40 protein-coding genes (1 of these 40 running past the window's edge) are annotated in these 57,671 nt (G+C 50.3%); 14 read left to right on the top strand and 26 right to left on the bottom strand.

Features of this window, described 5'->3' with window-relative positions; all coding sequences use genetic code 11:
* The 13 genes from thrC to IDAT_RS10120 all read right to left on the bottom strand — a co-directional run.
* Nucleotides 1–199, bottom strand: partial view of a threonine synthase gene (thrC, locus tag IDAT_RS10180; protein ID WP_034733351.1) — the start only. It extends 1,121 nt beyond the left edge of the window; 199 of the gene's 1,320 nt are visible here — the first part of the coding sequence; its start codon is at nt 197–199; the stop codon falls past the left edge of the window.
* The gene (gene thrB, locus IDAT_RS10175) at nt 186–1,211 is read right to left on the bottom strand and encodes a homoserine kinase (protein WP_051986715.1); all 1,026 of its coding nucleotides are present in this window, start codon (nt 1,209–1,211) and stop codon (nt 186–188) included. The genes thrC and thrB overlap by 14 nt, the downstream gene beginning before the upstream one ends.
* Nucleotides 1,211–3,835: a bifunctional aspartate kinase/homoserine dehydrogenase I gene (gene thrA, locus IDAT_RS10170; RefSeq protein WP_034733350.1), complete on the bottom strand. Its 2,625-nt coding sequence runs from the start codon at nt 3,833–3,835 to the stop codon at nt 1,211–1,213. The genes thrB and thrA overlap by 1 nt, the downstream gene beginning before the upstream one ends.
* A 331-nt stretch (nt 3,836–4,166) precedes the next feature.
* Nucleotides 4,167–4,877, bottom strand: a complete 711-nt coding sequence (locus IDAT_RS10165; protein ID WP_034733349.1) for a PepSY domain-containing protein — start codon at nt 4,875–4,877, stop codon at nt 4,167–4,169.
* Nucleotides 4,874–5,659, bottom strand: a complete 786-nt coding sequence (locus IDAT_RS10160) for a PepSY domain-containing protein (RefSeq protein WP_244441640.1) — start codon at nt 5,657–5,659, stop codon at nt 4,874–4,876. Before IDAT_RS10160 ends, IDAT_RS10165 begins: the two co-directional genes overlap by 4 nt.
* Nucleotides 5,660–5,907: 248 nt before the next feature.
* A complete protein-coding gene (locus IDAT_RS10155; RefSeq protein WP_034733348.1) occupies nt 5,908–6,870 on the bottom strand; it encodes a hypothetical protein in 963 nt (320 codons plus the stop codon).
* A 140-nt stretch (nt 6,871–7,010) separates the two neighbouring features.
* Nucleotides 7,011–7,550, bottom strand: a complete 540-nt coding sequence (locus IDAT_RS10150; protein ID WP_034733347.1) for a condensin complex protein MksE — start codon at nt 7,548–7,550, stop codon at nt 7,011–7,013.
* Nucleotides 7,543–8,904, bottom strand: coding sequence for a hypothetical protein (locus IDAT_RS10145; protein WP_034733346.1), 1,362 nt, complete (start codon nt 8,902–8,904; stop codon nt 7,543–7,545). The genes IDAT_RS10150 and IDAT_RS10145 overlap by 8 nt, the downstream gene beginning before the upstream one ends.
* Nucleotides 8,894–11,794, bottom strand: a complete 2,901-nt coding sequence (locus IDAT_RS10140) for a hypothetical protein (protein ID WP_034733345.1) — start codon at nt 11,792–11,794, stop codon at nt 8,894–8,896. Before IDAT_RS10140 ends, IDAT_RS10145 begins: the two co-directional genes overlap by 11 nt.
* Nucleotides 11,787–12,578: a Wadjet anti-phage system protein JetD domain-containing protein gene (locus IDAT_RS10135; RefSeq protein ID WP_034733344.1), complete on the bottom strand. Its 792-nt coding sequence runs from the start codon at nt 12,576–12,578 to the stop codon at nt 11,787–11,789. Before IDAT_RS10135 ends, IDAT_RS10140 begins: the two co-directional genes overlap by 8 nt.
* Nucleotides 12,579–12,605: 27 nt before the next feature.
* Nucleotides 12,606–16,070, bottom strand: coding sequence for an AAA family ATPase (locus IDAT_RS10130; RefSeq protein WP_034733343.1), 3,465 nt, complete (start codon nt 16,068–16,070; stop codon nt 12,606–12,608).
* A gap of 218 nt (nt 16,071–16,288) precedes the next feature.
* Entirely contained in the window at nt 16,289–17,998 is a 1,710-nt protein-coding gene (locus tag IDAT_RS10125) for a hypothetical protein (RefSeq protein ID WP_034733342.1), read from the bottom strand.
* Nucleotides 17,991–18,884, bottom strand: coding sequence for a type III secretion system chaperone family protein (locus IDAT_RS10120; protein WP_034733341.1), 894 nt, complete (start codon nt 18,882–18,884; stop codon nt 17,991–17,993). Before IDAT_RS10120 ends, IDAT_RS10125 begins: the two co-directional genes overlap by 8 nt.
* 388 nt (nt 18,885–19,272) lie before the next feature.
* Here IDAT_RS10120 and IDAT_RS10115 point away from each other — a divergent pair, with 388 nt between their 5' ends.
* The 3 genes from IDAT_RS10115 (at nt 19,273) to IDAT_RS10105 (ending at nt 24,270) form a co-directional block, all read left to right on the top strand.
* Nucleotides 19,273–20,898: a hypothetical protein gene (locus IDAT_RS10115; RefSeq protein ID WP_156099515.1), complete on the top strand. Its 1,626-nt coding sequence runs from the start codon at nt 19,273–19,275 to the stop codon at nt 20,896–20,898.
* Between the two features lie 42 nt (nt 20,899–20,940).
* Nucleotides 20,941–22,080, top strand: coding sequence for an InlB B-repeat-containing protein (locus IDAT_RS10110; RefSeq protein WP_034733339.1), 1,140 nt, complete (start codon nt 20,941–20,943; stop codon nt 22,078–22,080).
* A 165-nt stretch (nt 22,081–22,245) separates the two neighbouring features.
* Nucleotides 22,246–24,270 carry a M66 family metalloprotease gene (locus IDAT_RS10105; protein ID WP_156099514.1) on the top strand — a complete coding sequence of 675 codons (2,025 nt, stop codon included), beginning with the start codon at nt 22,246–22,248 and terminating at the stop codon, nt 24,268–24,270.
* Nucleotides 24,271–24,358: 88 nt separating this feature from the next.
* On the opposite strand, the gene asnA is transcribed toward IDAT_RS10105, so the two are convergent.
* Nucleotides 24,359–25,321, bottom strand: a complete 963-nt coding sequence (asnA, locus tag IDAT_RS10100) for an aspartate--ammonia ligase (protein ID WP_034733337.1) — start codon at nt 25,319–25,321, stop codon at nt 24,359–24,361.
* Nucleotides 25,322–25,493: 172 nt separating this feature from the next.
* Here asnA and asnC point away from each other — a divergent pair, with 172 nt between their 5' ends.
* Nucleotides 25,494–25,958: a transcriptional regulator AsnC gene (asnC, locus tag IDAT_RS10095; protein WP_034733336.1), complete on the top strand. Its 465-nt coding sequence runs from the start codon at nt 25,494–25,496 to the stop codon at nt 25,956–25,958.
* A gap of 30 nt (nt 25,959–25,988) precedes the next feature.
* Here asnC and IDAT_RS10090 read toward each other — a convergent pair whose 3' ends face one another.
* Both IDAT_RS10090 and IDAT_RS10085 read right to left on the bottom strand, forming a co-directional pair.
* Nucleotides 25,989–27,701 (bottom strand): ATP-binding protein, encoded by a 1,713-nt coding sequence (locus IDAT_RS10090; protein ID WP_051986712.1) that lies wholly within the window; start codon nt 27,699–27,701, stop codon nt 25,989–25,991.
* Nucleotides 27,702–27,716: 15 nt separating this feature from the next.
* A complete protein-coding gene (locus IDAT_RS10085; RefSeq protein ID WP_081909820.1) occupies nt 27,717–28,448 on the bottom strand; it encodes a class I SAM-dependent methyltransferase in 732 nt (243 codons plus the stop codon).
* A 357-nt stretch (nt 28,449–28,805) separates the two neighbouring features.
* On the opposite strand from IDAT_RS10085, the gene IDAT_RS10080 reads away from it, so the two are divergent.
* Complete coding sequence (locus IDAT_RS10080) at nt 28,806–29,336, top strand: hypothetical protein (RefSeq protein ID WP_051986707.1); 531 nt, start codon at nt 28,806–28,808, stop codon at nt 29,334–29,336.
* A gap of 102 nt (nt 29,337–29,438) precedes the next feature.
* Here IDAT_RS10080 and IDAT_RS10075 read toward each other — a convergent pair whose 3' ends face one another.
* Genes IDAT_RS10075 through IDAT_RS10065 form a run of 3 tightly spaced genes read right to left on the bottom strand, consistent with a single transcriptional unit; the run spans nt 29,439 to nt 35,965 of the window.
* Nucleotides 29,439–30,539 carry a cytochrome-c peroxidase gene (locus IDAT_RS10075; protein ID WP_051986705.1) on the bottom strand — a complete coding sequence of 367 codons (1,101 nt, stop codon included), beginning with the start codon at nt 30,537–30,539 and terminating at the stop codon, nt 29,439–29,441.
* A complete protein-coding gene (locus IDAT_RS10070; RefSeq protein WP_034733334.1) occupies nt 30,526–33,270 on the bottom strand; it encodes a TonB-dependent receptor in 2,745 nt (914 codons plus the stop codon). Before IDAT_RS10070 ends, IDAT_RS10075 begins: the two co-directional genes overlap by 14 nt.
* The gene (locus IDAT_RS10065) at nt 33,242–35,965 is read right to left on the bottom strand and encodes an Ig-like domain-containing protein (protein WP_034733333.1); all 2,724 of its coding nucleotides are present in this window, start codon (nt 35,963–35,965) and stop codon (nt 33,242–33,244) included. Before IDAT_RS10065 ends, IDAT_RS10070 begins: the two co-directional genes overlap by 29 nt.
* Before the next feature lie 391 nt (nt 35,966–36,356).
* Between IDAT_RS10065 and rnk the strand changes: the two genes are divergently transcribed.
* Nucleotides 36,357–36,743 carry a nucleoside diphosphate kinase regulator gene (gene rnk / locus IDAT_RS10060; RefSeq protein ID WP_034733332.1) on the top strand — a complete coding sequence of 129 codons (387 nt, stop codon included), beginning with the start codon at nt 36,357–36,359 and terminating at the stop codon, nt 36,741–36,743.
* On the opposite strand, the gene IDAT_RS10055 is transcribed toward rnk, so the two are convergent.
* Nucleotides 36,715–37,602, bottom strand: a complete 888-nt coding sequence (locus IDAT_RS10055; protein WP_051986703.1) for a peptidylprolyl isomerase — start codon at nt 37,600–37,602, stop codon at nt 36,715–36,717. The genes rnk and IDAT_RS10055 overlap by 29 nt on opposite strands.
* 203 nt (nt 37,603–37,805) lie before the next feature.
* Between IDAT_RS10055 and IDAT_RS10050 the strand changes: the two genes are divergently transcribed.
* The gene (locus IDAT_RS10050; RefSeq protein ID WP_034733331.1) at nt 37,806–38,495 is read left to right on the top strand and encodes a transposase; all 690 of its coding nucleotides are present in this window, start codon (nt 37,806–37,808) and stop codon (nt 38,493–38,495) included.
* A gap of 32 nt (nt 38,496–38,527) precedes the next feature.
* On the opposite strand, the gene IDAT_RS10045 is transcribed toward IDAT_RS10050, so the two are convergent.
* Complete coding sequence (locus tag IDAT_RS10045; protein ID WP_034733330.1) at nt 38,528–39,451, bottom strand: LysR substrate-binding domain-containing protein; 924 nt, start codon at nt 39,449–39,451, stop codon at nt 38,528–38,530.
* 101 nt (nt 39,452–39,552) lie between these two features.
* Here IDAT_RS10045 and IDAT_RS10040 point away from each other — a divergent pair, with 101 nt between their 5' ends.
* Nucleotides 39,553–40,410, top strand: coding sequence for a DMT family transporter (locus tag IDAT_RS10040; protein WP_034733329.1), 858 nt, complete (start codon nt 39,553–39,555; stop codon nt 40,408–40,410).
* A gap of 77 nt (nt 40,411–40,487) precedes the next feature.
* On the opposite strand, the gene IDAT_RS10035 is transcribed toward IDAT_RS10040, so the two are convergent.
* The 3 genes from IDAT_RS10035 to IDAT_RS10025 form a co-directional block, all read right to left on the bottom strand.
* Nucleotides 40,488–41,849: a diguanylate cyclase gene (locus tag IDAT_RS10035; RefSeq protein WP_034733328.1), complete on the bottom strand. Its 1,362-nt coding sequence runs from the start codon at nt 41,847–41,849 to the stop codon at nt 40,488–40,490.
* Between the two features lie 172 nt (nt 41,850–42,021).
* Nucleotides 42,022–43,437 (bottom strand): MBL fold metallo-hydrolase RNA specificity domain-containing protein, encoded by a 1,416-nt coding sequence (locus tag IDAT_RS10030; RefSeq protein WP_051986702.1) that lies wholly within the window; start codon nt 43,435–43,437, stop codon nt 42,022–42,024.
* On the bottom strand, nt 43,437–43,964 hold the full coding sequence (locus tag IDAT_RS10025) for a hypothetical protein (protein ID WP_034733327.1): 528 nt from the start codon (nt 43,962–43,964) through the stop codon (nt 43,437–43,439). Before IDAT_RS10025 ends, IDAT_RS10030 begins: the two co-directional genes overlap by 1 nt.
* A 200-nt stretch (nt 43,965–44,164) precedes the next feature.
* On the opposite strand from IDAT_RS10025, the gene IDAT_RS10020 reads away from it, so the two are divergent.
* Entirely contained in the window at nt 44,165–46,069 is a 1,905-nt protein-coding gene (locus IDAT_RS10020; protein WP_244441639.1) for a nucleoside-diphosphate sugar epimerase/dehydratase, read from the top strand.
* A 25-nt stretch (nt 46,070–46,094) separates the two neighbouring features.
* On the opposite strand, the gene csrA is transcribed toward IDAT_RS10020, so the two are convergent.
* The gene (csrA, locus tag IDAT_RS10015; protein WP_034733326.1) at nt 46,095–46,277 is read right to left on the bottom strand and encodes a carbon storage regulator CsrA; all 183 of its coding nucleotides are present in this window, start codon (nt 46,275–46,277) and stop codon (nt 46,095–46,097) included.
* 367 nt (nt 46,278–46,644) lie between these two features.
* On the opposite strand from csrA, the gene IDAT_RS10010 reads away from it, so the two are divergent.
* A complete protein-coding gene (locus tag IDAT_RS10010) occupies nt 46,645–46,884 on the top strand; it encodes a hypothetical protein (RefSeq protein ID WP_034733325.1) in 240 nt (79 codons plus the stop codon).
* 86 nt (nt 46,885–46,970) lie between these two features.
* On the top strand, nt 46,971–49,709 hold the full coding sequence (locus tag IDAT_RS13020) for a putative bifunctional diguanylate cyclase/phosphodiesterase (RefSeq protein ID WP_051986701.1): 2,739 nt from the start codon (nt 46,971–46,973) through the stop codon (nt 49,707–49,709).
* 86 nt (nt 49,710–49,795) lie between these two features.
* Here the strand turns inward: IDAT_RS13020 and IDAT_RS10000 are convergent, their stop codons facing one another.
* Entirely contained in the window at nt 49,796–50,953 is a 1,158-nt protein-coding gene (locus IDAT_RS10000; RefSeq protein ID WP_425277397.1) for a DcaP family trimeric outer membrane transporter, read from the bottom strand.
* Between the two features lie 326 nt (nt 50,954–51,279).
* On the opposite strand from IDAT_RS10000, the gene acs reads away from it, so the two are divergent.
* The 3 genes from acs to IDAT_RS09985 form a co-directional block, all read left to right on the top strand.
* Nucleotides 51,280–53,226: an acetate--CoA ligase gene (gene acs, locus IDAT_RS09995; protein WP_034733323.1), complete on the top strand. Its 1,947-nt coding sequence runs from the start codon at nt 51,280–51,282 to the stop codon at nt 53,224–53,226.
* A 36-nt stretch (nt 53,227–53,262) separates the two neighbouring features.
* Nucleotides 53,263–53,910 (top strand): LuxR C-terminal-related transcriptional regulator, encoded by a 648-nt coding sequence (locus IDAT_RS09990; RefSeq protein ID WP_034733322.1) that lies wholly within the window; start codon nt 53,263–53,265, stop codon nt 53,908–53,910.
* 202 nt (nt 53,911–54,112) lie between these two features.
* On the top strand, nt 54,113–57,671 hold a 3,559-nt coding region (locus IDAT_RS09985), incomplete at its 3' end, for a S8 family serine peptidase (protein WP_034733321.1).

Here is a 57,671-nt window from a genome sequence, read left to right as displayed (position 1 = left end):
TTTCGTTGTCGGTGAGTGCCGCCAAAATGTGTCCGCTTCGTTGGGCAAAGGGCATGGCCAGCAACTGATCGAGGTCGAGTTGCGGCCATGGCGCTGCTAGGTCGAAAAAGAACAGGCCTTGGTTGCGGCCCAGACCGAGTTGCACTGCCTCAAGAAAACTGACGCGTTGACTAGGGTCGAGAAGATTAACGAGCGACATGGGCGGACTCCTTTGCTGGTTCGGGTTGCGCTTGGGTGGCGAGTTGTCGGGCGCCGTTCGGATCAGGGCGGCAGTGCACGGTCATCGCATCTGTGTTCTGCTGATATTGAGTTTCGAGTAATTGTTTCATCTGTGCGGCTTGTGCGTCGTTGCGACACAAGGCGAACAGGGTCGGTCCGGCACCGGAAATACCCAGGTGGGCGATGCCGAGCTGTTGCGCTTGTTGCCGTAGGCTCGTGAGCTGCGGTAGCAGCTGTAGCCGATGGGGCTCAGCGAGACAATCCTCGAGTGCACTAAGTGCCAGCGCTTCGTCTTGACTGTGTAGGCCATGGACGAAGCTCGCGAGGTTTTGCGCGGCTTGGATGGCGGTTGTGAGCGGTAGCTGGGCTGGGATCACTTGCCGGGCTGTGGCGGTGTTGAGCACCGTGCCCGGATAGCTGACCACCACCGACCAATGCGCAAACCATGGCAATTGGCGACAGGGGTGTTGCGAGTCGGTCGCCATTAATTGCAGTCCACCAAAATAGGCTGGTGCAATATTGTCGAGGTGCATGGCGTTGCTGGTTTGGCCCTCGAGTCGCGCCATCAGTTGTAGTAGCTGCTGCTGCCTTAACGGGTGGTCGAAATAGTCGTTCAGGGCATACAGGGTGGCGACGATTGAGCAGGCGCTGGAGCCCAAGCCACTGCCGACTGGGAGTTCTTTGTGCAGGGTTAGCTTGAGCTCGGGGAGTGGCTCCTGTGGTTGTTTGGGTCCGGTGATTGCAGCGCGAAAATGTTGCCAGCATTTGTTGACTAGGTTTTGCTGCGGATCTGCTGGTAATTGGTGCGCGTAGCGACCGGTTATTTGGAGCTCGGTGACTGCTGTTGTGGTTTTGGTTGTTTTTGTTGCTGGCTCGATGCTGAGGCGGTCGCCAAATAGGCTGCCGTCGCACGGTTGCAGCGCTAGTCCAAGGGTATCGAAACCTACTGAAAAATTACCAATAGAAGCCGGAGCGTAATAGGTTTTTTGCATTAGGCGGCTCCTTGTTGTTGCCATGCGAGGGTGCGCATGATGTCACTGAAAATACCCGCAGCGGTCACTGTAGCACCCGCACCATAACCGCGCAGCACAAACGGGATGGGCTGATAATAGTCGCTTTGAATGACCAAAGCATTTTCGCCATTTTTGATGCTCGCGAGCGGATGGTCCGGTGCAAGTTCAGCAATTTTGACTTGGCACTGGTTGTGTTTGATTTGGGCGACATAGCGCAATACTTTGCCGTTTTTGGCCGCTTGTTGTTGGCGTTGTTGGTAGTGCTGGTCGAGTTCGGGCAAGCGCGCCATGAAGTCGTCAATGCTCTCGGCTCTGCTGGCGTCGTCGGCTTGGAAGCTGGCTGGCAGTAGCGGTTCGATGTCGATGTCATCGAGTTCCAGTTGCAGGCCAATTTCGCGTGCCATAATGAGTAGTTTGCGTGCGACATCGAGACCCGAAAGATCGTCGCGCGGATCGGGTTCAGTGTAGCCTTTTTCGCGTGCTTGCTGGATGGCTTTGGAAAAGGGCTGATTTTCTTCGAGTAAGCCGAATAAATAGCTCAGTGAACCCGACAAAATACCACCAAACTCGGTGAGTTTATCGCCGGCATTTTGTAAGCCTTGCACGGCATCAATAATCGGCAAGCCAGCGCCTACGGTGGTTTCATAGAGATAGCGCCGATGTTGGTTGCGGGCGGTATCTTTGAGCTTTTGGTAGTAGCTTTGCGCCATGGTGTTGGCCTTTTTGTTCGGCGTCACCACGTGAAAACCGCTGGTCAAATAGTCGAGATAGCTGCCGGCGATAGCGTTGGAGCTGGTGCAATCGACCAGCACCGGATTCACTAAGTGATGGCGCTTGACGAAGGCTTTCAGGGCGTCGCTGCTAAAGCTTTGTTTGGCTTTGCTGAGGTCTTGCTGCCATTGACTTAGATCAATGCCGTGGGCGTTGGTGAGGAGTTTTTGGCTGTTAGCGATGCCATAGACTTTGAGTTTGACGTTGCGTTTATGCAGAAAGCTTTGTTGGCGGTGGATTTGTTCGAGCAATTGCTTGCCAACCGTGCCGCAACCGACAACGAACACATCGATACTCGGCATATGAGTAAAGAAATTTTCGTGGCAAACCTTGAGCGCATCTTGCGCTTGTTGCTCGCTGATGACTGCCGAGACCGTGCGCTCGCTGCTATCTTGTGCCATTGCGCAAACGTTGACATGCGCTTGTGCCAGCGAGGCGAAAAAGCGCGCCGCCAAGCCAACTTGATGGCGCATTCCGTCACCGATCAGCGAGATGATGGCCATGTTTTTTTGAATATCGATGGGCTTGATTAGGTTGGCCTTGAGCTCCAAGTCGAACTCATTGCTAATCGCCTTTTTGGTGGGTGTTAGGGCATGTTGCTCGACGCAGAAGCTGATGCTGAACTCAGAGGATGACTGGGTGATGAGGTTGATCGAGATATTGCGTTGCGCAAGGCACGAAAACACCCGCGCAGAGATACCCGCTACCCCTTTGAGGCCGGGCCCGGAAACGGTGACCAGCGCCATTTGTGAGAGATTCGATAGGCCTTTTATCGGCAGACTTGGGTCGCCTTGGGCATCGATGAGAGTGCCTTGCTGTTGCGGCCTTTGGCTATTTTTAATTAGGCAGGGTACGTTGTGTTGCGCGAGCGGGGCGATGGTTTTCGGATGTAAAATGCGTGCGCCAAAGTGCGATAATTCCATCGCTTCTTCGTAGCTCAGGTGCTTGATTAATTGTGCGCTTTTGATGGTACGTGGGTCAGCAGTGTAGACGCCATCGACGTCGGTCCAGATCTCGCAGCATTCCGCTTTAAGCGCGGCAGCGAGCACCGCCGCCGAGTAATCGGAGCCGTTGCGACCGAGCACGCAGAGACCGTCGTCTTCGTGCGCGGCTTGGTAGCCGGGCACGAGGGTGATGGTGGTTTTGGCCGCTTGGGGGGCGGTTGCTGCTTCGGATTCAGCTTCGGTGAGCCAGCGCTGCAGGCTTTTGGCCGAAGCTGGGATATCTACTTGTGCGTTCAGGTAATCACCGCTCGCCTTTAAGCATTGGTGCGCGGGGAGGATTTCGGCGCTTGTGGCGTTGCCGGCGCTTGTGGTGTGCGTGGCGTTCGCTGCGCTGGTGGCGTCGTTGGCGTGCTCGGCATTAAGGAGTGCCTGCATGATTTGCACACTGATGAGTTCACCCATCGACATCAGCTTCGCTTTGATTTTGTTGGAGCATTCACCGAGCAGAGCAATTCCTTGCAGTTGCTGCTCGAGCAGTTGCGTTTGCTGCGCGATGAAACTTTCGAGTTGCGTTTGGGTGCTTTTGCTGAGCTTGATGCTGTTGATTTTGGTGTTGTTGTCGTTTTCGCTGTCGCGCGGCATTGCTGCCGAGGATTCATTGGCAATCAAGGCTAAGCAGCGGCTTCGCCACTCTTGCAGTTGCGACCTTTCTAGCGTGCCAAGCTGCGCCTGTTGCAGCATCGTTTCCAGCAGATTTGTCATTCCCTGAGGCGCGGATAGCACCACCATGAGCTGCTTGCCCTTGGCGCGGCGTAGCAACTGCGCCGCCACCGCGTCCATCTTTCGCCGCGATCCAAGCGACGATCCCCCAAATTTCAAAACCTGCATGTCGATACTCCGTTGTTATTGCTGCCGTTGTTAAAAGCGCAAAAAAAAACCCACAGCCTTTTGGGGCTGTGGGTTTTTTGCTTGCTTATCTTAAATTTAAGTCAACAAAGCCCGCCACACGCCCGAAAGGCTTGTGGTTGTAATAATGGTGAGGCTCAGTTGCTGTGTCATCATGCCCCTAGCATCGCCCGTCCGCCCGCGGATGTCAACGCCCCAACCCAAAGAAAGGGCAGCCCTCCCTCCGGTCGGGCCCACCTCGCAGGAAGGGCAGCCCTTTTTGGGGGTTAAATCCTTATGTGGTGGAGGCTAAGCGTTGTTGGAAAACGGTTTTTTAGCGCAGTTTAAGGTCGCCGCGCTTGATGTTACGAATGAGTAAAATCAGCCCGCTGAGCGCGAGCCAGAGGGTGATAAGACCGGCTGCGCGGATCAGCAAATTATTAAAATCTCGCCCGCCACTGTAATCCATAAAGTGCAGCTTAAAGGCCCAGTCGGCAATGACCCAAGGATCGTTTCGGTGATCAATGACCGTTGCTGACGCCGCGTCAACATAGATACGGGTATTGAGGTCATCGTTGATGGTGACGCGATAGCCACCTTGTTGCTGCGGCTGCCAATCGGCCAATTCGTCACTGTTCGTTATGTGAGTGATGGTTTCGATGCTTCCTGGACCGGTGTAACTCGCCATCGCCAACTGCCCAGCAAGGGCAGCCCCTGTTTGCCAAATTTCGCCGCTTTTCGCATCCAAAAAGGTCTGCCCTTTATCGTGTGTTACGACGTACTGCAAACGTTGTTGAACTTGCCGAACTTGCAACGAAGTGACGCCGCTGTAGCGCGCGTAAATACTGGAGATGTCGGCGTCACCAACCGCTAAAAAGGGCAGCCCTTCTTGGCTGGTTTTTGCGGTGTCGGAATAGTGTTGGTGCGCAGCGATTTCGGTATGGCCAACGATTGCAAAATACAGGCCGGTGATCAGCCAAATGAGCACCTGCAACAGGATGATAAGGCTGGTCCAGCGGTGTAGCCATTTAAGCCAGTAGGTCATGCTGGGCCTCCGCTAGTATCATGCAAAGTTGCGCGCCGGTTGCGGTTATTTCTGCGTCTGAGCTTGGGCTTGATGAGCGAAAAGTAAATGAGCACCAAACCGGTGATGAGAAAGAGCAGGTTCCCTACACTCGCAATTTTTATAAGGCGATTTTCGATATCGACGCGATTTTCATAGTCCATGATGTGCAGCATCCACATGATGTCGAAGCCGCGCCAAAAACTGTGGCGTTTCGTGACCAGTGCTCCAGTCGTGGCGTCGAAATACAGGGTGGTGTTGCCAAAATCCTCGAAATCAACGCGCCACACGGGCAACAAGGCTGGATTGAGCTCGCTCGGTGCGTTGTCTGTCACCAGTTGTACTCGAATTGGTGTAACGGTATCACCGAGCGCATAGGTTTTTTGGGCGATAGCGGCGATATCGGATTTGTTGAGTTGAATGGGTTCCAGCGTTTCTGCATTAAGCAACTCTTTGGTAGCGCTGCGCTGAATTTCTAGCACCGTTTGTGCGCGATTATTGAGCCATAGGCTTTTGAATTCAATGGAGTTTATTTTAGGATGCAATTCTTGAAGCGCAGGTAAATCAAACGACTTCATGGTTGCAGCATTGAGTGGGGGCGAGGTCGGTTTTACCAGATGGTTACCGTGAATAAAGCCAAGCTCAAATAGCACCATATACACGCCACTGGTGCTCCAGATAACCAGTTGCAGTCCTACCAAAAGAGCGAGCCAGCGGTGCCATTTACGCCATTTGGCCGGGGTTATTTTTGTTGTTATCGGCAACTGCGATGCTCTCCGTGTTTCGATGGCTATATCTGTTTAGATATAATCTAGTTATCAACAAATGTTAACACGCAAAGTAGTGTCCGCACAGCCTATTTTGCACAACGCGCAAGCCACGGCTGCCGCGGCATCAACTGCAAAAAAGGGCTGCCCTTTTTAGGGGGGGGGGGCGAAGGAAGACGTAAGAAGGGCAGCCCCTCCTCGTGGAGAGGGGCGTGCGGAGGGAGGGCTGCCCTTTTTAGGTGGGGTTAGCGGCTGCTGCTGCGATACGACATGTAGAGGGTGTCGCGGAGCATGCGGGCTTCGGTGTAGTCGATAATGCCTTCATCGACAAGCTGATACGAAACTTGGGTTTCGCAATACGAAGGGCCGCTCAAACGTGGCTGGAACGCGCCGAAACGAGATGATGTTTCTTCCACGGAGGCATTAGCAGTACAGGCTGCATAAGTATCCATGATGGTGCAACCGTTGTCGCGCACGTAATTGGTCACGCTCGAATCAAACCCGGAGAAACTCACCGTCTCATCGGTCAACGACATTGGGCAGCTATCGACATCGTCGGCTACGCCATCGCCATCAGCGTCAGCGATCTCTGGCGCGAGATAGCTAATGCGCTGGATGCGGAAGCTGAGGCTTTCAAAGGTTTGGTTGTGATCAATGACAACGTTTAAATAGTTCGATTCGGTCTCATAGGTATTCCAAACTGGGAACGCACTGTAGTCTGCAAATAACGGCAGTGGGAACAAATCGAGTGCTGGATACTCAGAGGCAATGACGCTCATGTAACCGACACTGGTCTCGCTTGAATAGAGAACCCGCGAAACAACGTTCATAAACTCTTCATCTTGGCCGTTGAATTCCTGGATAAAGCGGTAGGTGTAAAATTGATTTCCGGTCGTTGAATTATCTGCAACAACTTCCGTAGGGACACCAATATCCATTACTTCACCGGTGCCAAATTCATACAATTCGAAGCGCATGCTTTTAATTGCACCTTCGTAACGGAAGTTGTTTCCTTCTTTGAGTAACGGTGTGACGGAAGTATCGTAGGTTATCCAGACTGAACCGGACGTAGCATCGGACCAGTAATCAAGAAAATTAGTGCCACGGCCACCCGAAAAATCAGCATCAATGCGAACGGTGACCTCTTGAGCAACTAGCGCAGGAGATAAAACGAGAGTGGAGAAAAGCACGAGATTACGTAGTTTCATAACATTTCCTTGTCAATTGTGTTTGTGGTGCGGCCAAACCTAAAAACTAAAGGTTAAGAAATAACCGCACAACAAATAGGTAACAATAAAGGGTTTACAATGTCAAGAAAATGTTCAAATAATCATCAGCCCAAAGCTGATCATTTCGCGCGTAACTCTTCAAAAAACGCGCGACCACCGGCTGACAGTAAATACCGACCATCGCTCGGTTTGCGCAACACAATATTGCGATTCACCAGGTAATTCGTAAACGCGGTAGCAAAATTACTTTTGAAATTACCTTTTTCGAGCAACTCAACAGTGGTTTCAAGCTCATCAATAGCGACAATATCGTCATCGCTTAACCCACCGTTGGCATCCACCAATTTGCCCAAGACATAACCACGGTCGTTAATAAATTTGCCAATAATTAATAGCAGAATACTAATACGCATGGCGTTGTCGGCAGGCAATTCGTCATAACTCACATCGCCGTCACGTAAAAACACAAAGTCTTCGCGTTCCACCAATTCATAGCCACACATTTGATATTGCTGACGGTAGGTTTCGATATTGCTGAGCAACTCGGAATACAAAGGGTTTTCGGTTTCGCTACCGTTATTCTGCAATACATAGCGATTAATCAATTTGCCATTGGTAAGTGTTTTAAATATCTCGACGCTGAATTCACGATCAAACATGGGCTAATTCCTTTACCGCAGGGATTAAATAATCAAAATAGTAACGATTGTCGGTCAACCGATAGCGTGCACCCGTGTATACAATCTCACGGTCCTCGGTCAAAGCGAGAAAGGCATCGTAGCCATAGAGCGTATCGACCAGTGAATAGTCGTCAAACACCTCACGTAAAACGCTGTCCAAATAGCGAAATACATCATCCATCTGACTTGGCCATTGATGTGAAATCAACGCAGAGAAAATCTGCTTCTGCCGCAGCAAGTCAAGGTCTGGCGCAGCACTGACGGGCTGTAGCAAAGGTTCTTCAGCTTTCTCGCCCCCACTCGAACGTGAACGCAAAAACTCATGTACGCGCCCACTTTGTTGCTGATCCGGCCAATTGATGCGGGCAGCGCCACCGCGACGTAAATGGGCAATCCCGGTAAAGCTACGAAAACCCGCAAAAAACTCACTCGCAGCATCAAAGAAACGATAACGCCGTTTACCGTGACGTAGCGGCAACAATTCCTCTTGCAAGAGTTGAAATGCCGCTTCAATGGCCAAGTAATTATCGCGGTCACTGGAGAGGATTTGAAAGTAATGCTGCACTCGCTGTTTTACGCGTTGGATGTCTTTGTAATAACTCGAAATCGCGATGCGGCGATAGCGTAAATTTTGCGCGATGACGGTGGCGTCGTGCTGCGCGTGATAATCCATCAAAGCATCTAAGCATTGGGAATAGGTCAGCGTTTGCTGCATTTGCATGCTCGGGTTAATAAACTCCAAACAGGGCAAAACATAACGGTCGTAGAGTTTCGAAACTTGCGTATAAAGCACTGTCATCGATTCCGCCGAACCCGGCTCTTGCATGCGTTGATAGCGTACTGCGACATCGTCTGCCTGCGCCTCGAGTGCCGCCACATTCTGCCGAATCTTCGAATGGATTTCACTGAGCACCTGTAGCATGGACTGCATGGCTTCGTGATAATCCTCGCTCAAAAATCGGCTCGCTTGCACTTGCAAGGTCGCAGCGTAAAACTGCGAACGCATGGACTCAAAATCGGCGCGCGTCAGCTCACGCTGGCGCTTCACGTCAATAAAGCGAAACAGGTCTACGACCACGCGTTCAAAGCTCAGCATGCCGGTGGTGCGGTCGTTATGCACCACCACACCGTTAGCAACGAGCGTATCGAGCGCTAGATGGCTGGCTACATTCTCATCTGCGTCGCCACTAATGTGTTTTGCGTAGAGTTGTAAATAAAGCGTCTCGGGAACCTCGTAGCCGGTCTCATGCTGCTGCATGTAGTCGAGCAGTTGCAGAAACACCCGCTGGTGTTTCAGCATCGATTGCAGTAACACATCGCGGTTAAGCTTCATCGGCGACCGGTCCAAACACGTTAATGTGCTCAGGCAACACATGCATTTCGCACTGATGCACCTGCACTTGTCGCACTTTAACAATACCCAGCTCGAGCGAGCGACCCACCGTCAAATTAAGCACCGGCGAGTAATTCGGTGTCGCACAAAACAGCGTAAAGCCATGCTCAATAATTTGGCTCACCACAGCTTCGGTATTACGTCTATCAAGGGTGCCAATTTCGTCAACCACAATGGGCAGACGCATGGTGCAGCCGCGTTTGACGATTTGCTTCAACAATACCGACAACACAAATGCTGTTACGGTGCTGGTGGTGCCACCTGATTGGCCTTCCTTCACGCGCGCCGAGGCATTCGCATGCAAATAGCTGTAACTCACCTTCTCAATAATGTCTTTCAGCTTCAGTTGCCGCGAGCGCTTGTGAAAGTGTTTCGCGGTAAAATTGCGGATCTCTTGATAAAACGAACCATCAAGCAATGTTTCATCTTCAATCGAGTGTTGGTCGAGAGTGTTGAGCAGTTTCAAAAAAGTAGGGTGCAGCGTCAGCTCTAGCCTGATTTCCGATAAGTTTGAAATAGTCTTGCGATTGAGTTCCTGATTGAGCGTCGCGACCATGCTGTGAATTTGATCTTTGGCGTCATGCAACTCACGCAATTGGTTGTTCACATACTGGTTGTGCGCGCGAATATTTTTCAAATGTTGTTCGTAATCGTATTCGTAGGTCTCAAATTGATGCTGCAAGAGTCCGATAGGGCCTTGAAAGTCCTCGATGCGTGTACGTAAAACATGATTTTCAATTTCAGGCGGCTGTAAATCACGCAACAGCTGATCAAAGTGATGTTTAAACTCGGTCATGTTGGCGTGATAGCGCTGCTGTAAACGCTCTACTGCTACCAGCGCGGCCTCATTAAGCTCAAGGTCGGGAATATTCTCTTCGAGTAAGGCGAGTGGACACACCGCATCAAACATGCGCTTGAGGCGGTCACGGAATTGCGACAGTTGCTGGTCAAGCTTGTCCAGCTCTATTTTATGTTGGTGACAGCGGTTATACAGCTGTTCAAGCGGCTCCATTTCTGCGGTGATGTGCGCGATTTGCTCCTGCAACTGCTGCGTAACTTGCGCATCACTGGCGAGTTCATCCTGCGCCTCACGCAGCTGTTCGGTATAAGTCGCTAACCCGCGTACCAAGGCCAGTTCACGCTGGGTTTCATCGCGCTCTTTTTTAACTTTGGCTAACGATTCGCTGATGTTTTTTTGCTTCATCGCAGCGGCGATTTCACGCATCTCGGCTTCTTTATCTTGAATCCGCTCATCAAGCTGCTGCCTGCGCTGTTGCTGTTGCGCGCGGGTCTGTGCCGGGTCAAACGGCTGCACTATCAGTGTGCGTAGTTCGTATTGCTGCAACGAAAGCGCGTTGCCAGTCATTGTAAATAACGCGAGAAACTCGGCAAACGTGCGTTGCGTCGACGCGCTGAGGGCAATGCTCGCGCCCGCCAAGTCTCTGTTGATTGCCGCCAACTTGCTGGCTTCATCCGCTGTCACTTGCTCGGCAATCGATGGTGTCCGCTGCTCGATAGCCAGCGTTAAACTCTCGCGTTCGCTCTTAAAGTCTTTGATTTGACGTTGTAAATCAGCGAAACGCTGTTGCATCGACTCAACGCTCTGGTATTCCTGAACCTTTTTGTCGGCATCGGCGAGTAGCTCGGTGTATAACGCCACGACCTCGCTCTCGGTCATGCTCGCATAGCCACTCATCAACTGCTTGGCTTTGCTAATGTCGGCTTGCCATTTGTCGCATTGGGATTGCAGGCGTTTACGACCTCCCTCGCGACGCAATAGCTCCTGTTGCAGCTCTCTGCCTTGCTGTTTCAGGCTATTGAGTTGTTGCCGCACCTGCTCAAACTGCTCTTGTGCTTGTTGTTTATCTGAAACCATTGACGCCCGTTGTTTGCTCGCCAGCCGATCTAACGCATTGTGCTGTTTCGAGTAATTGACGTAATCGCTTTGCGCTTGCACAAAGGCTCGCATGCAGGTTTCCCACGCCGGCGTGCAATTTTTCAGCCGCTGCAGCCAATTGCCTTTTTCAACGAGCTGTTCATGCTCTTCGGCCATTTGCAGCAGATTGGCGTCGAGACGCTCTTCCGGACGGCTGCGTTGCATCTCGATAAGTGTCGCAATGGCCATCGGTAGCGTTTTGTCATGGCTCGCACTGGTGTCAAATGCCAATTGATAGATGCGGCGAAAGGCTTCAATCGATTCAGCAGTAGCCTCGCCGAGTAACGGGAACACGCTAAACTTGCGGATTTTCGGGTCGGCGCTGCTGTGGCCGGCGTACATCATCTGCGCGAGGTCGGCAGCATCGCTGACTTGCACATGGGGCAATTCTTTTACCCCTTTTTTGATCGCGCCATAGGACAAGTCTGCAGCGAAATCTTGCGCATCAACTTGCCAAAACAGATGACGAATACTGGCGAAATCGCAGGCGACGAAGAGGCGACCAAAGCCCCAATCTTGTCCGCGACTGCGATACAAAATCATGCAGTACACGCCCTCAGGATTCTCACCCTCGAGAATGATGTAGGAGTGGTCGGACGGGAAGAAGAAGCCGTACGACTTCACGGCAGAAAACTCAGAGCCATTGCTACTGCGAAACGCAAACTTGTTTGAACAGTCTTTGAAGTTGGTATCCGGAAACAGCAGCAACTTCATCATATTTAACGTGACGGTTTTGCCCTGGTTATTGCCGCCATACAGCACCATATGTTGGTCGAGTGGGATTTCGGAATAGCCATGTTTGGCGCTATTCACACAAATCAGCTTGTTGACGCTGTAATTGAGTTCCAGCAATTCGTTGGTGGCTGGCGCGTGTTCGGAATGTTGATTAAGCAAGGTAACTCTCCTGCTCTAGCGGGCGATTGAAGCGCGCCATGAGACGACCTGCAGCTTGTAAAAAAGGATGTTGATTGGCGATTTCAAGAATTTGATACAGCTGGTTGACTGGTTGCAGCTTGGAAATGCGTTCCAAACGTTGCTCGATATCGTCAGGCAACACAAAGTGCAGTTCAGTGTCGGGCACCAACTTGGCTAGATTCGCTGCTATCTTAAAACCACCGAAGTCAAAATCGACCCAAATGGCAATCCGCTCGTAGCGCGCCAAAAATGCCTGATGCAATTGATTACTGATTTGATTGCCGTTGGCGAAAATGTAGTCAGCAGCAGCTAGCTTAATGTCGCAACGCTGCTGCAAGAATTCTGCTGCCGCAGCGAATGCGAGAAAGTTTTCCAGATTCTCAACAATGACCGCTTGGCGCGACGGGGCAAAAGGGCACTGCGCAACTCTGTCATTAGCGAAAACCACCACCTGTGGATGCCCCGCAGCGGCAGGGCGCACGATCAGCATGGAGCCCGACACTGCCACATCGTGGCTACGATTGATAGTTGCTTTGCCGGTACGACTGGTCGCGTCCGTTTGCGCCAACTGTTGCAGCGTGCGCTCGAGTTCGGGCGGCATAAAGGTCACGCGATATAAGCGGCCCTGTTTGACCGCTTGTATCTCGCTCGCTAAATAGCCAACGTCAAGCGCCAAGGACGCGATAAATTCACGAAACTTGGCTAAATCAATCGGCTTGTTGGCCGCGATTTTCGCAAGGTAATTGTTGAGACGAGCGTCCATGTTCGTTGTCCCTTTGTTGAGCTGTCATTAATCAAACCAACCTTCAATTTCGGGCTGGTACACTGATTCCTTGTCACACAGTTCTTGGCTGATAAATTCAAGGCGCTCGCGTTGTTCGGTGAGCAAGTCACGGGCGCGGTTGCGGGCTTCGTCAAGCCAAAAACGCACGCGCTCCGAGGCAAGCTTGCGCTCTTCTGGCGAGGCCATATTGACGAAATGCTCGCCGTAACTGATAAAGCCGAATTCGCTATCGAGTCCGAGTGCGCAAATCGCGTAGGTTGCCAAGCGGGTGGCTTGTTGTAAGTCAGACGAAGCACCGCCGTTCATGCCTGCGCTGCCGTAAAGCATTTGCTCGGCTTCACGGCCGGCCATCAGTACCGCCAAGCGAGCTTTGATTTCATCAGCGGTTTGCGGCTGGCGACTTTCATCGGGCGAGGTACTGATAAAGCCCAGCGCACGGTTACGGGGCTCAATGGTCGCAATGGTTACATGCTCATGCGGTAGCAGCAGTTTTTGCACCAACAAATGGCCAGCCTCGTGAGTGGCGGTTTGTAATTTGGCTTCTTTGCTCAAGGTGATATTGGTTGGCGCGCCATAGCGAATGTAGGTAATCGCCTCGCGTACCGCGTCCGCATCGACCGGATGTTTATCATCAGCTGTATCTGGCAAGTTACTGACGGCGTTATACAAAGTCGTAATAAAGACCTGCTCCATGTCGGCGCCACTCATGCCGCTGGTCAGGGTTGCGAGCTCTTTGATTTCTTTGTCGGTAAAGCTCAAGTTGTACTTGTTCATGTAAAAACGAATGAACTGGCGACGATCTTCGCTATTCGGAATGTCACATAAAATCGGGTGGTCGAGTCGACCCGAGCGGGTAATGGCTGGGTCAAGCGAATCCGCACGGTTGGTTGCAGCAATCACGAAAATAGGTTCAGCACCTTTATGCAGACCGCCGAGTAGCGTGAGTAGGGTGTTTACGGCGGCATTGTGGCTGCGATCGCTGGCGTGGCCGTTTTCGCTACGTTTGCCAGCAAGAGCATCAATTTCATCAATGAACAGAACGCAGGGTGCAATGTCGCGGGCGGCTTCGAAGGCGTTTTGTAAGTTGGTGGCAGTACCGTTCACTAAACTGCTGAGCATTTCGCCAATATTCAACGAAATAAACGGCAAATCGACCTCACCGGCAACGGCGCGCGCTAATAACGTCTTGCCCGTTCCTGGCGGCCCCAATAACAGGACTCCCGTCGGCATTGGCAAGTTGTAGCGCTTAAGCTGACTTGGATCTTCGAGCCAGCTAATAACTCGCTGCAACTCTTGCTTGGCACGGTGCAGCCCAATCACGTCGTTCAAGCGCGTCGATGGGCGACGCGTCATCAGACCCGGAACGCCATCGCTGGCGCGTTGCGCGGAAATCTGTGGTGTGAGTTTAGCGTCGTTGGCAATGAATTTGGCCGTAGTCTTGGTCAGCTCGCTGAGCTCGATATCGTACTGAAAAGCCAGGTGCTTCTGCGCAGCCAACTGCAAGCTCTCGGCGATTCGAGCTAAGTTGGCAAGTTCTGCCGCCTTATGGGCGAGCTCACTGCTGGCAAAGTGCATCCAGCAGTGATCAACAATGTACTCATCACGCAATTGCTCGTTGCTCGGATTCAGAACGACCACACCAATTTGCATCGAGATATCGCGCAGGCGACGAATGAGTAATGCCAAATCATCTTGGTCGTACTCCGCACCATCAACACAAATCACTGCGTAAGAGGACAGAGTAATAGGATCTTTTAGTACAGCTGCAGGCGTAAAACTTGCAAATTGTTTAGGTTGCAGCTCGCTGCTTAAGGTTTCAGCATGCTCGCTGTTGTTGCCCACGTAGGCAAGCAATTGTCGGTCTTTGACCGCAGCAAACAGAGCTGGGTCCGCATCAATGGTAATGGTTTTAATGTCATCTAACTGTTGCGGCAGGTTGGTAAAGCGATCATAGAGTTGTTTCTGCGCGCGGGTGATGATGGCATCAAAGGTGTTCGCAATCGCGCGAGGCACAGGATTAGGCATGCCGGAAAATAGCGCGAGGGCGGCCATATTGGGACCAAATTGAAATTCAATCGAGCCACTCGCCGTCGCCGTGTAATGCTCTTGATGCAGCTGTGCGATTGACGTGAGCGCTTCGGCATGTAGCGGGAAAAATCGCACGGCAGTACCTGCGCGTAGGCGATTCACCAGTTCTGGCGTGAGCGCCACATTAGGGCTGTTATGCAATTTTGCATGTTCAAGCACATCGAAAATATTCAGCTCACCCATGCCTTGGCTACGTTGAAATTCGCGCTGCCCTAAATTGGTGGTAAAGATTACGATGGATTGCGAAAAGTCAGCGCGCTCTTGCGTGGTGCTATCGATGGCTTCGCCCGTATCGAGCAGTGTTAGCAGCGATTGAATAACGGTGTGATGCGCTTTCTCGATTTCATCGAACAGGTAGACGGTGCGTGGATAGGCTACAGCATGGCGGGTTATTTCACCCACCCCAGCGTCGGTGTATTGCGAGCCAGCGCCGAATAACGCTAATGCCGCTCGTTCTTCACTGTAACGCTCCATATTAAAAATACGAAACTCAAAACCTAAGTTCGAGCTTTCGCACAGCGTTTCTGCATAGGCCTTGGCCAGCTCTGTTTTGCCTACGCCACTAGGGCCAGCGAAAGTAAAAATATCACGTAACTTCTTGCTGGAGCGGCGGAATGACTTCATTTCGCTAGCGCTTAATGCGCGAATCGCCGCTGGCTGTCCTTTCACGCGCTGACGCAGAGCAGTCTCAAGCCCCTGGCAGTGCGCATGAATATCGCTATTGCCAAGGCGCATATTGAGTTGGAAAAACTCATCAAGTAGTCGCGCTAATTTGGCTTTGGATGCATGTTGGAATAGTTGATACAACGCATCCACAAATTCATCATCAGAGGGATTTGCACCAGGATAAAAACGACCGAAATCGGCAGCATGATTCTTGGCATAGAGATGCCAACCCGCCAGAACGTCACCTTGTCGCTTCATCGCCTCGCCGTACCAGTGCTTGGTACCCTCTTCTTCGAATGTGCGAAGGGGAATGACTTTATCGTAAGACTTGCGACTGCGGTAGATGGCTTGCGGAAAAACCATAGTCTCCGCGGTACGGTTGAATTTCCGAGCCAATGCACTGAGGAGCGCATACGAGCTTAGAAGTGCTGACAATAAGCACTTATCGTCGACGGAACTAGTGACAACCAAGCCGTTTTTCAGGGCATTGATACCCCGTTCAGCGCTATTCAACACAATATTTGCGTAAACCAAATTCTTGCTGAATTCGTGACCGAGTGCCGTACTGGGAATGCCGAATTCGCGCGGTTCAGAAGACGCATCATTTTCGTCGAAGAGATCCTGTTTGGCTCTATCTTCTTCCTCTTTTGCTTTACGGTCGGCTTCGTATTGAGCCTTCAGTATTTTGTCACCTTCTTCTGTTCTGCGAATCGGCATAACTACTTCCTACCTTGGAGTTTTCTTTTCGATGTTAGAGATGAAGGGGGATGATGGCAACATAAAAATCACAAAACGGTTGCATTATTGTGTAGATTGTCGTCAGGAAATAGAAACACACCGAGCTTGACGGACCTGCTGTGCTTCGACTTCTTCGAAGACAGGCTTAGCGCCGTCGAGCTGGTGGAATATTCTTTTATCTTTACTCATTTGTGGGCTTATTCGCGAGTGTTCATCAGCGATTCATTCCCTCCACCTTGTGGCTTTTTAATACCAGTAGGTTCAACTTCAGAATATCGACTACTGTAGCGTGAATCATCGAAATCTAGAATACAAAACAGCTTTTGCTCCTCGACATCTAAATTTTCATACTTAGTCTCAGAAAACAGGTTGGTTTGGAAGTCATGTGTTTTAGAAATGATTGAAATAAAATGCTCTGAAACCCTTGATACTTCAGCTGCTAGGTCTTTGATGGCGCTCCCCAGTACAGCCAACTGTCCGGCGTTATTCGCGCTAAGTTCATCGATTCTGGCTTTTTCCAATCCTTTACCAACTTTTTGGAACTCATTTTCTAAAGCTTCTTTAAAGTCGCTAACGAGCGGAAAATTCTTCAAAAGGTGCTCAAGAAGAAATAATCCAACATTGAGATGTTGGTCGTTTGAATTAGGGCTGTGTTTTTGTCTAGCCTGTTTCAAAACATTGGTGATGCCTATATTTTCAATGGCCTCGCGACTCTCTTGAGCTGGAGATAGGTAATAGCCCAAGATCAACGCGCGAGGGAATTCAGCGTAATCTTCCGGTTTATCTAGACTATTAATAATTCGGAAAATTTCTCTGGTGTAAGACTCTATTGCAGTCTTCTTACGGTTTGCTTTGGTTAGTGAGCCGTCATCATTTACATTAGAAAGTGTAGTGAAAAGGTTTACCCGAGCTCGGAAAGTTGCTGCAAGTCTAACCAAAGCTGTTGTGAACCGAGCTTTGGAATCGTACTCTTTATAGTCATTATTAGACTCTTGTAAATTGAACGCTGTGAAGAAACTTTTTTCTAATATAAACGCTGTATCGATTTTCTTTTCGTCATCAAATTCGAGCGCTAGGTTTCTATAAAACGTTTTTCCCCATGCGCTAGATAATACTGGGTCATTACTAATTCTGTGTAAGCGGGTCGATAAGTTGTTCAGCGTGGAAATTAAACTTTGATGAAAGAATTTAAATGTAAACTCTTGTTCGGCAGCCACACGATATCCGATAGACACAAATTCATCATAATTTTTAACTGAGCCAAATTTTTGTTTTTGTTCAGCCTCAGCAAGTTTGTCTACCTCATCCCAGAAGTTTGCGGTGTCGGCTTTTAAGTCCATTAAAACTTGTTCTAAGCCTATGATATTCTCTTTAGCAGTATCAACCAGCTTTTCAATGAATGTCTGGAGGCGCGCCGAATGTTGCTCTTTACTCGCTCTTAAGCCTTGTGTAGCAAGTGTGATTGCAACGAGTGCACCACCAAATGTTATAGCAGCACCAATTGTCGCGGCGATAACTTCTGAGCTAGACGCAAGAACTTTTGAAATCCTGGTCTTTACACTAGGATTTGACGAGATATTTAGTAAATCACCACTCTTGACGTCAGACAGCCAGAAAACAAGAAGCGCCAATACTACCGTAACGATTATAAGAACAACTAGCGTTTGACGCACAAAGTCGATGGTGACAAAAAGGCGCTTATCAAGATCATCTTCATGTTCGACTAAGAGACCGCCCGCGCCAATCAGCACAAGCGCACCTGAAAGTAGCCATAGTAACGAACTTTCGAAAGGACGAAGTTCACCCCAGTAAAAAATCAAAAACAGCGATAATAGTAAGCCCGCAGGTAGCATTACGAACTTTTGTAGCCTTATCCACAAGGTGGTAGTAATGTAAGTATTATTCATCAGCGTCTTCCTTGTCACTTAATTCGGTGCTAGCAGAATCCTTTATAATTCTTTTGAGAGTCGCTATGTAATTCGGTTTTGACAGACCGTCACGGATTACATCGATAGATACAAAATGCGTCATTTTCTCCAGGTCATCAGTATCTTCCGGGGCTTTGAAACCGCTTTTTCCTTGAAGGAATTTTGCAAGTTGCTCTCTTTGCTGCGAAGTGATGCTCGCAAGTAGAGTTTTAGTTAAAGCACTACGCTCCTCATCGCTAAATGATGAATTGTCGCTTTCTTCATTTTCAGATGATTGGGCGTGAGTAATTAGAGCGGAACCTTCTTTGTATAATTCGTCCATAGCCGCGCTAATAGCACCGAACAATCTCATTAAAGTTTCGGCAGATAAAGCCTGTATGTCTTCGCTACCACTATCATTACGGACTGGATATTGATACAGAAACATAATATCTTCATCTCTATCCAAGTGGAAACTAGCAAACTTAATCCGACTGTTGATTTGGTTAATAAGCTCTATTTTTTGATTTCTCGTTTTGGCGTTGTAAGAATTTACTGGTCCAGCAATGAATTCTAGAAGCTGGTACCTTGTCTCGACGTCTTGAAACAGTTTTTCTCGTAGATCTGATAAACTAACAACATCATTGTTTAGAGCATTTAATTCTGCAGAGATCCTCGACTTCGCAATCCTTTCTTCGTCAAGTTTTACCACGGGCTCTTCTAAATCTAGACGAAGAATAAAACCATTTTGTTTGAGTCCCTCATGTTGTTTATAATATTGAGTGGGTAATCCTAATGAAATTCTATTATTTGGTTTTGGATCAATTGTATATTCAAGATTTTTCGAGTCTAAAAGTTGTGTGAGATGTTTTTTGGTTATCGCCATGAAAGTCTTCCTTGTTCGTATTTGCGACTTTGAGTAATAGGTGTCTGACGTACTGTTCCGATTGAGATTTTTTGGGGCTTGAATAAAACCTAACTTCGTTGTGCACGAATTAGCTCCTTGATCAATAACATAATGATCTTTTTAGACAATCACAACATAAAAATCACAAAAATGTTGCTTATAGATATGATTTGAGTATTCTTGCAACATAAGTTGATGAGCAGCCAACCCAAAAGGCTCAATTTTGTTCAAGGACTGGAGTCCACCGACAACGGATGTTGTTATGCTCACAAACCGACATAAATTCTTTCTTTTTTTCGCGCTCGTTTTTTTTGCGTGGGCGACCCTAGTATTAGCTGCTGCAGGTGATCAGTTTAACGATAAGACAATGCACCTCGACGATTTGTGGGAGGTGAGGTCGCTGTCGGTGAGCGTTTTGGCGCTTGCCGGAACGTTGCTGATCATGTCGTTTACCCGGTTTAACGAGTGGCTGCTGGAGCTGATGCCGTTCGATGTTTCTGGTTGGTTCAAGTCGGGCGTGGTGTTGACTGTTGCGGCCGCAATGTGGTTCGTGGTGTTGCAGTTTTCATTGGTGTTTGTGGCGAGCAATGTTCATCGACTATTTTCTGATGCGACGGTGGTGCGCATGTATGACGCTCGTCTAGCCCGCGATGCAGGCCGCTACATTACAAAAATTGAACCCTTTCTGCCGGCCGAATACAAAGCCAAAGGGCGCGGTAATCAAGACGTTGACGACTATGCGGCGTTTCAAATGGTGTCGATTCCGCTATTTTTCGAGAGCGATAATTTGGTGAACTATACGGCGACGAATCGCGATGCCATTTTTGCGCATTTGAATGAAGTTGATCACACTTTGGCACGCAACTCAGGACACCTGTCGAGTCCGCAACGCGATGCGATTAAGCTTATTTTTGATCTATACAACGCAGCGCTTGCGCTCGAAGCTCAATACACCGAGACGATTCACTTAACCAAGATTATTCCGGCCATTATTCGCCACTTTATCGAGACAGAATATGCGCTCATTAATAAGTTAATGACGTCGCGTTCCAATCGCGATTCTGCTTACCGTACGGTTTTGCCTATTTACCGCCGATTGGAAAATGGCCAACGCATCAGTCGCGCAGAAGCGACCCGCGCGATGCGAGCGATTACCAGTGAAATCGGCGAGCGCACCACTTATGGATTATTTAAAAGGCGCCTGATTTACTATTGGCAATCTATCTACAAACGCACCGATTTGAGAGCGAATCACGGGCCCGCTGATGTTCCGAGTCGTTCGGGCAGTTACGAAACTATTAATGGACGCTATTTGACTCGCGTTTTGTTTATGGCGAGTAGTTGGAAAATGTATGAACGGCGTCTACAAGAGTCTTTCTCAGCTTTGCATCCAGGCTATCAAAAGCACATTCTGAGGACTGCCATTCATCGTGGCTCGGCGGGTTTCCTCGAGTTCATCGACTCCCCCGAGTTTGCGCAATACATGCAAGAAGCCAATGTTATTCGCGTGGCGCCAAGCGTCATTAGTGACGCGTTGCGGTACCGCACCCGAACCGATGCGCCGGACAAGCTCTACGGCTCACTAGTGAATGTGTTGGTCGATACCTATCCGCCGTTTCGCCAAGCGCTTGCCGCGACTGAGTTTGACTCGACAAACAGTGCGATTGTTGGTGAAGAACGGCAAATTTTACTGGAGTTACTGATTGTGCCGTGGCTGGTGTTCATGGTGGCACTCACCATGATTACTGTGCTGACCATCGTGCTCACGCTGATTGCGGTGCATACCAGTGAACGCTTTGAGCGCTGGGGGGCCGGCAAAGTCGGATCGGTGCTGTTTGTGCTGCTGTTTGTGTTGGCGGGCACTAATATCAACGCGCCTCTAGTTGATAACTTTCAAAACAGCGCATTTTCATTTTACGCAGACCCCGATGCGATTCCCGCAGCATTACTGAATTGGCTGTTGAGTTTTTTAGCAAAGTTTCCCTTGATGTAGGCGAAGGAGTAACTGCCTACACCTTTGAATAAGGATGTTTTTATGACGAAAAGCATGCATAAACCCATTTTCTCGATACTTGCCACGTTCACGCTCATAGCCTGTGGCGGTGGTGGTGACGCTTCGTCTCCTGCGGGGGGCGGTGGTGGTAGCCAGCCAACGTCGTATACGGTCAGCACTTCGGCTGGCACGGGCGGCTCGATTAGTCCGTCTAGCGCGCGCGTCACTAGCGGCAATACCACGAGCTTCACCGTAACGCCCGCCAGCAATTACGGTATTGACGCCGTAACTGGTTGTGGCGGCAGTTTGAATGGTTCGACCTACAGGACGGGCTCAATTACCGCAAACTGCACGGTAACCGCCAGTTTTGTTGAGTTGCCATCGTATCAAGTGACGGCAGCGGTGGATCGCTGGGGCTCGGTGAATCCGACGGCAACGACGGTCTACGAAGGCAATACCACCAGTTTCACCATTGCTCCAGATCCGAATATGCGCATCAAAAGCGTCGAAGGCTGTGGTGGCACGTTGAGTGATTTGGTTTATACAACCGGTCCGATTAACGCTGACTGTCATGTCAGTGTCAGCATCGAAGAAGACCTAGTGAGTGTAAATGTTGAAATCGTCGACGGACGCGAGGGTGGGGCGTTCCTTCCTGGCGAGGATGTAACGATTAAAAAATATCGCGGCGAAACCTTTCGGTTGGATTTTGGCCTCGTTGACGAGTTTTGGCAGGTGAGCACGGTTGAAGGCTGTCCTTTAGATGCAATCGTGCCGCGTGAAGGGGAACCGCCGCGGGTGGATGTCTTTGTCGGGCCGATCAACGAGGACTGTGTTGCTAAAGTCACTTTGACGCCGCCGGAAGACACCAACTTTAATGTTGCGGTACCTGTTGCTGCGCTCAATGGCACCCACAATGCTCCGGCTGAGGGCGTGAAATATGGCGCATCGGTGACCATCGATCTTGCCGCGATTGGGCCGCGTGATTTAACTGAATGGGCGGTGCGTCCGCTGAATTTGGTTGCCGCTTCGCGCTGCGAGAGTGCCGAATGGAATGGGAGCTCGGTGACCCTGCATGATGTCAACGGGCAGTGCGAGGTGTGGGCGAAGTTCACCGCTGCGGGGGAGTATTATTTTGCAGATCCTGTGTTGCAGCAGGAATTTCGCGATACCTGGGACTTATAACCCGAAGAATTACTGACGTTGGATTTGGTTGAGAGGGTCCAGGATCTTTATGTTTCGTCACAAGCTCGACCTGTGGTGACGGATTTAGAGGGAATTCAGGCTGCTACGGGACTTAAATCACTTTTTATCAATGCTCGTTTGACTACGCTTGAACCGCTTCGTGGCATGAATATTAATCCGCTCTGGATTGGCAGTCATATGAATTTTATGACGGTAGGCGCACCTGCGCGCAATCGGGTCGAGAGTTTTGCGCCGCTGGCGACGATGCCGCTAACGCAGTTGGAACTCGATGACATGGAGCCAAAGGACGGCAGCTATGCGTTTTTACAGCAACTGCCAAGGTTACGTACCCTAGCGCTCGGCAATACACGGGGAGTGAGCGATTTAAGCTTTTTACCGAGTATGCCTAACCTCAGCATTATGCGGCTCACTGGAACCCGCGTGATTGATTTGCGTCCGCTAGCGAACAGTAGTCTTGCGCGGGCCAGTAATTTTGTGCAGATTTTCGGTTGCGCATCCGAGGAACAACGCGTGACACAAGATTTGGTGCAACAGGCCGAACAACAAAGCTGGCTGTTGGTGGTGAGTAAGGGTAATACCAGTACCTATTGCCCAACGGCTGACGCGCTTTATGATGTAGAAGCGGTCGCAAGCTTGTCTGATGATGCCGTCCAACTTGAGTGGGATTTCACCAAAGGCAGCGTCGATGCTTATATGAATTGTGAAATTCATTACAACCGCAGCAACGAGCAGTTGAATAATCCAGATGTATTGGTGGAGTCATGCGGTGCGGCTGGCAGTCTTGAGTTACCCAAGTATTTCGATCGCTATGATGTGCAATTTGTGATTGATGACGGTGTGTATGACAGGTTTGTGGTGGACCAGTTTGAGCTTCGTGACGAAACGCTCGACACCAGCCAGTTGCGCTTGACTGATGTGGAATGGGGGCAATCAGTGATCACCAGTCGTCCCAGCTTGGTGCCAAACCGTTCCGTGTTGTTCCGCGCGCACATGATTGCCGATCAAGACGTGGCCGTACCTGACGCTACCTTGCTGCTTGAGCTGAATGGGGAAACCCATGAATTAGCGATGAACGGAATTGCTGGAGGAGTTCCAAGCGAACCTGAATACCATCTGCTCGAAGCGAGCTATCGTGTGGAGATTCCTGCCGAATGGGTGCAAGCAGGATTGCAAGTGAGTATGGTGCTCAATGATGAGGTCATCTACAGCGAGACGCCGGTGGTTGGCGCCGCACATAAGCTGTCCATTTCGTTGTTTCCGATGGTGGTGAATGGGGTGAGCGCTGAAGTTGAGCTTACCGCCGAGAAAGCGCGCGAAATGCTGTTGCATTATTTTCCACTGCAAGATGTGGAGTTGCGCATCGAGGAGCCCTTCGTCTATGACACGGATGGAGATTTCTCTCCTTCGACCTTGATAAATGCTTTGCGTGATAAGTATCGACTCGATGGTGCGCAGCATCACTATCACGGTATTTTCCCTGCTGGTGTGGTAACGAGTGGGCTGGGCATTGCAGGTATTGCGTCTCAAGGCGGAAATGTTGGACTGACTATTGATAGCGCTCAACAGGGGTCCACGTTTGCGCACGAAATTGGGCACAATTTAGGTCTCGGTCATGTCGATTGCGGTAATCCGGACTTCGTGATGCGCGATTATCCCTATCCGGCCGATACGATTGGTAGTAATGGCTACGATGCAGTGAAAACGCAGATCATCAACAAAGACATGGTGAAAGATGTAATGAGCTACTGTCGGCCAGTGTTCATTTCTGATTATTCGTTCAATTCGGTGCAACATTATTTAGATCGTAAGCCGCCGAAGGGTTTTGACGCTGTTGATGGTGCTGCTATGGCGCACGCGCGCGCCACTGGCGAGCCATTCTATAGCACCTTGATCACAGGTGAGATTGATCAGCGTGGTGGGCAAACGCGTTTGCGCTTGGTGAAAGATGTGAATCGCCCTGCGGGAATTGCAGAAATGGGGCCGTTCACCTTGGTCGCTGAGGATGTGAATGGCGAGTTGTTGACCCGTACCTTTGCGGTGGAGCCAACTGGCAATGATGCCTCGGAGCGCAATGGTTACTTCGCGTTGCAACTGCCGGTGCAGTCTTCGTCACTGGTCGCGGTGCGGATTTACTTTGAGGGAAGTGAGATATTTTCTCGTAAGCTTTGAGTTGATCTAGCAGAAAGGGCAGCCCTCCCTCGCGTTGCTGCGTGCGTGCAGGGAGGGCTGCCCTTTTTAGGGGCTAAAGCCGCGCGGGCTATGCGCTAAGCGTTGTTGGAAACTGGACTTCGCGAATGTGGGAAGACTGTTGTAGCCACATCGCCACGCGAGACTGGCCAATGCCTCCGCCTATGGTGGAGGGCAGCCCTCCTTGCAGGAGGGATTGGTGCCAAGGCTGTTGCAGGGTGCGTTGCGCTGCGCCGGTACTGCTGGCGCGCTGTGCGACCTGGCGTTTCAAAGCGGTGGCGTCGACGCGAATCCCCATAGAAGACAGCTCCAAAGCATCTTGTAAGCCATCGTGCCAAACCAGTAAATCACCGTTCAAGCCGCTATAGCCATCGTCGTTGAAGCTGCTCCAATCGTCATAGTCGGCGGCGCGGTCATCGTGGGCAACGCCATCTTTTAGCTCTTGGCCGATGCCGATAATGAACACTGCTTTATGCATTTTTGTGATCTCATGTTCACGTTCTTTGGGCGTCAAAGCAGGGTACATTTGGCGCAATTCTTCGCTGTGAACAAAAAATACCGATTCCGCTACCTGCGTGGGCTGCAGGCAAATAAGGGCTGCCCTTCTTAGCACTTGGTAGATGCTGGTGACGGTGGCGCGTAAAGTCGCTAAGTTGCGTTGTGATGGGCTGATGACTTGCTCCCAATCCCACTGATCTACTTGCACCGCATGGCGCTCACTGATGCGTTCTTCGTCGGGGCGTAAGGCGGTCATTTGCGCGAGGATACCGGCGCCAACCGGAACCTGGTGTGCAGCCAAGACGCTGCGCTTCCATTTTGCTAATGAGTGTACGACTTCGTAATGTTTCTGTTCCGCGCTGACGTGTACTTTCACCGCTCTCTCACGACCGCTTAAGGTGTCCTGTAAGCCGCTATTTGCCGGTACGAGCAAGGGCGCATGCACCTCGTAGAGGTTTAATGCTTCGCATAAATCATGCGTGATTTGCGCTTTTAAGCGGGCGACTTGGCGTTGGCGAGTGAGAATCGGTGACATGTTGAATTTCCTTCAAGTTATTTGCGTTGTTGTTGAAGGTAGATTCATCAATTTGGCTTTTATATTCAATACTATTTAATGAATATAGAGTTGCGCTATTAACAATCTATAATAAATGGGCTATAAATTGGAAATAATCTATTTTAATGGATAAAACAGGAAAGCAAATTAAATGTCAGCTAATTTCACTTTAGACGCGCTCGATAAATTTATCCTCAATGCGTTGCAAACGAACGCGCGAACTTCCTATGCCGAGCTGGCGCGGGCGCAGAATGTCAGTGCTGCGACTATTCACGTGCGCATTGAGAAGTTGCGGCAAGCGGGGGTGATCACTGGCACTCATGTACACGTTGATGCGCGCAAACTCGGCTATCAAGTATGCTGTTTTATTGGCATTAATCTGGCGCGCGCAGGGGACTACCCGCGCACGTTGGCACGGCTAGAGGCCTTGCCTGAAGTCGTTGAGGCGCATTATACGACAGGGCAGTACAGTATATTTATCAAGGTGTTAGTGCAGTCGATTGAGCAGTTGCAAGATTTATTGATCAACAAAATCCAGTCGATTGATGAAATACAAGCGACGGAGACGTTGATTAGTTTGCAGCAGCCAATTTTGCGCAACGCGCCGGTGGTGTAGTCAGCGCTCAAGCTCTGTCAGCGAGCTGCGTTAAGTACTGACAATGTGAGGCTCCAGCGCCTTCCTAACCGCAGGGGCAATAGCTCCGTAAAACTTAAGCGTGTCAACGCGTTGCACCGGAAGTCCTTGTTGTAAGACGTCGTCTGCTGAAGCGCACATCACTAGGGCGTCCAATGTCTGGTCGGTTAAGAACATGACAGCGACATGGTAGAAGTCGTTGCTAGCGTGAAAGATTTCGGTGTCATTGATAAAATTTTGACGCGTTGAGAGTATGTCTGCTGCTTTGAGAGCTGGTAAAGTTGGCAAACTGCAACCCACGTTTTCATATTGCTTACGCAGTTCAGCGGCGGTCTGTTGTGCGGCTTCGACCGCTTGAGCTGCCGCGCCGTCGGCATCGGCGGCATCGGCGGCATAAACCAGAATCACCACAGGAATCCGGCCCTGCTGCGGAACACGCGAGGCGAGTAATTCTGTGTATAAGTGGCGCGCAGTGGTCGAGCCGAGATCTGGCTGGCCATTGACTTCACAAATTGCTGCCCCCGTCTCGCGCCAAGAACGGCTGATATCCGGAATGATCAAGTCGACTCCAGCAAGGTCAAGGCGCAATGCAGCGGCAGCGCGCTCGGCTAACACGGCATTATCGGGATGCACCATGTCCGTCACCACATGCGGCGTGCCGCCAGTGGCGACGTTCGCAATGCTATGCAAGCGGACAAACTGGCCTTTCTTGGGAACATCCGAAGCTTTTAACTGCTGCTTCGCGAGCATTAACTCGGCATCTTTATTGAGCTGTAAGGGCTTTAGAGTTTGTTTGGCGCTACCGGGCATGCGAGCAGGGTTTTGATTCTCTTTTTCAATCAGTTGCTTGATGGAGCTACTGCCATCACCGGTGACTCCTGCCGGCCGTCGTTCAACCGCCCAAACAAGCTTGCCGTCGAACACCGTCAGACGATAATCGCGGCCTTCGACATGTTTCTCAATCAACACACTCTTATTGAACTTGGTGGCCTTTTCATACGCAAATGTCAGCTCCTTGGCATCGGTAATTGCCGCCGTGACACCACCACCGCCATCTTGATTATAAGGCTTCGCAACCACGGGGTAGCCAAGGTGTTTCGCCGCATCAAGTGCGTGATTTAAGGAGCTGACCAAATAGTGCTTGGTGGTGGGGAGGCCCGCGGTTCTGAGCCGCTGGATGCTTAATTTTTTATCACGCGCGAGACGCGCTGAAAGATTCGATGTTTGTTCGCTAAAAGTATGGTTAAACCATCGCGAATTACGACCGAGGCCATACTGTGCAGTAGCGTTGGCAATAATGAAAAGGGGCAAACCGAGCACGTTTGCGGCATTCGTCATGAGGGGGCTGGGGCTATTGCGTTTCATCGGCTCAAGCTTTTTGAGCGCGGCAGTGTCGAGTGATTTTTCACTGGTAAACAGCGCGAGGCGCCAACATTGATAGATGATATCGGTATTGCAGTGCAGAACTGGGATACTCAATACGCTCCAGTCCGAGCTGCTGTCGAGCGGTGTTGTATCTATGCTTATGCCATCGCTGTCGACTGAAAACCCCATAAACTCAATGTGTTGCTGAGTTCTTTTGACGAGGTTATTCAATAGCTGAGGCCAGTCATCGTAGGCATTTTCTGACTTTACCCGGACCTTCAACGTCGGAAAATTTCGGCCATGTAAGTAGCCTTGTTTATACTCGAACGGACCATTTTTTAAGATGAGTTTGGCTGTCATTTGGGCTTAGGACTCTCAGTTAGGTATTGCGCGGATGGTGGTGAGTGACCAACGCATGCCGACTTGGTTGTGGGCGATCGTCGCTACGCCAAGGTGGCGTTCGATGGCTTCTTGGGTATCCTTAGTAGTGGATAGCTCTAGGTCGAATAATTGATGACAGAACTCAGCCATCTCTTGTTTATTATTGAATTTCCAGAAGAAATGGTTGTGCTTGTGGGCTGTGATGGTGAAGTTGGCTTGGCGTAATTCCTGCTTGGTGCGCTCGTCGAGGTAGATCCCTTCATGCCCGGTACTATTGTTTGCACCCACGTAAGTGTCGAGAAATGTTGCGACATTTGAACCTGTGGCCACATCGGAAATGATAAGTTCGCCGTTGCTTTTTAGGACTCGGTGCAGCTCTTTGAATAGGGGCGTTTTGTCCTCTAAATGATGTAAGCCGGCGACACTGATGGCGACGTCGATGGCTTGGTCCTGCCAAGGTAGCGGAAGGAGTGGCCGATCGGTGATTTGGGTGTTTGTGGTTGATGGGCTGGGGCTTACGTGGCTGGTGCTCGCATGGTGCATGAAGCTTGCGCATGGTTCGTGGCCGAGCCAAATACAGTTAGGCGGCAGATAACGTTGCAGATAACCGCCACCAGCTGGGACATCAGCAACTCTGAGCTGCTGCTGTGGGTTGGTTAGGATGTTTGCTGAGGCGTTTAGTGCCTGTAGAAACTCTTCGTCACGGGCATGCGGATACGCCTGCATCGCTCGTTCGTAGGCGGTGCCCCTTTGTTCGAAATGCTCTTGGTAACTTTTTGTTGTTGTTTTAATCGGTTGAGTCTTCACGCTGCTTTCCCTAATTGCTTCAGCTCATAGTTATAGCAAACATTTCGTTATTGGCTATCGTACCGCCGCAACTTTTTTGCTACATTGCGTCAAACGTCGACTGGGTGCAGCCGCCAGCCTTTGCGTGGTGCGGCTCCCTCCGCTAAAAAGGGCAGCCCACTTGCGCGGGCCTCGTGCTTTTAGAAAGGGCAGCCCTTTTTAGGTGGAAGTCGACCGTCAATACTGGCGTTCAGGCATTTTCGCTAACGCTTTTTTACATTATCAGAGTGAGTATCCGTGAACGTGTTAACACCTATCAGTCTATTGCTCCTTGCCTCAGTTCAAGCTGCGGCTGTCGAAGATGAAGCCCAAGCAGAAGAAGAGTTTGTAACATCCTCGTATGAACGTGCTGTCGAGGTTGGTATGCAGCAGTGCTTGCAGACCACAAAAGAGTTATCCGAGTTTGTACTCGACGGTCATGCGCATGGCTCCCATGATATGTGGGGGACCGAAGCACCAAATGATCGTCCATTTGACTCGCTGATCGTGAAAGAGTACTCAGACGGCGATAGTCATATCTCAATGACGATCATGCCGCGCGAGGGAGCCTGTGACTGGAGCTATACGGAAACATACGTTGTTGAACAGTCGTGCTCCGTGATTCGTGAAGAATGGTTTGGCGACATGAAATATACTGGCGCTCTGCGCGATATATCGGTGGCTTTGCATAATGACGAGGGGCTTAATGTGTATTTAACGCCAGTCGTTGCGGGGGAAATGTGCCTAGTAACGAAACGCGAAGTTTACATCCAGTCTGAACAACCGTAACACCCCACCACGCTTGGCATTAATTGCGAAAAAGGGCAGCCCTTCCTGCGGTAACGGCCAACTTGGAGGTAGGGCTGCCCTTTCTATGTAGAGCGTAACAATTTAGAGCATCTGCAAAAACGCGAGCAGGGCGTCCTCTTCTTCGCGCGTTAGCGAGAAGGGCATAAGTTCGGCGGTAGTTTCTGGGTATGGCATCACCAGCGGTAAAGAGGCTGGGCGTCGTGGTCGCGGCCCGCCATGGCTGTACTGGCGAACGATGCCGCGTAGATCGTTGAATAAGCCATTGTGCATCCATGGTTGATGCTGCATCAGTCCTCGTAGCATAGGGGTGCGGAAAGCGGCCAAGTTTTCAATCCGTTGCTCATGCTCCCAGCGGCCTAAGTCCTCAAATCGGCGACCGTAATAATGAAAGCCCGTTACGTGGAACTCTTGGTCTGAGAGCAAGGCTCCGCTATGGCATCGAATGCAGCCCGCTTTGGTGCGGAACAAATGTAGCCCATGCAGCTCTTGGTCAGTCAGCAGCGAGGACGCCAAGGCGACATCACCATCGTCAACAGCCCACAAAAATTGGTCCAAGCGGTTATCAGGGTGTTCATGCAGGGTCAAGGTTCGCTGAAATGCACTCAATGCTCGAGCAATTTCCGACCAAGCAGATTCGCCATATTTATCCGACACATAATCAACGGCGTGCTGTCGCGTGGAGGCCATCTCTACGGGATCTTCCAACGGCATGTGTGCTTGCTCCTCCAAGTTTGCTGCTCGCCCGTCCCAAAACAATGTGTCCCACAAGTGCACGTCCAACAAGCTTTGTGCGTTGCGTTTACCCAGTAATCCATCGACACCTGGCGTCACCCGTTCAGTGTCTGCAAAGCCATGTGAACTTTTGTGACAACTTGCACAGCTGACTTTGCCGTCGCGCGAGAGCCCCGGATCGTGAAATAGCTGTGCGCCAAATCTGACTAATTCCGGGTCCTGAGTAGAAGGGGCAGGAAGGGGCTGCAAATCATCGGCTGCTCCTACCGCAAGCGGAGGCCATTGCTCTTGCGGGAGTACATAGCGTTGCCACAATGTCGCAGAAAAACTAGAACTCGTGTCAGCAGTGCCGTTGCTGGAAAAAAGGGCAGCCCCCACGAGCAATAAATGGAACAGCAGAGGCAGCGATATGATGGTCATCAACAGCAGTTTGAATCTAGCGCCACGCATAATTGACTCCGAACCAGAACGACCGACCGGTCTCAATTCCTGCTAGGCCTGGGCCGACACTGTAGGTGCGAGAATTGAGCAAATTTGACACTTCAAATGACAGACTCAGCTCATGCTCCTCATGCAGGGCAAACTCATATTGGAAAACTGCATTCAGTAACGTGCGAGCAGGGCGCTCGACCACCCGAAATACGGGGTAATTGAGGGCGTCTACTTCGCAATCTGAGCAGATTTGGTCGCCTCGTGATATTTCTCGCAACAAACCTGTATTTTCCGCACTTTCGTATTCGCCAACGTAGTTCACCATTAGGGTTGTACTGAATGCGTCTGACCAATCACTTCGCAGCGATAAATGGGCTGTTAGCGGACGTGAAAAGTCGTCTTGGCGACGAGATAAATCATCCAAGCTAAGCAACCGATAATCATCACCCGTTTGTAAGAAGACGATCTCATCTTCAGGAATGGCTTCAACAGTCGCATCGTAGGATTCTGCAGTTGTCTCATTTTCGGTGTGGCTTGCGTGCAGCCAGAGTCCATGACGACCAAAGGCACGCTGATAGGAAAGGGTTAGGCGTTGATGCGTGCCTTCACCTTCGTTGCCTTGGATGATTTCGGTGTAACCGTCGCGATCGATAGTATTTTCGCGCGTTAACAAGTCGCGACGCCAACGCTGTACTGCTTTGATGCTGAACACACCGCCGGCAATCCGCTGTTTCCAGGCCAAGGTCGCTTCATCGCTATAAGGCGTGCGCAAATCGTCAAAGCGATAGCGAAACCGTTGCGCGTCGGACGAGGTGCGCCAGTCCTGCACAACACCGTTCACCAGCGAGCGATATTGCGTGATATAGCCGCGTTGTTGCTCGCGAATTTTATAGGTGAGCACATTTGCGTTGTAGTAACGGTTGGCTCCTAAAATGAAACGCGCATCGCCAATATCTACGCCTGCTTGTAAACGTGGTGCAAAATTAAAATTACGCAAGAAGTCGTCATAATCTGCGCGTAAACCCAGCTTAAACTCCCAAGAATTCAGGTCGATAGAATGTTGTAGATAGCCAGCAGATTCCTGTAACGCAACATTAATGTACTCTAATGGATACACTCGGCGATACTGAAAAAATTGTCCCCTTGTCAATAGGTTAGCTTCATATGCTGCGAGGTGTTCCGGGTTACTGAAGTCAATCGTGCCGCCGAGCTCTTCCGCTAAAATTTCTAACGGAATTTGAAAACTTTGCTCAATACAATCAAGAGTTTGTCCCCGGCAGTCGATATTGGCATCGCGAAATGGACTGTTGTAGACCAAACCGGTTTCCGTGCGGCGTCTTGCTAACTCTAGGTAGCTGGTTTCAAAGCCCATTTCAAAGCGATGATCACTGGCGCCCAATTGCCAAGTATCGAAGTTGATTGAGCCTTGCCAAGTTAAGGATTCTTGCTCCTTTTCAATATCGCCATAACCGCCCTCAACACTGAAAGGAACTTCACCCGAGTCAATGCCCCAATCTTTGCCGGGAGCACGGTACCACGGCAAATAAATATTTGGCGCGGAGCGGCTATTTTCGGAGCTTGCGTAGGCTACGGAGGTAGCAAAAAGGGCAGCCCTCACTCGATGTTCCGCGGAAATTTGCAAGGTCTGCCCTCCACCTTCGATGGAGAACGCGGAATCCTTGACATCAGGCAGTAAATAACCGCCGTCGTAGGGTGAGTAAGTCGCTGAAATTCGAACCTCATCGAGACCCCAGGCATAGCTTGTGAATGCAAGTCTGCTACTGACGGATTCGCGTTCGGTTAGCTCGTTCTGCCGCAGCGAAAGTTCGGTCACGGTAGAAGTGGTGCGACTCAATGCAAAGTCGAGCGCGTAGTCATCACCTATAGGTGCGGTGCCGCTTAAACTCAGAGTACGTTTGCTGAACTCGGGTGTTGCGAAGGTTTCCGCATCATTATCGTCGGCGCCTTCTTGGCCGTTTAATTGACGCTCATCGATAACGCGATAGCGATTCCAACTTGATTCGCTGCCGCGATAACTGAGGTTGAGACTGGCGTCAGACGGCATATTACGCCTAGCCTGCACATCGACTACTCCGCCTGAGAAGCCGCCAAATTTGGCGGGTACGTTGCTGTCATAGACGGTTACATTGTCGACCAAGCTCTGGTTGATAAAGGTCGCTTGTGGGTGACCCTGCACGTCATTAACCTGCGCAGGCGAGGCATCGCTTGCAGCAGGGTCGAGACGCGAGTTGTTATTGACACCGTCGAAGAAGAAGCCGGTTTGCCAAGGTTGTGCCCCCGATATGGATAATAGCTGCGAACGAATTTCGCCTTGTGCTTCCGCACTTAGAGCACTTTCCGAGCCTTGCACTCCAGGCAACGTCAGCAATAAGTCTGTGATATTGCCGTTGCCCTGCGGAAGGCCATCCAAATAGTCGCGCGATAGGTTGTACTCACCGCTTAATGTGAGGCTTTCGGGTGCATAACGCTGACCCCTGACAATAATGCGCTCGAGCGGTTTGATTTCCGGCGCACGGCCTTGGTCTGCTTGGCTTTCAGCCGCAGAAAGGGCTGCCCTTTCTGATTTGGCCGGTGCGGAGGAGGAGGGCTGCCCTTTTTCGGTGGGCGGCGCCTCGCTAGCGCCCGCAGCATAAGCGTCGGGCGCAATAAAAACGTTGCAAGCAAGCAGAGGTGTTAGCGCCACCCACAGGCGTGAAAATCTAGCCGAGTGGCGTTGGGTCGTTGGCATCTTCAACTCCATCATTGTCGGCATCGTTATCGGTTGCAATATCGTTTGCTTCGAGTTGCTCAGGCGAAGCATTAACCGCTAAAAAGTTAGCTAGGCCATCGCTATCCGTATCCACTGAAGCTACGAGACTGGCAGGGAAGTCGTCTTGCAAAGCTTGGGTTTGTGCAATGATTGCGCCATAAGTGAGGCGCTCGGCTGCACCAAGCGGCAGTTCAGCCAATAGTTCACCTGCAAGTGAGTACTTACGCAGTGAGCTCATGGCGCGAACAAAATCTTCGGCTAAATCTAGTGCATCGGCCGCGGGCGTTGCGCGTAATGCGGTGGCTAAAGAGGAACTAACGACTTCATTTAATAGCTCAGCGCGCTGCATTATTGACGCGTAGTCGTCGTCGTTATATGCAACTCGGCGCATCCGCTCGAGTAGGGAGAAGCGGTCAAACAACACTGCATTGGTCGGTTCTAGACTCGACAACAGTTTAGCCACTACGATCAATTGCTTAGTACGGGCAAGGTTCGATAAGCTTTCATCACTCGCTAAATTTAACAAATGCTCTACTGCCTCAAAAGCAACGGTATAGGCACCGCTGTGAACACTCACTCGCGCGTAATCGACCCAGAATTCGAACTGTTCTTCAGAGTCTGTGGTTAATTCCACAAAACGCGACCGTAAAGCTTCCAACACGTTCAACGCGCGCTGATTCGAGTTGACGGCTTGCCAAGCGGTGACAGCGTCAATGTGAGCGTTCACTACGTCGGCAACAGAAACGTCGCCCTCTACTGCAGTGAAGTATGTTGTGGCCATAGATTCGCAAGCTTGTGCGGCATCGTTTGCATCGAGGCTGTCAACACTTTGATAAAGCTGAACAAATTTAAGGCATCCACGTGTTCCAGTGGTATACAAGGTGGCGCCACCGTTCTCTGCAATGTAAGCACTGGAGGTCAAAACTTCCAATCCGGCGGCAAATGCGACTGCCGCTTCAGCTTCGTATCCGAGTGCCAGCAATTGCGCACCTAAATAGGGGCTAGAAACTGTATTTTGTGTAAACTGGGTCTGCAGCTCACGTAAATCATTAGCAAAATCGTTACGCAGCTGAGCGATTGCATCTTGCACCGAGCCGCCATTCAAAATCCCCGCTAATGCTGACGCTCCGCTGATGGCGGTTTGCGCTCTTGCGAAAATAACACTGTCACTTGGGATTAAATTAAAGGGGACGTTCTCACTGCTTGGACGCTCGGGATAGAGGATTGCGAAAGCTGCAGCGGCGTCCACTAGCGGAAACGTGTAGTCTTGCAAACTATTTGCGGCGTACGGTTTTGCCTCACGAGCTAACTCAGAATCGTAATCCACCGCTGTATAATAGCTAATAGTTTCAGCGAGTTGTGTGCGGGCTGCCTCGAGCTCTCCAATACTAATGTAGTAGCCAACGGCAGTCGCACTATAGAGCGGTGCAAGTTTGTAGGCCCGCTCTCCTGCCAAGTCGCCGCGCGTTAACGTTTGAAAGCCCGTGCTGGCGACAATGCCGCTAAAACGATCGATTGCAGCTAGTGCTGTGTTACGTGACGTGTTATCCCGTTGCTGCTGATAGGCTTCGATTGCTGCCGAAACTTGATTTCGGTAGGCGGTTACCAATCGGCCGTAAGCTGTTGAATACTCTGTATTTGCACCGCCAATAGTTGACGTATAGAGGTTTAACTGTTGAATTGTTTGTTCGGCACCTGCGTTGTCGTTGGCATTGACCTGTTGATTTAGCAGGGTCAACAAAAAGCTTGCATCGGTTGCAGAGATATTGGCGAGGCCATTATCAGCGATGAATTGTGCGTAGGCGTTCAGCGCATCGCGACGTAGCCGATTGGCTGTTTCTTGGTCGTTGCCTTGTTCGTAAGCCTTAGCGAGATCTTGAAGAGCCCGCGCGGTCGCCTCTTGACCGCGAATATGGTCGTCAAAAATGCGGTCGACTTCGGTTTGTAACGCTGCTTTGGCATACCCCTGTGCGATGGCGCTGTAAGCAGGAGCGGCAAGAATATCGTCATTGATGGTTGCGGCTTTGGCTTCGGCATTTTTGAGATGGGATTTGTCAGACCGATAGTAATAAGCTGCTTTTTCTGCGTTTGTGGTATATGCCGGTTTGAGTTGGATCGTCGCTTTAGTCTCAGCGATTCCATCACTTACAGCAATCTTAAATGATTGATTTGGCAACGTTAAAGTATCTATTTCTAACGTAAATGCTCCATCGTTTGCGAGTGTTAACGAGCCTGTTTCTGGTGCTTCGATTAGCTCGAAAGTGAGTGTATCGCCGTCTATGTCTTCAGCATTAATCTGGCCGTCGATTCGGTTTTCTGCCGCAACTTCGATGAGCGATTGGGTGATGCGCGGCGCGTCATTGACTGGCGCAACATCAAAGCTGATCGAGTAGCGCGTGTTGCCGGCCTCAATGAGAACAGAGTCTGCGCCGTTGAAGTCTTGATTAGGAGTGTAGGTTACGAGTGCTGCACCGACACTGACTTCACCATGTTGTGGCGCAGTGATGACGATGGGTGTGCCGTTAAAGTTTACCGCCTGCTGCCAGGAGGTGTCTTCGTTGAGTTGCGCTTGGATGGATTCGAGCGCGGGTTCGTTATTGCTGTCAGAACCACCGCATGCGCCGAGCGTGCATAACGCCGCTAGTGTTATGCCTATTTTTGAGCGTTGTACCATTGGTTAATCTCCCAAGATTCAAATTTCCATCGATCCTAATGCGAATCATTCGCATTTGCAACAAGTGGGTTGGCTTTTGTTTTTGGGGCGAGGTCCAACTGCGCTATAGGCCTTGTTGGCGCTGCAATGCCATCGTAGAAAGGGCAGCCCCTCTGCGGCGGCGGGCATCGCAGCAGAGAGGGCAGCCCTTTCTCCGCAACTTATTGCTTTTTCGGACTCTTCGAGTAAACTCGCACAAAGACTCGGAGATAAATTACATGTTGGTAATACCGCGCCAAACCGCGCACGCAGTTCTAATCTTTCACGCCTAAGCCGGCCGCGCTTTACGCTGCGACCGGCTCATTTCGCATCTAACAAATTTAAATAGTTTTACAATTAGGGGAGGGGAGCTATGAGCATCCTGCCGGAAATAGTTATTTCAAAACATGATTTACAACGTTTGGAAACTTTGCTTGAAAAGCAAAAAGCGGGTGATGAATACGCAGCAAAATTGGAAGATGAGCTGGCGCGCGCGAGAATAGTAGCGCAGAGCGAGTTACCTGAAGGCGTGGTCACTATGAACTCCCGTGTTCGCTTCGAAATTATCGAGTCTGGAAAAGTTTTCGAAAAACGTTTGTGCTACCCAGAGGAACGCGTCAATGATCACGATGATATTTCTGTTCTTACCGCGGTTGGGAGTTCTCTTATCGGCTTGTCTGAGGGCGCAACCATTCCTTGGTCGCACAACGGCAAACCGTTAACGGTCAGAGTTACGGCAGTTTTTCCGCCTGCCGCTTAGTATCAGGCAGCGTCATTTCAACGCGCGGTGGGTAGTAGCAAATATCTAGCGCGCCGTTACCTTTGTAGATAAAAAACTCGTTGTTGCGTGCTCGAGCCTCCGTGAGACGCTTTGTATAAGCCACTCCTGTAGTTTTTTGAATGCGAATGCTCGGTCGTTCTTGGCTATCTATCATACTGAATAATTCAGCTTTTTTGATGCTTCCTCGCGGTTTATTCGATTGGATGACACCTCCAGCTTCAACGCTGCCGCGCGGCAATGCTTGCAGGTGTTCCATACCTTTAATCACACGCCCAAAGATGGTCATGTTGCGATCAAGATGCCGTGGAGCATGGCCGAGGACGACGTAAAAATGATTGGCTGCGCTATCGGGCTCGTTTGATCGCGCCATAGCGAGGGTTCCAGGACAATGCACCAACCACTCATTAGTCTCATCGCGCGCCGCAGCGAAGTGATTTAGATATCCTTCGCTTTTGGCCAACAGCGCTGGCTGCTGCACTAATAACCAATCTGTATTGTTATCTTGCGAACGTTCAAACTCCGCCGCCAATGGCGCTTCATCTGCGGCACCCTCAGGCCCAGCTTGAGCGACAAAGCCTTCGATCACTCGATAAAAATCGATTTGATCATAATTTCCGTGTTGAACTTGCTCACGAAAATGCTGCACATGATTCGGCGCAAAAAAAGGTGCGAGTTCAATGATCACGTTGCCAGTATCAAGCTCAAACAAGACAAGATTTTCAGCTTTTGGAATGTACCAATCCTGGTCCTCTTGCAGTGAATTATGAGGTTCATTTGCGAGAGCGCAACTCGTTGTCGCAACAACCAGCAGCGCAGTAAAAATGGCACGAATCTGCATAGAAAGGGCAGCCCTCTTTTGGATAATTTAATGTGCATCCGACCGCTAAAGAGGGCTGCCCTTCCTTGTCGTGCGGTGATGCGGGAGGGAGGGCTGCCCTTTCTGGTGGTAGAACGGTGTTTGTAAGCTAACAATGACACGAAAACATCATGTTGCACAACGTCGCTATACTGAAATTTAAGCGACCAACAAGGATAGTTGAGATGCCTAATCGTAAACGAAATGATGTGCCGGGAATTGCGTTACACATTACCCAACGAGGGAATAATCGCCAGCGAATCTTTAAAGATGAAAATGACTGCCAGCGGTTTGCGGGAATGCTCATTCGCTTTGCAAAGAAGTACGAAGTTGCAGTCCATGCTTGGGTTTTTATGCCAAATCATATTCATTTATTGGTAACACCGAATAGTCGCCACAAAGTTGGGCGTATGATGATGTGTCTTACGGGCTGTTATACGCGTTATTACAACGCCAAATATCACCGCACAGGAACGCTTTATGAAAAGCGCTTTTTTTCATCTTTAGTTGGCGATGACGAATATGCAATTACGGTGTATCGGTATATTGAATTGAATCCGGTAAAGGCGCGTTTGACGCGCCACCCAAGAAGTTGGCATTGGAGTTCGTATCGTCATAATGCGGAGGGGCTTTTTTCTAAGTTCTTACAGCCGCATAAGGCATTTTTGCAATTAGGAAGGAACCCAATCGAATGCCGGCAGAATTATCGAAAATTAATCAATACAACCAAAGTTCACAGCCGTGAATATCGCAAACTTCTCAATAGAATTCGCGCGACTCAGCTCGCGCAAGGTGCCTTTGGTTCTGATGATTTTGTCGAGGCCATGTCGGCGCGACTTGGGCGAAAGTTAAAGCTAAAGCTTGATGAAGATTGACCTTTTTACGGCTGCTAAAAAGACTTTGTAATTCAATCATCGTAGGTCGGCTCAATCGGCGCGCGATGCCCCTTACATAGGCTTATCAGCCAATCTGTTAATGCCTCGTGCGATGGATTTCGCGCATAAGCTTCGGGGTAGATAAAGTAAAAGCTATCGTCCGTTTTAATGCTGTTAAAAGGTAATTCAAATAGCTCGCTTTCTCGTTCTCTAGCGGTAGTCATGAATTCATTTAACAAAGCGATACCCTGTCCATACTTGGCAGCTTCGGATGCCAACAACAAATGACTAAAGTGATGAATTTTGGTGTGAGCCGGAATTTTCGAGCCAAATGTTTCAAACCACACTTGCCAATCTTTCCCGGGCTCTTGTGACGCAAATGTAGATGCCGCAGAGAGCAAAGGATAATTAGCGATTTGCGTTTGATCTTCGAGATCTCGCAACTCAGACCAAAGCGCGGGAGCGCAATAAGGACGTAGTGTTTCATCATATAAATGCCAGATAACGAAACCCGTTTTAGGTGGTTTGGTCGTAATAAAACAATCGGCTTTCGCTGTATCAAATTCACCATCTTGAGTGAGTATTTGAAGGGATAAATCGACGTTTGGAAAGCGCTGACGAAACTCGTCGATTGCGGGAATGAGCCACTTCACTGCTAATGATCCAAACAGAGCTAATCGCAAGCGTCCGTCGGTGCCACTTTTTATTCCGCGTGTTGCCAACTGAATCGTCTCAATTGGAGAGTTTATTTTATCGTAATAACTTCGTCCTACGGCGGATAAAAGTAATTGTCGGCCGCGCCGAACGAAAAGTTCATGGCCTAAATATTCTTCAAGAATTTTTACTTGATGACTGACTGCGCTTTGAGTGACAAACAGGCGTTCGGCGGCTTTTGAAAAACTGCCTAAGCGTGCAACTTCAGAAAAGTAGTGAATGGACCGAAAGGGAATTGTCATTATTAGTAAAACTCATATTAAGCAGAATATATGTCATTTTATATAATAAAGAATCACGCGTAAACTCCGGCTTATCAATCGATAGCGAATAAGGAGGCGTTATGGATCGTTCATTAATTCAAGCAGTGTTCATGTTGGTTCTCGGCAATAACGTCGCCATTTTATCTGATTCGCTCATCAAACTTCTGGATGGTTATGAAACGCCATTTCAGTTTGCGTTTATGCGACAAATAAGCGCGTTGTTGGTACTGGTACCGCTGCTAATGCTTATGAAAAAGTCACTTCGGCCACGCCAAATAAAATGGCATTTCGTGCGGGCACATGTTTGGTTTCTAAGCTCTTTATTCATGGTGCTTTCGCTGACGACTTTACCGCTTGCTACAGCAAATGCGATTTTCTATGCCGCACCGTTAATTACGGTATTTCTTGCGGTTTTATTTTTCGGTGAGCGAGCAAGTTGGTTTGCAATTCTTACTTCGATTTTAGGGTTAGTTGGTGTCATCGTTATTGTAAACCCAAGCGAAGTGAACGGCTTCGTATTGGCTGCACTAGGTGTGGCTTTAGCGCTGGCTGTAAATAACCTCCTTATTAAAAAGTTACCAGCCGAGCATGGCGTTATGGAAACACTTTATTTAACTACTATTCTGGGAGTTCCTGCTGGAATTATCGGTACTTTAATTGAGGGAGGAGCTTGGAATTGGAATATGGCGGCGCTTGCGTTTGGTTCGAGTATTTTTGTTTTGATTTATGCGGCGACCTGTGTATTCGCTTACCGAGCAGCCCAGAGTAACGTTGTTTCTAGTGCGGAATATACCGGTTTAGTGGGTGCTGTCGTGGTCGGAATGATTTTCTTTGCGGAGCAACCCGAGCTACGTTTCTATATTGGCGCCGCACTGATAGTGGTACCGCTTATCATCCTCACATCTATGCAGCGCCAACCTGCTGATTCAGCAGCATAAAACCTCCAAAGTGGGCAGCCCTTCCTCGGTCGGAGCGGTGCAGGCAGGGGGGGCTGCCCTTTCTCGAGATTTAGAGCTTACTCGGCGCGGGCTGCGCGTTGTTCGCGCTTGTTGGTGTACATTTCATGATCGGCTTCACGTAACAGATCTTCAATGCTTAGGGATTGGCCAATAAAGCGAGCAAAACCAATGCTTACCGATATAGGTATAACGTGATCACGCCAATGAAAAGGGCTGCCCTCCAAAATCTGCCGCAAAGCCACAACGCGTTTCTTAAGCTGTTCCAATTCAGTAACTCGGTCGAGAATAATCAAGAACTCATCACCTCCAGCCCGCACGGGCAAATCTGTACTGCGCACATTTTTACGAAGTAGATTGGCAAAATGAGATAAATAAGCGTCACCCACGCCGTGTCCATAGGTGTCATTGATGGCTTTAAAACCGTTTAAATCGAGGTTAATTAATGAAAAGTGACGACGAGGTTTATCAGTCATCATCTTATTGAGCCGCTCCATGAGCGCTCGTCGATTGGCTAGCCCGGTTAACTCGTCTTGACGAGCGTTCTTTCGTGCAAGTGTTGAGGCTCGGAGGAGGGCCGCTACAGTAACGTAAATCAGCACGATCAAGGCCCACAAGACAACCCGAATACCGAAGCTTAAAACCTGCTCCTTGGTGTTCATCTTGTTCGAGAATGTTGCCGCCATCTGCCAAGTACCATTCGGAATTTGTATGGGCAGTATCATGTCTGCTTCAGCAAAAGTAGAGATATCACCGAAGAAGACTGCGTTTGTCGTGCCGTCTTCAAGTTGTCGGCGCAATGCGAGCTCGGTGTCTGCAAGTCGTTCTAAATTAAGTAATGGACGGATCTTAGCAACATCCATAACCACGCTAACAGTGCCCCAGTAATCTTGATTTTTCGGAGCATCAAGAAAAATAGGGAAGCGTGCGATGATCCCGCGGCCGCCTTGAATCAGGTCTACGGGGTCGGTTACATAGACATCTTGGCTGATTCGTGCCTGCTGGACAGTTGCATATTGTTCTGGCGAAGTACGAAAGTCGAAACCAAGTGACGCTTGATTTCCCGCCAGTGGATGGACGTACTGAATAATATCATTCGGCGCAACCCCAACATTTCGAGCGATAACAGACTTTTGTAGTAATCTCTCTGCGACTGCCGGCCAAGTTGCGAGTGTACCTTCTGGGTCGAGCGACACGAGAGTTGCTAAGCTGTCGGCTATATAGGTTTCGCGATAAATCAATGATTGCAGATTAGAACGCAGTAATGAAACTCGACCTTCCATTTCGTCGCGTTGCTCAGACCGCACCTCCTGCAAGTACAATCGATGGACTTGTTCAATACCCCAGTAAGCACTCGCTAAATAAAGGGCACTTATGACTAGGATAAGCAATTTCCAGCGTTTGGACAGGCGCATCTGCATGGAGGATTCCGAGGTAATCTTTCAGATACTTTAGCTACATAAGAAACAGTCTGCAACCCGCTAATCTTCAATGAATGCCCAACGAATAGGGCAGAGGTCTGCTTCTAACAGCTCGGACCAGAGGGGGGCTGCCCTTTCTTCGGGAGAGAGGCAGCAAAGTGGGCTGCCCTTTCTAGGGGGTGGGGCAGCGGTAGCCGTGGGCTTGGAGTTGTTGGGCGAGGGCGGTGCGGGCGGTTAATTCGCCGTGGATGAGGCGGATTTCACCGATGCGCGATGCGCTGCGAACGAAGTCGATGAGTTCGGCTTGGTCGGCATGGGCGGAGTAGCCGCCTAAGGTATGAATTTGGGCGTTGATGTGGATGCGTTCGTCACCGAATTCGACATAGCCGCCAGTGGGGCCATATTGTTGAATGGCGCGCCCGGGGGTGCCATCGGCCTGATAGCCGACAAACACGACATCGGTGCGTGGGTCTGGTAATAGGGCGCGTAAGTAGTTCTGCATGCGACCGCCGGTGCACATGCCGCTGGCGGCGATGACGATACAGGGTTCGCCGCTGGTGCGCAGGAAGTTGACGATGTGTTCGTGTTCAACGTGGGTACGTACGACGTGCAAGCGGTCAAAATTCAGCGGATTGTGTCCGCTGCTTAAACGTGCGAGGGCGTCGGCGTCCCAAAGGTGTGTTAATTCGGCATAAAGTGCGGTGAATTCGCTTGCCATAGGCGAATCTAAAATGACGGTGATTTTGGGCCAAATGCCATCATTCGAGGTTATTAACTGTTCAATTTCATAGAGTAATTCTTGCGTACGACCAATACTAAAAGCTGGTATCAAAACTGCGCCGCCGTCGCTCACACAACGCTCCACCACCTTGCGCAAACGCTCAGCGCGGTCCACTCGCGATTCATGTAAACGGTCACCGTAGGTGCTTTCAAGAAAGAGCATATCGGCGTATTCCAGCGGTTCGGGGTCGGGTAAAAGTGGGGTGTTGCGGCAGCCGATGTCGCCGGAAAAAACGACACGATACTCGTCAGGCCAAGCAAATTCTACATAAGCTGAGCCAAGAATATGCCCGGCTTGGCGAAACCGCATGCGAACATCCCCCGCCGAACCCGCCGAACCCGCCGAACCCGCCAAGCCATCGCCAGTCACCCAGGCATCATAAGCCACGGGCCGCAGCATGCGGCGCAATGCGCCGAGAACTCCAGCAATCAATTCTGGATCGCGCGTGAGCCCGAGCTTGAGCGCATCCTCGATAACGATAGGAAGCAACAGTGCAGTAGCTTCGGTGCAGTAAATAGGGCCATGAAAACCGGCCATCAACAGATACGGAATGCGGCCGACATGATCAATATGGGCGTGGGTGACAATCAAGGCACGTACATGGGAAAGGTCAAATTCAATTTCACGACCAGTAGCTCCATCAGCTTCTGCCTCCGCCCCCTGAAACATGCCACAATCAATCAGCACAGAATCGTCTGGGCGCAAAAACAACTCATGGCAAGAACCAGTAACGCCTGCAAAAGCACCATGGTGAATCACCTGTGGCGGTCGTTGACCGAGCTGCCGAGCATCAACCGAGGTCTTCATTAAGCCCAACTCCGTGAAACTGGAGCCGGGTTTGCCGAGGTTTCAGCCGGCACCGTCGAAGCAGCCGCCACCGTCGAAGCAGTTGAAACTACTCGAACAGCCGATACCACCGCATCATTATCAACTGCATTCACAACAGCCTCAACAGCCTCAACAGCCTCAACAGTCACAACAGCCTCAACGCCCTCAACAGCCTCAACCGCACTTCGACTGCCTTGCTCAACCATACCCATACAAAGTAAAAGTGTTGCAAAAAAGATCAGCACAATTGGCGCGAACATATTCACTGAGCGCCCCATGATACTGATATCTGTCATAGTAACGATACCAATGTAAAAAGCACCGAAGCCACACATAATTAACAAAAGACTTGTGATTAATAGCGCGGTATCCAGATGTTTGCGGATCAGGCCAAAGCCAAGACTGGATGCGCAGGCGAGCCACGCGAAGGTCCATGCCGCATAGTTGTCACTCCAAGCAGCAATCAAAAAACCTAACAATACTCCGACGAACAGAGCGATGCGCATAGCTTCCTGTGTATTCGTAATTCCAACAAAAGTTATAAAAAGGTATCATCACCATGAATTGCAGACAAGCGCTTTAACGATAAAACCGCTCACAAACAAGCCCAATCGCGGCTTGTTTGCAGCATTCGTCAACGCTATACTGCCGTTATAAAAAATTGATAAGTATCCACTATAAGTCTGTTACTAGGATGTAAAGACTCGTGAAAATAATTACCACTCTGTTGCAGTTGCCGCGCGCTGCAAAGCGGGCAGTGAGTGTTGTCGCCGATATTGGCGCTATCACCGTCGCTCTTGTACTTGCCATGGTCCTCAGCCGTGATGTTTTGGTGCCCGAGTACCTAGCTCGTTGGTTTGGCGTGCTAGTGTGGCTGGTGATTGTGTCGATCGCAGTTTTTGTGAAGTTGGGTTTGTATCGCGCGGTGGTGCGCTACGTCTCGGTGCGAGCCTTCGGCATGGTGCTCACGGGGGCATTGCTCTCTACTGGCTTTTTGTGGGCGCTCACTGAAGCTTTCAACGTCAACCTCCCGGCCACTGGCATCGTCAACTATGGCTTGACCGCGCTCCTCATCATTGGCGGCAGCCGTTTTGCCATGCGTGAGCTCTACCATCGTCTCGTAAGTCGCAAGAAAACGCCAGTAATGATCTATGGTGCGGGCTCTGCCGGTCGACAGTTGGCACAGGCACTGAACAACGGTGAAGAGTTCGCTCCAGTGGTTTTTGTTGATGACGATCATACCTTGCAAAAAGCAATGTTGCTCGGCATTCCTGTCATCAATCCGGAGCAGGTTGCACAGTCGGTCAAAGAGCATAATATTGAGCGGATCTTGCTGGCGCTACCAAGTGCACCCCGCTCAGTGCGTAAAAAGATTCTAGAGAGCCTAGAAGTTCTTAATGTCAAAGTTCTTACTGTGCCGGGCATGGCTGATATGGTCAATGGTGATATGGCCATCGATCAATTACAAGACGTCAAAATTGAAGATTTGCTTGGACGCGATCCTGTCGAGCCAGATCCGGCACTGATGCAGCAGCACATTCGCAATAAAGTGGTGCTGGTAACGGGGGCTGGCGGTTCTATTGGCTCTGAGCTTTGTCGACAAATTGTGCTGCAGAAACCTAAAGCATTGGTGCTTTACGAAATTTCTGAGTTTGGATTGTACAGTATCGAACGTGAGCTGCATGAAATCATGCAACGGCACGGCATTAAGAAAGTTGAAATTCATCCTATTATCGGTACCGTGCAGCGGCGCAATCGTATCGCCGCGGTGATGCAAGCGTTTAACGTGCAAACCGTCTACCACGCCGCAGCTTATAAACACGTACCATTAGTTGAATACAATATGGTCGAGGGTGTACGTAATAATGTGTTTGGCACTTGGCACACAGCAGAAGCTGCGATCGAAAACAACGTTGAGTTGTTTGTACTGATCTCGACCGATAAGGCGGTGCGACCGACCAATGTTATGGGCACCACCAAGCGGCTTGCAGAATTGACACTTCAAGGCCTCGCCAAGCGTAACAGCTCAAACACGCGGTTTTGTATGGTGCGCTTTGGTAACGTGCTCGGGTCGTCTGGTTCAGTAGTACCATTGTTTAAGCAGCAAATTGAGCAGGGTGGACCGGTGACGGTGACAGACCCCGAAATTACCCGCTATTTCATGACCATTCCCGAAGCTGCGCAGTTGGTGATTCAAGCCGGTACTATGGGTAATTCCGGCGCTGTATTTGTGTTGGATATGGGCGAGCCGGTCAAAATTGTCGATATGGCGCGCAAAATGATCCACCTCAGCGGATTGGAAGTGAAAAGCGATAAACATCCACAAGGCGATATTGAGATTGTTTATACTGGACTGCGCCCAGGTGAGAAATTGTATGAAGAGCTGCTGATTGGCGATAATGTTGTCGAGTGCACTCATCCGCGTATATGCCAAGCTCATGAACTGGCAATGGAGTGGCCAGAGGTAGAGCAGCTATTAAGTCAGCTTAATGATGCGTGTCAAAACTTTCGCATCGACGAGCTACAGCAGCTACTGCTCAATGCGCCGACCGGCTATCAGCCATCTGACAATCAAATCAACGACCTGATCTGGTCGCGCCTACAGTCCTGAAGTAGCTCTTGGACACACAAGCGACTTAGTCAATGTCGTTGTTTTGCTCGGCTTGAATCCGATAATAAACCTCTTCACGATGCACTGCGACGTCACGCGGTGCTTCTATTTGCAGACGAATTTGCGAACCACGGACATCAGCAATTGTCACCGTTACCTCGTCTCCAATCTTCAATGATTCTCCGATCTTTCGACTTAGAATCAACATCTCGGTCTCCTTAATTATTCTTATTATTCCATCATTTTTGAAACTTTTAGTTTTCAATTGCCGAGTATAGCTAAAATGAACGCTATGTCTGCACTTAATTTAAAAAAATTAAGCAAAAATTCATTGAGTTAGCACAATAACGAGAAGAGAAGCCGGTTTCGGAGTCCATGCGGTTTCGATCAAACGGTGACTGGTATTGTCACTTTTACGCTTGTATCTGTCATTCATCATATTTAGCTATACGCACTCGCATGATAAAACCTCCTACAAGCCTCGTAATAAAAAGACACAAACTTGTATAGTCTTTGCAACATTTACAATGTAAAATATATGTAACCTCAAGCAAAGGGAAGTGACACGGGTCATTATGACAACCAAAAAGAAAACCCGAAAGGTAGCGCTTTATCGTGGTGAAGAAGCCATCTCCAGCTACTCTCAACATGCCGCCGAAGCGCCTCTCGCTCTGTTGCGCGCTATCCGCCGTGAATTTTCGCGTAATCCGACACTTACGCATGCAGTGTTACGTGACACCTCGGGACGCTGTTGGGAGGTGAACCGTCACATGAGTCGTTTGCGCGTTCTTTGGCTCTCGCTCATCGTACGTTAAGTCACACAAAACCGCTATTCAAGGCGGTTTTTTTGTGTTTAGATGAGCAAAAATAAGACACTCAATAGCTAACTAAAAGCTGGCCGATGAAAATAATAAATACAGATATTCAGGCTAGAGCCGTACTGCAATTGGTAACAGCAACTGCGCTGTTTATTGCGGGACTATTTATTTTTGCCTACCGCTTATTAGAGCCAACCCAACAATTGCTCTATCACTCCATTAGTTCGTCGTTTCAAGTATTCATGTGGGCGCTAGGCGCTTCGGTTCTGTTGCGTAGTTACCGGCGTGAGCATGCTGCTTATCAAATACTGGCATCGGGGCTGGCGGGAGTGGCCGGCATCGCCCTTATCGACGGTATCTTGGGCAGTTACTTTGATACCTTTAGCGCACAGATTCCAGCTTGGATTTATCTCGCCTTTCTGCCGTTGGTCATCAGTCAAATGGTGATTTTTGCCGAAGCACCGAAACGTAAAGCTTGGCAGCAAGAGTTTGTCCGTTTATGTGGCAGTTATGCTTTGGGGCTCTCGGCTTTATCTTTAGTGATGCTGCTCACCCATCTGTTCTTGAAAGCACCGATTTTGGCGAAACACCCCACGGGTAGTTTGGTGGTGGCTGTGGTTGGTATGCTTGCTGGGGTTGCCGTTTATGCAGCAAATTACCGCGGCCGTCGTCCGTTACCGAAACTCTCACGCACCTCGACGAACTTCGCCACCGTAGCCATTTTGGGTGTCATTATTTTTGGTCTGGGTATGTTCCACACGCAAATGTCAGACTTAAAGAAAGAAGGACAACGCAGTGTTGAGTTGCTGCGCGAGGGGCGTATCGCCATTGGTGAAATCATGGTAGAAACCTTCACGCGGTTGGGGCAGCGTTGGGAGGCATATCCGTATGAGCACCACAACGAGCTAATGGAAGTCGATGTGAACGCGTATCTGCAACAAATCGATTACTTAGAAGCCTTATTGTTGGTTTCACCTTCGCGTGGGGTGATATTTGAACGGGTTAAACCGTCGCGACCTTCTTATTTTACCGACATTGTCGCCGATCCAGTGGTAAAAGAAGCCCTGCAAAGTAACCGCGAAAATTACGAAATATTGGTACCCCTATTCGGACTTGAGAGCCTGAGTGCCAAAGTGGTGATGCGGGTACCAGTAAACTTCCAACCTAGTGGGCAGTCGCCGACAGCATCGACAGAGCAATTTAGTATGTTAGCGGTACTCGATGTGCGGGTCTTATTGGGTAGCGCGTTGTTGAATCGTTCAGATTCCGACATCGAGACCTTCACTGAAGTAAAAACTGATGCCTGGATGGACCGTAGCGGCTTTTGGTTGACTGAGGAAACCGAAAGTTACATAGCCGATACCGCGATTCTGTTGTACGAGTCAACGATGGACCTGTATTACGCCGATGGGGTACCGACCCAAGCTTACCTATTCCGGTTGGAAAAACTTCAAGAGACATCGAATCTGCAAATGCTCATTGTGGTGGGTGGCATTGGCTTGGTTTTGCTTGTGGTATTGGCGGTCGAGCGCAACGTCTCACTGGAGGTGCAAGGTAAGCAATTATTTTATCAGGCCCATCACGATGCGCTCACCGGCTTGTGGAACCGCACCAGTATTGAGAACTATATCGGTCGCCACTTTACCGAGAGTCGTGATATTACGGTTATGTTTATCGATCTAGATGGCTTTACCATGATCAACGACAGCCTCGGCTTGCATGTCGGCGATGAAATTCTCAACCAATTGGCGGAGCGTCTGCAGGCCAAACAGCCACGGCGCAGCGAACTGGCGCGCTTTGCCAGTGACGAGTTTATTTTAGTGATGCACGGCGCCACCATCTTGCCTGATCGCATATTGGCATTGGCAAGCGACATCATGTCTACAGTTGCACAGCCGTACAATGTTGAGAGCCACAAAGTTTATTTAACCGCGAGTATTGGCGTGGCGCATCAAACCCGCGATGTACGCACGCCATTAGAACTGATTCAACGAGCTGACATGGCGATGCATTTAGCGAAAAAGCAAGGCTATAACCATGTGCTAGAGTACGACGAAGGTATGGCGCTAAAAACTTTAGCCAACACATCGATGCGAAGTCAGTTGCAAGAAGCCATCGAGCAAAACCAATTGCAACTCTATTTTCAGCCGATTGTGCGTAGTAATGACCAACAAACCGTGCAAGTTGAAGCGCTTCTGCGCTGGCCGCAAGCCGATGGCAGTTTTATTCCTCCAGACCAATTTATTCCGTTGGCAGAGAGCACAGGACAGATAGTGCCGCTCAGCGAGTGGGTCTTGCGCAAAGCATGTGAGGCGGCGGTCAAGTTACAGCGTCACAATCCAGCGTTACGGATGTCGATCAATGTCTCGGCGCTGCATTTTAATCGCGCGAATTTTGTCGACTTCGTCATCCACACGCTTGCCGAAACCGGTTGTCGCGGTGCGTGGATAGAACTGGAGCTGACCGAGTCGATCTTGCTTGAGGGCACGTCTTACGCGATCGAGCGTTTGCAAGCCCTGCGCAAGCATGGCATCTCAATTGCGTTAGATGATTTCGGTACCGGATTCTCGAGTCTGAGTCACCTCAAACGCTTGCCGATTGACGTGGTCAAAATTGATCGCACCTTTATTGCTGGCATTCAGCAGCACCGCAGTGATCGGGTGTTGGTCGAGAGCGTGATTAAGATTGCGCAGAGTCTAAATTTTGCGGTGTTGGCGGAAGGTGTCGAAACTGCTGAGCAAGCGCAATTTGTGACGGATTTGGGATGTAATTTTATGCAAGGTTACTTCTTCGGCCGCCCCGCCCCATTCGAAACCCTTTAAAAAATCGTTAGCCGTTACTCGTTACTCGTGAGGGTGAGCTATCAACTTACTCTCCCTAACGAGTAACGAATAACGAAATACGGGTGTTAGAAGCTGTACATGGCCATGAAGTGGAGCCGTGTCATATCACCTTGAACACCCGCTTCTGTTTCACGCGTCGCTTGCGACAGCTCAGCACCAAAAGTCAGATTCGCTGCCGGTGAATACATGTAATTCACGCCTAAGCGCTGGGTGTATTCCGTCACCGCATTGCCGAGCAAGTTCACATCGTTGTCGGCCCAGCCGCGGCTGTATACGAAGTTCGAGCGTGCCTTTTCGTTCCACACGTGACGATAAGCGAAAGTCACACCCGATGAATCGATGGTTTCTAAATCGCCGTTGGCATCGATGACCGCGCCGTTATGGGTATTCAAGCCTAAGTAGCGGCCCAAACCGGTGCCGGTTTGAAACGATGCGCGCAGGTCATTTTTGCCTAACTGCCACTTCGCACCCACTGAAATACCGTAGCCAGAGGCGGTCTCATCGCTGCCATCACCGTTGGTGTCATAGGCGAGCTGGCGGACAATACCGGCGATGCTATACGACACATTACCGGTTTTACCGACGTACTTGGCGGTCAAATCGGGCACTACGCCATCGCTAGAGGTGATACGTGCACCGCCACCGAACGGCGTTACCGTGGTTTCCGGAGTTTCCGCCGAAACACTGAAGCCGCCTTGGGTGTAGCGCACTTGTGGTTGCCGCGCGAAGATAATGCCATCGGTGGCACCGATAAAGTCGACCGATTCGGGCAGGATGCTCAAGTTCTGGAAGTTTGACCAGGCCTGACCGACCAACCAATTTTTATAGGTGAAATAGGCTTGGCGTAGGCGCGGGGCATAGGAGTTAGTGATGCGCTCATCGCCAACCGGGACGGTCAAAAAATCAAGTTCAATGCGCGCTTTAATGCTTTCGCCGTTGTCGAGCTCTTGGCTGACGTCGAAGAAGAAGCGCGACTGCCGTGCATGGAAGTCCGTCACGGCATCGTCGCCATTACCGCCGACGGGGGTGAGGCTTGGAATGTAGAACTGGCGCCCGAGGTTGCCACTGGCAGGGGCGTTGCCATCTTGATAGTCTGACATGAAGGCATCAAGTTTAATGTAGCCGCTAAAGTCCCATTCTGGGTCTGCGGCGTGGGCTGGCGCCATGGCGAAAACGCCCAGTACGGCACTGGCAATCAGCGATTTAGTTAATTGTTGTTGCAGCATTGCGGTGCTCCTTAGTGTAAGAGATAGCTGTTAGCTATTCGCTGTTGGCTGTTTGAAAAACCAGTTCGAACAGCAAATAGCAAATAGCGGATAGCTTAGTTGCACGAAAAAGCATCGAATGGATGGGGCAAATAATCAATCTAGACTATGGTCTAATGGTCGCCCGCGCCCGAATAACTGAAGGTATACCCATTACAAAAAGCGTTGTTCGTGATTCGTACGCTTCGCTGTTCGTTCGTGCTTCGCACTATTCGAAAAACGAACAGAGAGCGAAGCGAACGTACGAAAACCGAATAGCGAAGCGTACGGATTCAGGAGGTTTTATGCAGCAGAATATATATAAAGTACCGGCCGAGGCAAAAAGCCGCGCGCTCATCGACAACGACCGTTATCTGGCCATGTACGAGCAAAGCATCAAAGATCCCGAGGAGTTTTGGCGCGAGCAAGGCCAGCGCATCAGTTGGTTCAGCCCTTACAGCAAAGTCAAAAATACCAGCTTTGCACCGGGTAATGTGGCGATTAAATGGTTTGAGGATGGCACCTTGAATGCTTGCTACAACTGCGTCGATCGTCATTTGGCGGAGCGTGGTGATAAAACGGCGATCATTTGGGAAGGTGATGACCCGTCGGTGAGCGAAGAAATCAGTTACAAGCAGTTGCACGCGGAGGTTTCGCGTTTTGCGAATGGTTTGAAGAAGCTCGGCGTCGAGAAGGGCGATCGAGTGGCGATTTATATGCCGATGGTACCTGAGGCTGCCTATGCAATGCTCGCCTGCGCGCGCATTGGTGCGGTGCATACGGTTATTTTTGGTGGCTTCTCGCCAAATGCCATCGCCGACCGAGTGAATGACTGCGATGTAAAAGTGGTGATTACAGCCGATGAGGGCCGTCGCGGCGGTAAAACAACCGCATTGAAAGCCAACGTTGATGAAGCACTGAAAGACAATCGTTGCCCCACGGTTGAGCATGTGGTCGTTGCGAAAGTGACCCATGGTGAAGTGGCGTTCGATGAAGCGCGCGATGTGTGGTGGGATCAGTTAGTTAAAGACGTTGCCACCGAATGTCAGCCGGAAGTGATGAACGCTGAAGACCCACTGTTTATTCTCTATACCTCGGGTTCAACTGGTAAACCTAAAGGCGTACTGCATACGACTGGCGGCTACATGGTATGGGCGTCGATGACGCACGAGTATGTCTTTGATTATCATGAAGATGATGTGTATTGGTGTGCAGCCGATGTGGGCTGGATCACCGGTCACAGCTACATCGTTTATGGTCCGCTTGCAAACGGTGCGACGACTTTAGTATTCGAAGGTTTGCCGACGTATCCGTCAGTTGGCCGTATCGGTGAGGTGGTCGACAAACATGGTGTGAATATTCTTTATACCGCACCTACGGCGATTCGCGCGCTGATGGCGAAAGGAACGGCAGCAGCTGATTCGAGCACCCGCAAGTCACTGCGCACGCTTGGCTCAGTCGGCGAGCCGATCAACCCAGAGGCGTGGGAATGGTACCACAAGGTCATGGGCGATAGCCGTTGTCCGATTGTGGATACTTGGTGGCAAACCGAGACTGGTGGCATCATGATCACACCATTGCCGGGTGCAACCGACTTAAAGCCAGGCTCAGCGACGCGACCCTTCTTTGGGGTGCAGCCTGCGCTGGTAGATGCTGATGGTAATGAACTTGAAGGTGCGGTTGATGGCAACTTGGTGATCAAAGATTCTTGGCCCGGCCAAGCGCGCACCCTTTGGGGTGACCACGAACGCTTTGAGCAGACCTATTTTTCAGCCTATAAAAACTTGTACTTCTCAGGTGACGGCGCGCGCCGTGACCAAGACAACTATTTCTGGATCACGGGTCGCGTCGACGATGTACTAAACGTATCTGGGCACCGCCTTGGTACCGCGGAAATTGAGAGCGTGTTGGTTGAGCATCCGGCGATTTCTGAAGCGGCGGTGGTCGGTTATCCGCACGATTTGAAAGGTCAAGGTATTTACGTATATCTGATCGCAATGTCGGGCACTGAAGTGACCGATGAGCTGACCAAAGAGGTACGTGATTGGGTGCGTAAAGAACTCAGCCCGATTGCAACGCCAGACTTCATCCATTGGGCGCCGGACTTACCGAAGACGCGTTCAGGCAAAATCATGCGCCGCATTCTGCGTAAGATTGCCGCCAATGAGTTTGAAAACCTTGGTGATACCTCTACGCTTGCCGATCCAACTGTGGTAGATTCGCTTATCGACAATCGCTTGAATCGCGATTAACCAATAACGATAAACGACCAACGCATTTGGGTTTTAATGGCTAAATTTTTGATTGCTGATGATCACCCACTGTTTCGCGAGGCGCTGCAAGGCGCCCTCGCGAATCATTATGCCGATCTCGAATTACGCGAAGCCGGTGATCTTGATGCCACTTTAGCCGCTCTCAACGAAGACGACGACCTCGATCTATTGCTGCTTGACCTGCACATGCCAGGTAGCGGCGATTTTTATGGGCTTATTCGGATTCGTGAGGACTATCCTTTGCTACCCATCGCCGTTATCTCTGGATCTGAAGATGCTGCAGTGGTCGCCAAATGTATCGGTTTTGGCGCCTTAGGCTTTATTCCGAAATCCTTGCCCTCAGCGCAAATTGCCGAAGCCATCGATGTCATTTTACAGGGCGACACTTGGGTTCCTGAAGCGTTGCGTGACCGCCTCGATGAAGTCAGCGCCGAAGACCAAGAGCTCGCCCGCAAAATTGCGGATTTAACACCACAACAATACCGTGTGCTGTATTTGTTACATGAAGGTTTGCTCAACAAGCAAATTGCTTATCAACTCAATATTACAGAAGCCACTGTTAAAGCTCATATCACGGCTATTTTTCGCAAGTTAGGTGTTTACAGCCGCACTCAAGCTGTGTTGCTTGCTGAGCGTTTACAACTCGAAGCACCAGTCAGTTAAATTCCGCCTTTTCTAACTTGTAAATTTTTGTAACATTCTTTGCACTTCTTCTGTACCTGATCTTTTCATCCCGTGGTAGAGTTTCTATACGTATAAAAAGCGTGATTCGTTAATCGTTAATCGTTAGGGGTGCATGTCGCATCCTCGCTCTAACGAATAACGAATAACGAATAACGAATAACGATAAGTAACAGGAAGGTAGATGATGAAAGATGTAACCCGAGTGATGCGGCCGGCGGCCCTTGCACTTGCCGTTGCCTCATCGCTGACAGTGTCAGCGGTAGTCGCACAGCAAGTCCAGCGAATTCCGTTGCCGCAAATGGAGCAAGTCCCGACACCAGCGCAGGTTGAAAAACGTGCGAAGTCTGAGTTGCAAATGGTACGCAAATTCGATGTCACACGTTTTATCGTGGAACTCGATGAACCAGCTGCGGCCGTTTACAAAGGCGGTATTGCTGAATTCGCAGCAACTGCAACAGCCGGTAAAGGCGATAAAATTGATTTAAGCTCGAAAGCGGTGCAATCGTATCAGCAATTTTTGCTCGGCGAGCAGAATGAAGTGCTGCGCGGTTTGCAAGCTCGGGTCAGCAACCTTTCTGTGAAACACCATATGACGCTTACCTTCAACGGTATGGTGGTTGAAGTCCCAGGTGAAGTGGAAAATCAAGACGAGTTGTTGGCAGCACTGTCACAGGTCGAGGGCGTGAAGCGCGTCTACCCTGACGAGGTGTACTATGCCAGCACGCCAACCTCGATGGATTTGATTAATGCCCCTGCGGTGTGGTCGCAACTTGGCGGTCAGGCACAAGCTGGGCGTAACATTCGCGTGGCGATTATCGATGGTGGTATTGATTTCGATCACCCAGCGTTCGCCGACAATGGGCACCCAGCGGTCGCCCGTCCAGCCAAGCCAGATTACTGCGACACGGTGCAACCGAGCTTCTGTAACGACAAATTGATTGTCGCACGTTGGTACGAACCAGCATCTGGTTTCGAAGCGCATCCTGATGAAACCATGGACCCGCGCGACCATAACGGTCACGGTACGCACGTAGCGGGTACCGCCGCAGGTAACCCAGTTACGGGTAACCTTAACGGCGCCGCAGTCAACGTCGTAGGTGTTGCGCCAGGCGCGCATGTAATGGTGTACAAAGCGCTCTTCAGTCGCCCTGACGGCCAAGGCAGTGGTAGTTCATCGCAGCTTATTCCAGCTTTGGAAGATGCGGTTGCCGATGGTGCTGACGTGATCAACAACTCGTGGGGTGGTGGTCCAGGTGGCCTGCCAACTCAGAGTCCTTATGCGACAGCATTTGCCAATGCGCGGGCGGCAGGTGTACTAACGGTCACCGCCGCAGGTAACGATGGTCCGGGTGATCGTACAGTCGGTTGCCCAGGCTGTATTGAAGACGGTTTGACGGTAGCAAGTAGTCAACACGGTCGCACTTTTTCAGCGAGCGCACAAATTTCGGGTGTCGGCACGGTCAGTTACACGCCGGGCGCAGGCAATTTCGCGATTACCAGCCCCATTAGTGGCAATTTAGCACTCGCTAGTACTGCGGGCGATGTAGAGGCTTGCTCGGCAATTCCAGCAGGTACTTTCACCAATCGAATTGTGCTTGTGTCACGCGGTAACTGTACCTTTGAAGAAAAAGCTGCCAACGTGCAAGCCGCTGGTGCGCGTGCCATGATCGTGTACAACAACGAGAGCGGCACCATCACCATGAGTATGCCGTCGGCGACCTTACCATCGGTGATGATTACGCAAACGGCTGGTCAAGCTGCAACCAGCAACTGGACAGCAAGTTCTACCGCGACCATCAGCCCGACCCAAATTTCAGTCGATACAGACGCTGAAGATGCGATGTCTGGTTTTAGTTCACGTGGCCCGAACGGCGACTCCACCTTCTTAAAGCCTGACATTGTGGCGCCAGGTAGTGCGATTTTCGCCGCCTTCCCAGATAACGCCTTAGGTACTCTGTCGGGAACCTCAATGGCGTCGCCACATGTAGCCGGTGCTGCAGCATTGTTGCTCGATGGCCGTGGCAACCTCAATGCCGATCAATTGAAGTCGATTTTGATGACCTCAACTGACAGCGGTGTACGTGATACCGATCAAGTGACGCCTGCATCACCTTTTGATCGCGGTGCCGGTCGTTTAAACGTCGAAAAAGCCGCGGACACTTTTGTGGTGGTTGATAAACCTTCATTCGCCAGCAACGCCTGTGCTATCAATTGTAGCTTCAGCCGTATTGTGACCAATACCGGCAACAGCTCGGTCAGCTTCACTGTCGCCTATAACTTCGACGATCCCAACATGCGGGCAGAGGCAGACGTTACGACCTTCACCTTAGCACCAGGTGCGTCACGCTCGATTGATTTTGAGTTTGATACACGTTTCACCAGCACCGGTTGGAACTTCGGCGAAGTGTTGTTCAACACCAGTGCCAGCAGCCATCCAACCATGCGCATGCCGGTCGCGTTACTGGTCGAGAATTCCGACGATGATGCGATTCTCAGTGTGGTGCAAGTGGGGAACGAGCCGATTCAAGCAGGCGTGCCTTTCAACGTGCAAACCTTGGTGCGTTTAGGTACCAATTCGAATCCATTAGACGTGAAAGTGACGGTGCCAGAAGCGGCAACACTAAACCGCAGTGCGCTGAGCTTCAACGAATTGCGCTCAACGGCGACGTCACGTGGTGCGCGTAACAACGATAAAGAGATTTACTGGACCGGTACGCAAGCCGACGAACCAAACACCACGACGATGACGACAGCTGCGTTCTCGTTTGCTGGGCAACGTCTGAGCGACTTGCTGGCTGAAGCGCCGGCAAGTGCTTGTGCGGATGGCTGTGACGATGATGTCTTTAACCTCGACATCTCTGCTGTCGGTAGTGTCACGCTTGCGGGGCAAACCTATGATAGCTTGGCGATATCCGCCAACGGTATTATCGGCGCCGGTAGCAACACTGCTGCTTTAACTACCAGTGCAACGAACCTTGATATTCCTAACGAAGCCGGTTCGAACGCCTTCTGGGCACCGTTCTGGAGTGACTTAGAAATGGGGCCAAATGTTGGTGGTGGGCAAATCAATTACGCCGCGCTTACGGTTGGTAGTACTGACTACCTGGTGGTTGAATACGACGACGTGCGTCTCTACAACAATGCGACCGGACCGAGTTTCACCTTCTCGGTGTGGTTCAAAATTGGTACAGATGAGGTGTACTTCAACTACATCGATATTCCAACCACCGCGATTTCGGACTTAACCATTGGTGCCGAAGCGATTAACGATGGTCGTCAGGTCATTGGTATTGAACGTTTTTATGACGGTTCGGGCACCTATCCATCGGTTGGCCAGTTGTTGCGCCCAATCCTTGCCTATGGCGAGCAGGCGGTACTGACCATTGATGCAGAAATGGAAGTTGAATTTATCGCACAAGCACCGGATCGCGTGGTGCAAACCAGTGATGACCAAGCGGTAACTATTACCCTTGCGGACGAGTTAGTCGCGGCGAATCAAGATCTGCTAACCGTGGCGAATGTTGCTGTAGGTTCTGAAACCTATACCGCGTTCTTACCACGTGAGGTCGTGGTTAACGGTGCGATTACCGTGCAGGTGGTCGATCAGCCAAGCAACGGTAGCGTTGACGTACTCGAAAATAACAATCTGGTGTACACCCCGAATGCTGGTTTTGACGGCGTCGATACCTTCACTTACGAAGGTGTAGACGAGGGTGGTCAGAAGACCTCATTGGGTACTG

Origin of the sequence: Pseudidiomarina atlantica (assembly GCF_000753735.1) — a bacterium.
Taxonomy (GTDB): domain Bacteria; phylum Pseudomonadota; class Gammaproteobacteria; order Enterobacterales; family Alteromonadaceae; genus Pseudidiomarina; species Pseudidiomarina atlantica.
The sequence above is the reverse complement of the archived record's forward strand: the minus strand, read 5'-3'. Positions and strand labels throughout refer to the sequence as shown.

Excerpts from the sequence above, each read along its gene's own strand:
- IDAT_RS13020 (WP_051986701.1), top strand. The coding sequence starts at position 46,971 with ATGAAAATAATAAATACAGATATTCAGGCTAGAGCCGTACTGCAATTG.
- IDAT_RS10090 (WP_051986712.1), bottom strand. The coding sequence starts at position 27,701 with ATGACAGCCAAACTCATCTTAAAAAATGGTCCGTTCGAGTATAAACAA.
- IDAT_RS10045 (WP_034733330.1), bottom strand. The coding sequence starts at position 39,451 with ATGACAATTCCCTTTCGGTCCATTCACTACTTTTCTGAAGTTGCACGC.
- IDAT_RS10120 (WP_034733341.1), bottom strand. The coding sequence starts at position 18,884 with ATGGCGATAACCAAAAAACATCTCACACAACTTTTAGACTCGAAAAAT.
- IDAT_RS10040 (WP_034733329.1), top strand. The coding sequence starts at position 39,553 with ATGGATCGTTCATTAATTCAAGCAGTGTTCATGTTGGTTCTCGGCAAT.
- rnk (WP_034733332.1), top strand. The coding sequence starts at position 36,357 with ATGAGCATCCTGCCGGAAATAGTTATTTCAAAACATGATTTACAACGT.
- asnA (WP_034733337.1), bottom strand. The coding sequence starts at position 25,321 with ATGTCACCGATTCTCACTCGCCAACGCCAAGTCGCCCGCTTAAAAGCG.
- IDAT_RS10145 (WP_034733346.1), bottom strand. The coding sequence starts at position 8,904 with ATGAAGCTTAACCGCGATGTGTTACTGCAATCGATGCTGAAACACCAG.
- IDAT_RS10115 (WP_156099515.1), top strand. The coding sequence starts at position 19,273 with ATGCACCTCGACGATTTGTGGGAGGTGAGGTCGCTGTCGGTGAGCGTT.
- IDAT_RS10110 (WP_034733339.1), top strand. The coding sequence starts at position 20,941 with ATGACGAAAAGCATGCATAAACCCATTTTCTCGATACTTGCCACGTTC.
- IDAT_RS10155 (WP_034733348.1), bottom strand. The coding sequence starts at position 6,870 with ATGAAACTACGTAATCTCGTGCTTTTCTCCACTCTCGTTTTATCTCCT.
- asnC (WP_034733336.1), top strand. The coding sequence starts at position 25,494 with ATGTCAGCTAATTTCACTTTAGACGCGCTCGATAAATTTATCCTCAAT.
- acs (WP_034733323.1), top strand. The coding sequence starts at position 51,280 with ATGCAGCAGAATATATATAAAGTACCGGCCGAGGCAAAAAGCCGCGCG.
- IDAT_RS10165 (WP_034733349.1), bottom strand. The coding sequence starts at position 4,877 with ATGACCTACTGGCTTAAATGGCTACACCGCTGGACCAGCCTTATCATC.
- csrA (WP_034733326.1), bottom strand. The coding sequence starts at position 46,277 with ATGTTGATTCTAAGTCGAAAGATCGGAGAATCATTGAAGATTGGAGAC.
- IDAT_RS10065 (WP_034733333.1), bottom strand. The coding sequence starts at position 35,965 with ATGGTACAACGCTCAAAAATAGGCATAACACTAGCGGCGTTATGCACG.
- IDAT_RS10010 (WP_034733325.1), top strand. The coding sequence starts at position 46,645 with ATGACAACCAAAAAGAAAACCCGAAAGGTAGCGCTTTATCGTGGTGAA.
- IDAT_RS10125 (WP_034733342.1), bottom strand. The coding sequence starts at position 17,998 with ATGAATAATACTTACATTACTACCACCTTGTGGATAAGGCTACAAAAG.
- IDAT_RS10035 (WP_034733328.1), bottom strand. The coding sequence starts at position 41,849 with ATGCAGATGCGCCTGTCCAAACGCTGGAAATTGCTTATCCTAGTCATA.
- thrA (WP_034733350.1), bottom strand. The coding sequence starts at position 3,835 with ATGCAGGTTTTGAAATTTGGGGGATCGTCGCTTGGATCGCGGCGAAAG.
- IDAT_RS10025 (WP_034733327.1), bottom strand. The coding sequence starts at position 43,964 with ATGCGCATCGCTCTGTTCGTCGGAGTATTGTTAGGTTTTTTGATTGCT.
- IDAT_RS10085 (WP_081909820.1), bottom strand. The coding sequence starts at position 28,448 with ATGCAGGCGTATCCGCATGCCCGTGACGAAGAGTTTCTACAGGCACTA.
- IDAT_RS10130 (WP_034733343.1), bottom strand. The coding sequence starts at position 16,070 with ATGCCGATTCGCAGAACAGAAGAAGGTGACAAAATACTGAAGGCTCAA.
- IDAT_RS10050 (WP_034733331.1), top strand. The coding sequence starts at position 37,806 with ATGCCTAATCGTAAACGAAATGATGTGCCGGGAATTGCGTTACACATT.
- thrB (WP_051986715.1), bottom strand. The coding sequence starts at position 1,211 with ATGCAAAAAACCTATTACGCTCCGGCTTCTATTGGTAATTTTTCAGTA.
- IDAT_RS09990 (WP_034733322.1), top strand. The coding sequence starts at position 53,263 with ATGGCTAAATTTTTGATTGCTGATGATCACCCACTGTTTCGCGAGGCG.
- IDAT_RS10105 (WP_156099514.1), top strand. The coding sequence starts at position 22,246 with ATGAATATTAATCCGCTCTGGATTGGCAGTCATATGAATTTTATGACG.
- IDAT_RS10055 (WP_051986703.1), bottom strand. The coding sequence starts at position 37,602 with ATGCAGATTCGTGCCATTTTTACTGCGCTGCTGGTTGTTGCGACAACG.
- IDAT_RS10135 (WP_034733344.1), bottom strand. The coding sequence starts at position 12,578 with ATGGACGCTCGTCTCAACAATTACCTTGCGAAAATCGCGGCCAACAAG.
- IDAT_RS10070 (WP_034733334.1), bottom strand. The coding sequence starts at position 33,270 with ATGCCAACGACCCAACGCCACTCGGCTAGATTTTCACGCCTGTGGGTG.
- IDAT_RS10075 (WP_051986705.1), bottom strand. The coding sequence starts at position 30,539 with ATGCGTGGCGCTAGATTCAAACTGCTGTTGATGACCATCATATCGCTG.
- IDAT_RS10030 (WP_051986702.1), bottom strand. The coding sequence starts at position 43,437 with ATGAAGACCTCGGTTGATGCTCGGCAGCTCGGTCAACGACCGCCACAG.
- IDAT_RS10150 (WP_034733347.1), bottom strand. The coding sequence starts at position 7,550 with ATGTTTGATCGTGAATTCAGCGTCGAGATATTTAAAACACTTACCAAT.